This is a genomic window from Sphingobacterium sp. KH_072, from assembly GCF_057837975.1.
Genome location: NZ_CM174457.1, coordinates 574,317 through 631,987, shown reverse-complemented (window position 1 = coordinate 631,987; position 57,671 = coordinate 574,317). Strand labels below are relative to the sequence as shown.

At 43.1% G+C, this 57,671-nt stretch carries 62 protein-coding genes (2 of these 62 cut by a window edge); 41 read left to right on the top strand and 21 right to left on the bottom strand.

Features of this window, described 5'->3' with window-relative positions; translation table 11 throughout:
* A protein-coding gene (locus AC3IRT_RS02970) for a S9 family peptidase (protein WP_489395052.1) crosses the window boundary here: on the top strand, positions 1-974 show its 3' end. It extends 1,186 nt beyond the left edge of the window; the window shows 974 of its 2,160 coding nt (coding positions 1,187-2,160); its start codon lies off the left edge, out of view; the stop codon is at positions 972-974.
* Between the two features lie 112 nt (positions 975-1,086).
* Here AC3IRT_RS02970 and AC3IRT_RS02965 read toward each other — a convergent pair whose 3' ends face one another.
* The 5 genes from AC3IRT_RS02965 to arfB form a co-directional block, all read right to left on the bottom strand.
* Entirely contained in the window at positions 1,087-1,728 is a 642-nt protein-coding gene (locus AC3IRT_RS02965; RefSeq protein WP_489395051.1) for a 5'-methylthioadenosine/S-adenosylhomocysteine nucleosidase family protein, read from the bottom strand.
* A complete protein-coding gene (locus AC3IRT_RS02960; RefSeq protein WP_489395050.1) occupies positions 1,729-2,235 on the bottom strand; it encodes an S-ribosylhomocysteine lyase in 507 nt (168 codons plus the stop codon). It lies immediately after the preceding gene.
* Between the two features lie 104 nt (positions 2,236-2,339).
* On the bottom strand, positions 2,340-2,630 hold the full coding sequence (locus AC3IRT_RS02955) for an antibiotic biosynthesis monooxygenase family protein (protein WP_489395049.1): 291 nt from the start codon (positions 2,628-2,630) through the stop codon (positions 2,340-2,342).
* A 79-nt stretch (positions 2,631-2,709) separates the two neighbouring features.
* Positions 2,710-3,543, bottom strand: a complete 834-nt coding sequence (locus AC3IRT_RS02950; RefSeq protein ID WP_489395048.1) for a hypothetical protein — start codon at positions 3,541-3,543, stop codon at positions 2,710-2,712.
* A gap of 79 nt (positions 3,544-3,622) precedes the next feature.
* Positions 3,623-4,024 carry an alternative ribosome rescue aminoacyl-tRNA hydrolase ArfB gene (arfB, locus tag AC3IRT_RS02945; protein ID WP_489395047.1) on the bottom strand — a complete coding sequence of 134 codons (402 nt, stop codon included), beginning with the start codon at positions 4,022-4,024 and terminating at the stop codon, positions 3,623-3,625.
* Between the two features lie 164 nt (positions 4,025-4,188).
* Between arfB and bshA the strand changes: the two genes are divergently transcribed.
* From bshA to purE, 10 genes are all read left to right on the top strand, one after another.
* Positions 4,189-5,328 carry an N-acetyl-alpha-D-glucosaminyl L-malate synthase BshA gene (gene bshA, locus AC3IRT_RS02940; RefSeq protein WP_489395046.1) on the top strand — a complete coding sequence of 380 codons (1,140 nt, stop codon included), beginning with the start codon at positions 4,189-4,191 and terminating at the stop codon, positions 5,326-5,328.
* Positions 5,329-5,389: 61 nt separating this feature from the next.
* Positions 5,390-6,094, top strand: a complete 705-nt coding sequence (gene pyrH / locus AC3IRT_RS02935; RefSeq protein ID WP_489395045.1) for a UMP kinase — start codon at positions 5,390-5,392, stop codon at positions 6,092-6,094.
* Positions 6,095-6,110: 16 nt separating this feature from the next.
* Positions 6,111-6,674, top strand: coding sequence for a ribosome recycling factor (frr, locus tag AC3IRT_RS02930; RefSeq protein WP_489395044.1), 564 nt, complete (start codon positions 6,111-6,113; stop codon positions 6,672-6,674).
* Positions 6,675-6,777: 103 nt separating this feature from the next.
* Positions 6,778-7,779, top strand: coding sequence for a sugar phosphate isomerase/epimerase family protein (locus tag AC3IRT_RS02925; RefSeq protein WP_489395043.1), 1,002 nt, complete (start codon positions 6,778-6,780; stop codon positions 7,777-7,779).
* 117 nt (positions 7,780-7,896) lie between these two features.
* Positions 7,897-8,586 carry a zinc metallopeptidase gene (locus AC3IRT_RS02920; protein ID WP_489395042.1) on the top strand — a complete coding sequence of 230 codons (690 nt, stop codon included), beginning with the start codon at positions 7,897-7,899 and terminating at the stop codon, positions 8,584-8,586.
* Between the two features lie 96 nt (positions 8,587-8,682).
* Complete coding sequence (ffh, locus tag AC3IRT_RS02915; RefSeq protein WP_489395041.1) at positions 8,683-10,026, top strand: signal recognition particle protein; 1,344 nt, start codon at positions 8,683-8,685, stop codon at positions 10,024-10,026.
* Positions 10,027-10,084: 58 nt separating this feature from the next.
* On the top strand, positions 10,085-10,672 hold the full coding sequence (locus AC3IRT_RS02910) for an NADH-quinone oxidoreductase subunit A (protein ID WP_489395040.1): 588 nt from the start codon (positions 10,085-10,087) through the stop codon (positions 10,670-10,672).
* Positions 10,672-11,184 (top strand): NADH-quinone oxidoreductase subunit B, encoded by a 513-nt coding sequence (locus tag AC3IRT_RS02905; RefSeq protein WP_489395039.1) that lies wholly within the window; start codon positions 10,672-10,674, stop codon positions 11,182-11,184. Before AC3IRT_RS02910 ends, AC3IRT_RS02905 begins: the two co-directional genes overlap by 1 nt.
* 1 nt (position 11,185) lies before the next feature.
* Positions 11,186-12,328: a 5-(carboxyamino)imidazole ribonucleotide synthase gene (locus AC3IRT_RS02900; protein ID WP_489395038.1), complete on the top strand. Its 1,143-nt coding sequence runs from the start codon at positions 11,186-11,188 to the stop codon at positions 12,326-12,328.
* Positions 12,328-12,834, top strand: a complete 507-nt coding sequence (gene purE / locus AC3IRT_RS02895) for a 5-(carboxyamino)imidazole ribonucleotide mutase (protein WP_489395037.1) — start codon at positions 12,328-12,330, stop codon at positions 12,832-12,834. The genes AC3IRT_RS02900 and purE overlap by 1 nt, the downstream gene beginning before the upstream one ends.
* Positions 12,835-12,886: 52 nt before the next feature.
* On the opposite strand, the gene AC3IRT_RS02890 is transcribed toward purE, so the two are convergent.
* Both AC3IRT_RS02890 and glyA read right to left on the bottom strand, forming a co-directional pair.
* Entirely contained in the window at positions 12,887-13,477 is a 591-nt protein-coding gene (locus tag AC3IRT_RS02890; protein WP_489395036.1) for an RNA polymerase sigma factor, read from the bottom strand.
* A 217-nt stretch (positions 13,478-13,694) separates the two neighbouring features.
* Entirely contained in the window at positions 13,695-14,966 is a 1,272-nt protein-coding gene (glyA, locus tag AC3IRT_RS02885) for a serine hydroxymethyltransferase (RefSeq protein WP_489395035.1), read from the bottom strand.
* Positions 14,967-15,186: 220 nt separating this feature from the next.
* Here glyA and AC3IRT_RS02880 point away from each other — a divergent pair, with 220 nt between their 5' ends.
* The 7 genes from AC3IRT_RS02880 (at position 15,187) to AC3IRT_RS02850 (ending at position 22,837) form a co-directional block, all read left to right on the top strand.
* Positions 15,187-15,540: a HesB/IscA family protein gene (locus AC3IRT_RS02880; RefSeq protein ID WP_489395034.1), complete on the top strand. Its 354-nt coding sequence runs from the start codon at positions 15,187-15,189 to the stop codon at positions 15,538-15,540.
* A 318-nt stretch (positions 15,541-15,858) separates the two neighbouring features.
* Positions 15,859-19,269 (top strand): isoleucine--tRNA ligase, encoded by a 3,411-nt coding sequence (gene ileS, locus AC3IRT_RS02875; protein ID WP_489395033.1) that lies wholly within the window; start codon positions 15,859-15,861, stop codon positions 19,267-19,269.
* A gap of 3 nt (positions 19,270-19,272) precedes the next feature.
* Positions 19,273-19,656: a TraR/DksA family transcriptional regulator gene (locus AC3IRT_RS02870; RefSeq protein WP_206367770.1), complete on the top strand. Its 384-nt coding sequence runs from the start codon at positions 19,273-19,275 to the stop codon at positions 19,654-19,656.
* A 100-nt stretch (positions 19,657-19,756) separates the two neighbouring features.
* Positions 19,757-20,401 (top strand): lipoprotein signal peptidase, encoded by a 645-nt coding sequence (locus AC3IRT_RS02865; RefSeq protein ID WP_489395032.1) that lies wholly within the window; start codon positions 19,757-19,759, stop codon positions 20,399-20,401.
* Positions 20,402-20,430: 29 nt separating this feature from the next.
* Positions 20,431-21,378 (top strand): M20/M25/M40 family metallo-hydrolase, encoded by a 948-nt coding sequence (locus tag AC3IRT_RS02860; protein ID WP_489395031.1) that lies wholly within the window; start codon positions 20,431-20,433, stop codon positions 21,376-21,378.
* Between the two features lie 12 nt (positions 21,379-21,390).
* Complete coding sequence (locus AC3IRT_RS02855) at positions 21,391-22,296, top strand: SDR family oxidoreductase (protein ID WP_489395030.1); 906 nt, start codon at positions 21,391-21,393, stop codon at positions 22,294-22,296.
* A gap of 13 nt (positions 22,297-22,309) precedes the next feature.
* Positions 22,310-22,837 carry an acyl-CoA thioesterase gene (locus AC3IRT_RS02850; RefSeq protein WP_489395029.1) on the top strand — a complete coding sequence of 176 codons (528 nt, stop codon included), beginning with the start codon at positions 22,310-22,312 and terminating at the stop codon, positions 22,835-22,837.
* 7 nt (positions 22,838-22,844) lie between these two features.
* Here AC3IRT_RS02850 and AC3IRT_RS02845 read toward each other — a convergent pair whose 3' ends face one another.
* From AC3IRT_RS02845 to AC3IRT_RS02830, 4 genes are all read right to left on the bottom strand, one after another.
* Complete coding sequence (locus tag AC3IRT_RS02845) at positions 22,845-23,252, bottom strand: EVE domain-containing protein (RefSeq protein ID WP_489395028.1); 408 nt, start codon at positions 23,250-23,252, stop codon at positions 22,845-22,847.
* 37 nt (positions 23,253-23,289) lie between these two features.
* On the bottom strand, positions 23,290-23,640 hold the full coding sequence (gldC, locus tag AC3IRT_RS02840) for a gliding motility protein GldC (RefSeq protein WP_489395027.1): 351 nt from the start codon (positions 23,638-23,640) through the stop codon (positions 23,290-23,292).
* Positions 23,641-23,705: 65 nt separating this feature from the next.
* Positions 23,706-23,939: a hypothetical protein gene (locus tag AC3IRT_RS02835; protein WP_489395026.1), complete on the bottom strand. Its 234-nt coding sequence runs from the start codon at positions 23,937-23,939 to the stop codon at positions 23,706-23,708.
* Between the two features lie 2 nt (positions 23,940-23,941).
* Positions 23,942-25,261 carry a DEAD/DEAH box helicase gene (locus AC3IRT_RS02830; RefSeq protein WP_489395025.1) on the bottom strand — a complete coding sequence of 440 codons (1,320 nt, stop codon included), beginning with the start codon at positions 25,259-25,261 and terminating at the stop codon, positions 23,942-23,944.
* A 125-nt stretch (positions 25,262-25,386) separates the two neighbouring features.
* Here AC3IRT_RS02830 and AC3IRT_RS02825 point away from each other — a divergent pair, with 125 nt between their 5' ends.
* Positions 25,387-27,525 (top strand): S46 family peptidase, encoded by a 2,139-nt coding sequence (locus AC3IRT_RS02825; RefSeq protein ID WP_489395024.1) that lies wholly within the window; start codon positions 25,387-25,389, stop codon positions 27,523-27,525.
* Between the two features lie 137 nt (positions 27,526-27,662).
* The gene (locus tag AC3IRT_RS02820) at positions 27,663-27,845 is read left to right on the top strand and encodes a histone H1 (protein ID WP_489395023.1); all 183 of its coding nucleotides are present in this window, start codon (positions 27,663-27,665) and stop codon (positions 27,843-27,845) included.
* A gap of 323 nt (positions 27,846-28,168) precedes the next feature.
* Here AC3IRT_RS02820 and AC3IRT_RS02815 read toward each other — a convergent pair whose 3' ends face one another.
* Positions 28,169-28,993, bottom strand: a complete 825-nt coding sequence (locus AC3IRT_RS02815) for a glycogen/starch synthase (RefSeq protein WP_489395022.1) — start codon at positions 28,991-28,993, stop codon at positions 28,169-28,171.
* A gap of 145 nt (positions 28,994-29,138) precedes the next feature.
* Here AC3IRT_RS02815 and panC point away from each other — a divergent pair, with 145 nt between their 5' ends.
* From panC to AC3IRT_RS02800, 3 genes are all read left to right on the top strand, one after another.
* Positions 29,139-29,984: a pantoate--beta-alanine ligase gene (panC, locus tag AC3IRT_RS02810; protein WP_489395021.1), complete on the top strand. Its 846-nt coding sequence runs from the start codon at positions 29,139-29,141 to the stop codon at positions 29,982-29,984.
* 93 nt (positions 29,985-30,077) lie between these two features.
* On the top strand, positions 30,078-30,428 hold the full coding sequence (gene panD, locus AC3IRT_RS02805; RefSeq protein WP_489395020.1) for an aspartate 1-decarboxylase: 351 nt from the start codon (positions 30,078-30,080) through the stop codon (positions 30,426-30,428).
* Between the two features lie 104 nt (positions 30,429-30,532).
* The gene (locus tag AC3IRT_RS02800) at positions 30,533-31,090 is read left to right on the top strand and encodes an FKBP-type peptidyl-prolyl cis-trans isomerase (RefSeq protein ID WP_489395019.1); all 558 of its coding nucleotides are present in this window, start codon (positions 30,533-30,535) and stop codon (positions 31,088-31,090) included.
* Between the two features lie 24 nt (positions 31,091-31,114).
* On the opposite strand, the gene AC3IRT_RS02795 is transcribed toward AC3IRT_RS02800, so the two are convergent.
* Positions 31,115-31,555: an META domain-containing protein gene (locus AC3IRT_RS02795; protein ID WP_489395018.1), complete on the bottom strand. Its 441-nt coding sequence runs from the start codon at positions 31,553-31,555 to the stop codon at positions 31,115-31,117.
* A gap of 141 nt (positions 31,556-31,696) precedes the next feature.
* Between AC3IRT_RS02795 and AC3IRT_RS02790 the strand changes: the two genes are divergently transcribed.
* The 9 genes from AC3IRT_RS02790 to AC3IRT_RS02750 all read left to right on the top strand — a co-directional run bounded on the left by AC3IRT_RS02790 (position 31,697) and on the right by AC3IRT_RS02750 (position 41,095).
* Positions 31,697-32,770 (top strand): complex I subunit 1/NuoH family protein, encoded by a 1,074-nt coding sequence (locus AC3IRT_RS02790; RefSeq protein WP_489395017.1) that lies wholly within the window; start codon positions 31,697-31,699, stop codon positions 32,768-32,770.
* Positions 32,771-32,792: 22 nt separating this feature from the next.
* Positions 32,793-33,356, top strand: coding sequence for a 4Fe-4S binding protein (locus AC3IRT_RS02785; RefSeq protein WP_489396093.1), 564 nt, complete (start codon positions 32,793-32,795; stop codon positions 33,354-33,356).
* Complete coding sequence (locus AC3IRT_RS02780) at positions 33,356-33,901, top strand: NADH-quinone oxidoreductase subunit J family protein (RefSeq protein WP_489395016.1); 546 nt, start codon at positions 33,356-33,358, stop codon at positions 33,899-33,901. The genes AC3IRT_RS02785 and AC3IRT_RS02780 overlap by 1 nt, the downstream gene beginning before the upstream one ends.
* Positions 33,898-34,203 carry an NADH-quinone oxidoreductase subunit NuoK gene (gene nuoK / locus AC3IRT_RS02775; protein WP_489395015.1) on the top strand — a complete coding sequence of 102 codons (306 nt, stop codon included), beginning with the start codon at positions 33,898-33,900 and terminating at the stop codon, positions 34,201-34,203. The genes AC3IRT_RS02780 and nuoK overlap by 4 nt, the downstream gene beginning before the upstream one ends.
* Entirely contained in the window at positions 34,203-36,215 is a 2,013-nt protein-coding gene (gene nuoL / locus AC3IRT_RS02770) for an NADH-quinone oxidoreductase subunit L (RefSeq protein WP_489395014.1), read from the top strand. The genes nuoK and nuoL overlap by 1 nt, the downstream gene beginning before the upstream one ends.
* Before the next feature lies 1 nt (position 36,216).
* Entirely contained in the window at positions 36,217-37,821 is a 1,605-nt protein-coding gene (locus AC3IRT_RS02765) for a complex I subunit 4 family protein (RefSeq protein ID WP_489395013.1), read from the top strand.
* 12 nt (positions 37,822-37,833) lie between these two features.
* Positions 37,834-39,339, top strand: coding sequence for an NADH-quinone oxidoreductase subunit N (locus AC3IRT_RS02760; RefSeq protein ID WP_489395012.1), 1,506 nt, complete (start codon positions 37,834-37,836; stop codon positions 39,337-39,339).
* Positions 39,340-39,450: 111 nt separating this feature from the next.
* Positions 39,451-40,617: an alpha-hydroxy acid oxidase gene (locus AC3IRT_RS02755; protein WP_489395011.1), complete on the top strand. Its 1,167-nt coding sequence runs from the start codon at positions 39,451-39,453 to the stop codon at positions 40,615-40,617.
* Positions 40,618-40,669: 52 nt separating this feature from the next.
* Positions 40,670-41,095, top strand: a complete 426-nt coding sequence (locus AC3IRT_RS02750) for a 6-pyruvoyl trahydropterin synthase family protein (protein ID WP_489395010.1) — start codon at positions 40,670-40,672, stop codon at positions 41,093-41,095.
* A 9-nt stretch (positions 41,096-41,104) separates the two neighbouring features.
* On the opposite strand, the gene uvrB is transcribed toward AC3IRT_RS02750, so the two are convergent.
* Entirely contained in the window at positions 41,105-43,135 is a 2,031-nt protein-coding gene (gene uvrB, locus AC3IRT_RS02745; protein ID WP_489395009.1) for an excinuclease ABC subunit UvrB, read from the bottom strand.
* 109 nt (positions 43,136-43,244) lie between these two features.
* Between uvrB and upp the strand changes: the two genes are divergently transcribed.
* From upp to AC3IRT_RS02725, 4 genes are all read left to right on the top strand, one after another.
* On the top strand, positions 43,245-43,889 hold the full coding sequence (gene upp, locus AC3IRT_RS02740; protein WP_489395008.1) for a uracil phosphoribosyltransferase: 645 nt from the start codon (positions 43,245-43,247) through the stop codon (positions 43,887-43,889).
* Positions 43,890-43,987: 98 nt separating this feature from the next.
* On the top strand, positions 43,988-44,461 hold the full coding sequence (locus tag AC3IRT_RS02735; RefSeq protein WP_489395007.1) for a ribonuclease H-like YkuK family protein: 474 nt from the start codon (positions 43,988-43,990) through the stop codon (positions 44,459-44,461).
* Positions 44,462-44,532: 71 nt separating this feature from the next.
* The gene (gene pnuC, locus AC3IRT_RS02730; RefSeq protein WP_489395006.1) at positions 44,533-45,135 is read left to right on the top strand and encodes a nicotinamide riboside transporter PnuC; all 603 of its coding nucleotides are present in this window, start codon (positions 44,533-44,535) and stop codon (positions 45,133-45,135) included.
* A gap of 4 nt (positions 45,136-45,139) precedes the next feature.
* Complete coding sequence (locus tag AC3IRT_RS02725) at positions 45,140-45,682, top strand: AAA family ATPase (protein ID WP_489395005.1); 543 nt, start codon at positions 45,140-45,142, stop codon at positions 45,680-45,682.
* On the opposite strand, the gene AC3IRT_RS02720 is transcribed toward AC3IRT_RS02725, so the two are convergent.
* Both AC3IRT_RS02720 and AC3IRT_RS02715 read right to left on the bottom strand, forming a co-directional pair.
* Entirely contained in the window at positions 45,662-47,515 is a 1,854-nt protein-coding gene (locus AC3IRT_RS02720) for a DNA topoisomerase IV subunit B (RefSeq protein ID WP_489395004.1), read from the bottom strand. The two genes, AC3IRT_RS02725 and AC3IRT_RS02720, sit on opposite strands and share 21 nt — an antisense overlap.
* Positions 47,516-47,588: 73 nt before the next feature.
* Positions 47,589-48,659, bottom strand: a complete 1,071-nt coding sequence (locus AC3IRT_RS02715; RefSeq protein WP_489395003.1) for a dipeptide epimerase — start codon at positions 48,657-48,659, stop codon at positions 47,589-47,591.
* Positions 48,660-48,823: 164 nt separating this feature from the next.
* Between AC3IRT_RS02715 and AC3IRT_RS02710 the strand changes: the two genes are divergently transcribed.
* Positions 48,824-49,855, top strand: a complete 1,032-nt coding sequence (locus tag AC3IRT_RS02710) for a glycosylasparaginase (protein ID WP_489395002.1) — start codon at positions 48,824-48,826, stop codon at positions 49,853-49,855.
* A gap of 68 nt (positions 49,856-49,923) precedes the next feature.
* Positions 49,924-50,442: a peptide-methionine (S)-S-oxide reductase MsrA gene (msrA, locus tag AC3IRT_RS02705; protein WP_489395001.1), complete on the top strand. Its 519-nt coding sequence runs from the start codon at positions 49,924-49,926 to the stop codon at positions 50,440-50,442.
* Positions 50,443-50,463: 21 nt separating this feature from the next.
* Here msrA and AC3IRT_RS02700 read toward each other — a convergent pair whose 3' ends face one another.
* The 3 genes from AC3IRT_RS02700 to AC3IRT_RS02690 all read right to left on the bottom strand — a co-directional run bounded on the left by AC3IRT_RS02700 (position 50,464) and on the right by AC3IRT_RS02690 (position 53,340).
* Positions 50,464-51,363, bottom strand: coding sequence for a class I SAM-dependent methyltransferase (locus AC3IRT_RS02700; protein ID WP_489395000.1), 900 nt, complete (start codon positions 51,361-51,363; stop codon positions 50,464-50,466).
* Between the two features lie 65 nt (positions 51,364-51,428).
* Positions 51,429-52,523 carry a nuclease/transposase family protein gene (locus AC3IRT_RS02695; protein ID WP_489394999.1) on the bottom strand — a complete coding sequence of 365 codons (1,095 nt, stop codon included), beginning with the start codon at positions 52,521-52,523 and terminating at the stop codon, positions 51,429-51,431.
* Position 52,524: 1 nt separating this feature from the next.
* A complete protein-coding gene (locus AC3IRT_RS02690) occupies positions 52,525-53,340 on the bottom strand; it encodes an RNA polymerase sigma factor (protein ID WP_489394998.1) in 816 nt (271 codons plus the stop codon).
* 466 nt (positions 53,341-53,806) lie between these two features.
* On the opposite strand from AC3IRT_RS02690, the gene AC3IRT_RS02685 reads away from it, so the two are divergent.
* Positions 53,807-54,295, top strand: coding sequence for a helix-turn-helix domain-containing protein (locus AC3IRT_RS02685; protein WP_489394997.1), 489 nt, complete (start codon positions 53,807-53,809; stop codon positions 54,293-54,295).
* 20 nt (positions 54,296-54,315) lie between these two features.
* Here the strand turns inward: AC3IRT_RS02685 and AC3IRT_RS02680 are convergent, their stop codons facing one another.
* Both AC3IRT_RS02680 and AC3IRT_RS02675 read right to left on the bottom strand, forming a co-directional pair.
* Complete coding sequence (locus AC3IRT_RS02680; protein WP_489394996.1) at positions 54,316-55,068, bottom strand: ABC transporter ATP-binding protein; 753 nt, start codon at positions 55,066-55,068, stop codon at positions 54,316-54,318.
* An 8-nt stretch (positions 55,069-55,076) separates the two neighbouring features.
* Positions 55,077-55,811: an MlaE family ABC transporter permease gene (locus tag AC3IRT_RS02675; protein WP_489394995.1), complete on the bottom strand. Its 735-nt coding sequence runs from the start codon at positions 55,809-55,811 to the stop codon at positions 55,077-55,079.
* Between the two features lie 228 nt (positions 55,812-56,039).
* Between AC3IRT_RS02675 and AC3IRT_RS02670 the strand changes: the two genes are divergently transcribed.
* Both AC3IRT_RS02670 and ispG read left to right on the top strand, forming a co-directional pair.
* Positions 56,040-56,951, top strand: coding sequence for a toast rack family protein (locus AC3IRT_RS02670; protein WP_489394994.1), 912 nt, complete (start codon positions 56,040-56,042; stop codon positions 56,949-56,951).
* A 16-nt stretch (positions 56,952-56,967) separates the two neighbouring features.
* Positions 56,968-57,671, top strand: partial view of a (E)-4-hydroxy-3-methylbut-2-enyl-diphosphate synthase gene (ispG, locus tag AC3IRT_RS02665; protein ID WP_489394993.1) — the beginning only. 1,309 nt of this gene lie beyond the right edge of the window; only the first 704 of its 2,013 coding nucleotides appear in the window; its start codon is at positions 56,968-56,970; its stop codon lies beyond the right edge, outside the window.

Here is a 57,671-nt window from a genome sequence, read left to right as displayed (position 1 = left end):
AGGCTTATACTGTCTATTCGGGTACCAATGCCGAGTACAATAGCGAAATCTTACGCTATGGATACACGTCGATGGTAACACCGAGCTCTACCTACGACTACAATATGCGTAGCAAGGAGAAAGACCTCAAAAAGCAACAGGAGGTTTTAGGTGGTTATGATGCGGAGCAATACGAAACCAAGCGAATTTTCGCAACAGCTACTGACGGCACCAAAGTGCCGATGTCGCTGGTGTACAAAAAAGGATTTAAACAGAAGGCACAAGCTCCGGTATTATTATACGCGTATGGATCTTACGGAATGTCGATGGATCCAACATTTAGTTCTACGCGCTTGAGTTTACTAAATCGTGGTTTCGTTTTCGCGATCGCGCATATTCGTGGCGGCGAGGATATGGGCCGACAATGGTATGAAGACGGCAAGATGATGAATAAAATTAACACCTTTACTGATTTCATCGATTGTGGAAAGTATTTGATCGATCAAAAGTTCACTTCCGCTGAGCATCTCTATGCTAGTGGCGGTAGCGCCGGAGGATTGCTCATGGGTGCGGTGATCAACATGGCACCGAAGTTGTGGAATGGTGTGATCGCGGCAGTACCTTTCGTGGATGTTGTGACTACGATGTTGGATGAAACGATTCCATTGACTACGAATGAGTACGATGAATGGGGAAATCCGAATGAAGAAGCGGCTTACCGCTATATGAAATCGTATTCGCCATACGAGAATATCGAAGCGAAAGAATATCCGAACTTGTTGGTGACAACAGGACTGCACGACAGTCAGGTACAATATTTTGAACCAGCCAAGTGGGTAGCGAAATTGCGTGCCACTAAGAAAGGAAGTAACGTCGTATTACTAAAAACCGACATGGAATATGGCCATGGAGGAGCTTCAGGCCGATTCGATTACCTGAAAGATTTGGCTTTAGAATACGCATTCTTGTTTAAGCTAGAAGGTATCGAAGAGTAAGCCTGTCCAATAGAGAATGTTTATGTAATCGTTAAAGGTTCATCTTTTGGATGAACCTTTAACGATTTTTTTGTACCCGAAAATAAGATGATGGATGATCGGATCCCGCAATCTAGGAAATGATGGGTGATGCTAGCTTACCCTGATTCAGTGATTGCATAAATTGATCTAGGATGCCGCCCAATCTTCCGGAAATTTCGCCTAAAATGCTTTCCCAATCTTTCACTGTACCATCGCAATTGTCTGAAACAATCTTGATGCTATGGAAAGGAAGATTTTTCTGGTAGCAGAAGCTAGCCAGCGCATAGCCTTCCATATCAAATGCTAAAGGATTAAAATGCTTGATATCTTGATAAAATGCCGTGGTAACATTGATAAAACGATCCGAGGTCAACAGCGCTTCTTCATACGGAAATTCATCCAATGGGATCGACTCTATCAATCCTTGCCCTCGTAGGAATAAAGTATTTTCCAAGAAAAAGCCATCTGTATACGCATCTCCTTGCGCATAAAATACTGGATAAAGCACATGACCAACTGGATGTCTGGTGGAGCCCACAGTGCCGACATTCAACAGCATGGGCTCAATGCCCAATGCTTTAATATCTTCGTACAATGTGGCGAGCGACAATAGCGCGTTGACTTTACCAACACCTATTTCACAGACGAAAATAGATTCGTCGGTCGTTGTAAAAGATAGCTCATCTTTGTTAGCTACCAAGATTATCGTTTCGATATCCTTGTGGAGGATCATTTAATTCTCGTCAATGTAGGGGTACTCAAACTCTAGTTCTCCAGCTTTGATCAGGTTCAGAAAATTCTCAGCGGCTTGAATCGACGCTGGGAAGTCCATGAAGGTATAATTTCCGCAACTAATCGGGTTTTGGAATGGAACTTCGTAACCGTCTTCAAGCACAATCTCTAATACTTCTTGCATCAACTCAGCTACTTGTTGTGGCGTACGATCTGTGCCAGCTAATACCACGTAAAAACCGGTGCAACAGCCCATTGGGCCAACATAAATTACCTCATCACCTAAAATGGTTCTGATTTCTGTTGCGAAGCAATGCTCCAAGGTGTGCATCACTTCGGGAGATAACATTCGCTCCGGCGAATTGGGTCTAATCATACGAATGTCGTACGTCGTATAAGTTTCCAGCTTACTGCTGTCCGTAGGAGAAGTCTTCGCATAGACTCCTTGTTTCAGCTTGGTATGATCTACCGTAAAACTATTTACTGTCGCCTTTTCTTTTGTATACATATGATGCCGTTTAATGCTATAATGCCTATGGCTCTACAGCGGTTTAAAGTCAAATAAAATATCTACAAAAATACTAGATTATCCGCAGAAAGAAGAAAAAACTACTATTTTAACACTTCGTAATGCTCAACCGTTGGGAATGGATCGTAGTAGTGATGCAGTAGTTTCTCCCACTCTTTGAACAAAGGAGACTCTTTAAAACCGATCGTGTGATCTTCCAAAGTTTCCCACTCGACCAACAGAATATATTGATTACCTTTTTCTATGCATTTGCGCAGCGAATGTGTGATATAACCTTTGCTCGCACTAATATACTGGCAAGCCGTTTTGTAATCTCTTTCAAAATTGGCCTGTTGCCCCTCGCTAATTTCTAATACTGCTACTTCTAAGATCATAATTTTATTTACTTATTGTTCTAAGTAAAGATATCAAAATATCTACTTTTCCCCTATTGATTTGGGGGTAAAAATTATACTACTGATACCCCATTTCTTCCATCAGTAACCTATCCTGCTCGATGATTTCGTCGGTATGCATCTTGGTAGACCAAATTTCTCCGTGCTGCAGATCGCTATAAACGACTTTGTACGTCGCATCTTTGCACACAGAAAAGGCGGTATAGTAGAATTCTCCCGGATTACGCAAGGTGTACAATATCAATTGTTCCTCCTGCTCTCCTACTCGATAGATCTTTAGTAAAGTATGTTCATCACGCACCAATTCGGCAGGAATATCAATCCCCCAACCAATCTGGTTCTCCGGCACACAATCTACTGCAGTAAGATCTGGAAATAGCTCGCGACTAAATCGCACATCTTTATTAAGAAACTGATTAATTTCTGCCTCATTCAAGGCATTCGGACTGCTAAAAACTAACCCCACCTGCGGGCCATTGGGCGATTGGTACACCGCGTGCACTAAATGCTGCCCTTTAGACCTTTTTTTCTTGTACAAATACCGATTGGACTTTGAGGTCTGCGCCAAATAGTTGGGGAAATTTCGTGTGCTGTCTTCGGATTGCCAGCCAACCACTTCGATCAGACTATCTGTGGGTAGATGTGTAACAAAAAGCACCTCCACATCCTTTGGCTTCACGCCAAAAGACTTTAGTGCACGAGCGCCAGCTGCATCCAATGCCTGCGTCTGGGTTTCTTTCGCGGCTGCGGCTACACTCAGATGGCTTCGCACATTATGGTAATGAGGATCATTTTCTACCATAAAACCATGTTTAGAAAACTCATAACTTCGGCACGAAGTAAAGGCAAATCCGAGCAAACAGATCAGTAAGAGATGGAGTGAGGGACGCATTTCGGTCAAGATTAGGTTAGATTTCACACAAGGACATCCAGTTATGTTAAATCTATAACGTCCTATTTGTGAGAATATTTTACAAGTCGTACCGTTTACGTTGTTGTTTCTTTTCCGACTGCTTCTTTTTGCGATCCAATCTTTGGAGTATTTTTGATTTGGGAATGCGTGTGGGGATGCGTTTTTTGGCAGGCTTTAATGCTTCTGCCAGTAACGAAAAGAAGCGCTCAATCACGGCTTCCTTATTCTCTAGCTGACTTCTGCTTTGCGAAGATTCCAGTAAAAGAATTCCTTCACCAGAAATACGATTAGCCAGTCGAGATAGAATACTATTCTTCTGAAATTCATCAAAAAAGTTGGAATGATTAACATCCCAAAAAAGCATCACCTTGCTTTCCACCTTATTGACATTTTGGCCACCAGCACCACCAGAATGCGCGGTCTTGAACCAAATTTCCCTCGCCAACTGTTCTTTATCCATTGATGTAAATATAACATTCCGATATAGAATTATTGCAAAACAATTATAAAACCCTCCTTATCTTTGCCACATCAGGCGAGTACCCGTACACCAGCAATGAGGAGAAAGATCATACTGGTACATCTACCTGACCAGGTTTTATTTAAGGAAGACGAATTCAACAGATGAAAATAGGAATAGTTTGTTACCCTACCTTTGGTGGTAGTGGTGTAGTGGCTACCGAACTGGGCAAAGCATTAGCTTCCAGCGGGCACGAGATCCACTTTATTACATACAGTCAGCCCGCGCGGTTAGATTTCTTCTCGGAGAATCTCTTCTATCATGAAGTAGCGATGTCGCAATATCCACTATTTGATTATGCGCCGTATGAGACTGCACTGGCTAGCAAGCTGGTAGACGTAGTGCGCTACGAAAAGCTGGATTTGCTACATGTGCATTATGCTATTCCACATGCTTCTGTAGCGTTTATGGCCAAGCAAATTCTATCTACCTATGGCATCAAAATACCGGTCGTAACCACCCTACATGGCACTGACATTACGCTGGTCGGAAAAGACAAAAGTTTTAGCCCAGTCGTAACCTTTTCTATCAACCAATCGGACGGTGTAACCACTGTATCTGAAAATCTTAAGCAGCAAACTTTAGAATATTTCGATGTAACGAACCACATTGAAGTGATTCCGAATTTTATTGATCTAAATAGATTTCACAGCAAAAATCACGAGCATTTCAAGAAAGCGATCGCACCCAACGACGAGCGCATTGTGGTACATACCTCCAACTTCCGCAAGGTGAAGCATACGGGCGATGTAGTTAGGATCTTCGAGCAGATCAATCAAAAGATTCCTAGCAAATTACTCATGGTGGGAGATGGACCGGACAGACGCAATTCGGAAGAATTGGCGCGCCAACTCAACATATGGGATCACGTCCGGTTTTTAGGTAAGCAGGATGCTATCGAAGAAATACTTTCTATTGCCGATTTATTCCTGATGCCATCTGGTTCCGAGAGCTTTGGCTTAGCAGCTTTAGAGGCCATGGCCTGCAAAGTCCCCGTTATCTCTTCGAATACTGGCGGATTGCCCGAACTAAACATCGATGGATTTAGCGGCTATATGAGCGATGTGGGTGATGTAGAAAGCATGGCAAAACAAGGTATCCATATCTTGGAAGATGATGCTAGATTGGCGGAATTCAAAGAAAATGCACTAGCAAGAGCGGAGGATTTCAAGATCTGCAAAATCGTTCCACACTACGAGCGTTTTTACGATGAGGTGATAGCGCGCGTGAAAAAAGCAGAATAAACGTAGCTGGCCGACAAAATTGTCTTATATTTGGCTTTTGGAAACACTCCAAAAAACACATATGAAATACAAACGGATCCTACTAAAACTAAGTGGAGAAGCTTTGATGGGAGAGCAAAGCTACGGTATTGATATCAATCGTGTCCAACAGTACGCCAAAGAAATTCAGGAAATTCACAGCATGGGGCTTGAGATCGCTATCGTTATCGGTGGTGGCAACATTCACCGCGGACTAAGCGCCGAGAAAGCTGGAATGGATCGTGTGCAGGCCGACTATATGGGTATGCTCGCTACGGTGATCAACAGCATGGCTTTGCAAGATGCGCTAGAAAAAAACGGCATGAAAACCCGTTTGCTAACGGCCATCAAAATGGAGCAAATCTGCGAACCTTTTATCCGCAGACGTGCCGTACGCCACTTGGAGAAAGGCCGCGTCGTGATCTTCGGAGCAGGAACCGGAAACCCTTATTTCACCACAGATACTGCTGCTTCGCTACGCGCCATCGAGATCAATGCCGATGCCGTACTGAAAGGTACACGTGTAGATGGTATCTATACCGCCGATCCAGAGAAAGATCCTAATGCGCAGAAATTCGAACAAATCTCCTTTACAGAGGTTTATGAGAAAGGGCTCAATGTAATGGATATGACAGCATTCACCCTTTGTCAAGAAAACAACCTTCCCATCGTTGTTTTTGACATGAACAAAGCAGGAAATCTAAAAAGATTGGCTGAAGGGGAAGATATCGGCACAATAGTTAGTTAATAAAGATTATCAAGATATGAATGAGTTAATTTCTCTCGAACTAGACGACTGCAAAGACGGCATGAATAAATCGGTAGCACATACCGAAAATGAGTTGACAAAAATTCGCGCAGGTAAAGCCTCTCCAGGTATGTTGGATGGTGTATCTGTAGACTATTATGGTTCGGCTACGCCATTGGCACAGGTGAGCAATGTCAACACGCCAGATGCGCGTACTATTGTGATTCAACCTTGGGAAAAATCACTAATCGGTGCCATCGAAAAAGCTATTGTAGATGCGAACCTTGGTCTTAATCCTCAAAATGATGGTATCGTGATCCGTTTGGCGGTTCCGGCACTTACCGAGGAGAGAAGAAGAGATTTAGTAAAGAAAGTAAAAGAAGAAGCAGAGCGTGGTCGTATCGCGATACGCAACATCCGTAAGGACGCCAATGAGTCGATCAAAAAATTGAAAAATGACGGCGTTTCGGAAGATGACATAAAAACAGGCGAAGCAGAAGTGCAGAAACTGACAGATGGCTATATTGTGAAAGTAGATCAATTAGCAGAGCTGAAAGAGAAAGACGTGATGACAGTATAAGGATCGTTCATTCGAAAAAATAAAAAAAGGATTTCTAGTTTATAGAAATCCTTTTTTTATTTTTGGTATAACCACAACAATAAACCCAACACAAACACATACCATGAAATCGATTAATCGCAGAAATTTCTTACGCCATTCTGGTCTCGGCTTAGCTGCAGCAGCATTGGCGCCACATTGGTTATCGTGCAACTCTTCAGATGATCTTACCGGTTCTCCATTCAAAAATATCGGAATTCAATTGTTTACATTACGTGACCTGTTGGACAAAGATGCAAAAGGAACTTTAGAAAATGTCGGTAAGATTGGCTATAAACACGTAGAAACCTTTGGTGTGAACACGGCGGAAAATAGTTTTTGGGGCTTACCACTAGCTGACCTAGTCAATGTTCTTAAAGATAACAACCTGAAAACTCATAGTGGACATTACGACCTCAGCAACTATTTGACCAAAGGGAGCACACAACCCGAAGACATCAATAAATACATCGAGATCGCACATACACTGGGTCAGGAATACATCGTGGCTCCCGTACCTCCGATGAATGACCTCAATAAATTGACGGCTTCCGATTATCAGTTTTTTGCAGAACAGCTGAATGCCGCCGGTGAGTTATCCAAAAAGGCGGGTATCAAAATGGCCTATCACAATCATTTCTGGGAATTCAGACCTTTCGGTAATGGCACCAAAGGTTTGGATATCCTGATTGCATTCACCGATCCAGAATTGGTAGACTTTGAATTGGATCTTTATTGGACGGTAAAAGCAGGTGAAAAACCACAAACTTATTTTGAAAAGTACCCGAACCGTTTTCCTATGTGGCACATAAAAGATATGGATCGCAGTTTTAGTGAGCCATTGGTAGCGCCTGAAGTAAATCCGCGTACTGGAAAACGAGATCCAATGGATCTAGGAGAAATCTTCAAACAGATCAAATACGCAGAGGTAGGATCAGGGAGCATTGACTTTGCCAACATCATCCGCTTCGATCAGGAGTCTGGCCTAAAATATGCCTTTGTAGAACAAGATGAAATCTATATGCCCGACAAATTTGAAAGCATCAAGAAAAGCTATGAGTACGTGCAACGTAATCTAGCCAAATAACAATATCCCTGTCATTTTTGCAGTACATTCCGTTAAAACCCGACAGATTGCACTATTTTTAAGAATCAAGAAAGATTGGACTATTTTTTGAACGTGCTTAACTAAATTGAGGAAAAAATGAGTTTATATTGGATTATTTTTATAGGAATCGCGGTAATTAGTTGGATTGTACAATACCGATTCAAAGGCAAGTTTAAGAAGTACTCGGAGATGCCCCTGACCTCGGGTTTATCAGGCGCTGAAGTTGCAGCAAAAATGCTGCGCGATAACGGACTAACGGATGTAGAAATCATTTCGGTCGAAGGGCAGCTTACGGATCATTATAATCCAGCTAACAAAACGGTGAATTTGAGTCCAGAGGTATATCATGGTCGTAGCGTAGCTGCAGCTGCTGTCGCTTCGCACGAATGCGGGCACGCTGTGCAGCATGCGACAGCTTATTCCTGGTTACAATTCCGTTCGGCTTTGGTGCCGATTGTGAGCATTGCTTCACGCATGACTACATGGGTATTATTGGGCGGTATTTTACTGATGGCCTTCTCTGGAAATGTTTGGGTATTAGCCATTGGTGTAGGCGCTTTGGCACTCACCACGCTGTTTAGCTTTGTGACACTTCCAGTCGAATTTGACGCTTCTAACCGCGCATTAGCTTGGTTAGATGGTGCACAAATCACGCACAGCGCCGATGAACATGATGGTGCAAAAGACGCATTGAAATGGGCCGCTATGACCTATGTTGTTGCTGCATTAGCATCACTAGCGACGTTATTATATTACGCTTACATCCTTTTTGGACGTAGAGACTAGGTATTCAATACCTTATAAAATTGATAAAGCCGGAGCAGAGCTCCGGCTTTTTTTGTAGCTTTGTGCTACGTATCATATTGCGGATAATACAGGATTATGTTTTCAAACTTACAAGACAAATTAGACAGAGCGTTTAAAGTCCTTAAAGGACAAGGTAACATTACGGAAATCAACGTGGCCGAAACCATGAAGGAGATCCGCAAGGCATTATTGGATGCCGATGTGAACTACAAAACGGCTAAATCTTTTACAGATGATGTAAGAACAAAAGCATTAGGTCAAAATGTATTGACCAGCATCTCCCCTGGTCAGTTATTGACCAAGGTTATGAGCGACGAACTGACCAACCTCATGGGTGGTTCGGTCACGGAGTTAGAGATCACCAAAAATCCTACTATTATATTAATCGCAGGATTGAATGGTGCGGGTAAAACTACCTTTTCGGGTAAACTAGCCAACTTTCTACGGGAACAAAAAGGCAAAAAGCCTTTATTAGTAGCGGGTGACGTATATCGCCCTGCAGCGATTGATCAACTAGAAGTATTAGGACAGCAAGTGGGTGTTCCCGTGTATGTTGATCGTGCATCGGAAGATCCGATTGCTATTGCTGTAGCCGGTGTGGCAGAAGCAAAACGCAATGGCAACAATGTTGTCATCATCGATACGGCCGGTCGCTTGGCGATCGACGAAGCTTTGATGATCGAAATCACGGCTGTTAAAGAAGCCACGCAGCCGCACGAAATTTTGTTCGTAGTCGATTCCATGACCGGACAAGATGCTGTGAATACCGCAAAAGCCTTCAATGATCGCTTGGATTTCACTGGTGTGGTTTTAACCAAGTTAGATGGTGATACACGTGGTGGTGCGGCGCTATCGATCAAATCTGTCGTCAACAAACCGATCAAATTTATCGGTACTGGCGAGAAGATGGAAGCGCTGGATGTATTCCACCCGGATCGTATGGCATCCCGTATTTTGGGTATGGGTGACGTGGTCTCCTTAGTAGAACGCGCGCAACAGCAATTTGACGAAAAAGAAGCCGCTGAACTTCAGAAGAAAATCCGCAAGAATAAATTCGATTTCAACGATTTCAAATCCCAGATCCAGCAGATCAAAAAAATGGGTAATATGAAAGACCTCATGGGCATGATCCCAGGAGTCGGTAAAGCCATCAAGGATATCGAAATTGAGGACGATGCTTTCAAACCTATTGAAGCCATCATTGACTCTATGACACCACACGAACGTCAAAATCCAGATGTAATAGATCAGAAAAGACGGGTGCGTATTGCCAAAGGATCAGGCACCAATATCGATGAAGTCAATAAGCTGATGAAGCAATTTGGCGATATGCGTAAGGTGATGAAACAAATGTCTAATCCGGGAATGATGTCTAAGATGATGCGCAACATGCCCAAATCTCCCGGCAAACCCTTTTAGATAGTAGGATACCTTTCTTTTATTTCTTGGACAGGGACATTTTCCTTAACTTTGTGCTATGGATGACCCCGCACAGTTATCAGAATATGGTAAAATACTGTCCCTTGCGATAGTAGGCCTTATTTTGGTGTGTGGTACGATCTTTACAGCGAAGCTGATTTCTCCGAAGAACCCGAATCCTATCAAGCAAAGCACATACGAATGTGGTGAAGAAGCGCTCGGCACTTCTTGGGTTCAATTCAACCCTCGATTTTATGTTGTAGCACTAATTTTCCTCCTATTCGACGTAGAACTCATCTTTATTTTTCCTTGGGCTACCGTTTTTGGCAATGCCGAATTTATCGCTTGGGACGGAAGATGGGGGTGGTTTACCATGGTGGAAATGGCCATTTTTATCGGCATCTTGATTGTCGGATTGGTGTATGTATGGAAAAACGGAGATCTCAATTGGATCAGACCGAAGACGCAGATACCTCGTGTTGATGTGCCTATACCAGCTTCGGCCTATGACGCTATCAACCAAAAGACATACGCTGTACGCAGCTATCAGCAAAATACAGCAGAGCATATCGAACCAGTGAAGGTAGAAAAAACGACAGCCGCTAAACCTAGTTTTACGCCTCGTTTCAAAAAAGTTAAAGATTAATGAGTATGGAGCAAGCAGGACAACAAGGTGGCGTTATGATCGCCAAGATGGACGACCTATTAAATTGGGCTCGGCTATCCTCTCTCTGGCCACTCAGCTTTGGAATTGCTTGTTGCGCGATAGAAATGATGGGCGCCATGGCAGCCAATTACGATCTGGATCGCTTGGGCGTATTTCCTCGTCCTTCGCCGCGACAGTCGGATGTGATGATTATTGCCGGCACGGTGACATTCAAAATGGCCGATCGCATCAAGAAATTATATGAGCAAATGCCCGAGCCGAGATACGTCATCTCGATGGGTTCTTGCTCTAATTGTGGCGGACCTTATTGGCAACATGGTTATCATGTGGTGAAAGGCGTAGATAAAATTATCCCAGTCGACGTGTATGTACAAGGTTGTCCGCCTCGGCCAGAAGCACTGATTGGCGCATTTTTAGAATTACAAAAAATAATAGAAAAACAAAATCTGCTCAGGGATAATATCTTCCCGCAAGCAGTATCAAATACATAATATGGGAAAAGATTTTTATGGGGACTTACGTTTGGGTATTCTGGGCGGTGGCCAATTAGGCCGCATGCTTATCCAAGACGCGATTAATTACAACGTGAACATTCACGTGTTGGATCCCGACCAGAATGCCCCTTGCAAACGACTCTGTAACCACTTCGAAGTAGGCTCACTCTCCGACTTTGACACCGTTTACAACTTCGGTAAAAGTCTTGATATGATCACGATCGAAATCGAAAAAGTTAATGTAGACGCCTTAGAAAAACTAGAAGACGAAGGCGTGCTCGTCTATCCGCAATCACGCGTGATCCGCTTGATTCAAGACAAAGGACTGCAAAAACAATTCTTCAAACAAAACGATATTCCTACTGCACCATTCCAATTTGTATCGGCCAATGAAGGGCTACAAAAAATAGATTGGTCTTTCCCATATATCCAAAAACTCCGCAAAGACGGATACGATGGTAAAGGTGTTAAGAAAATAAATAGCGCAGCCGATCACAAAGCAGCTTTCTCCGAACCTTCTATCATTGAGAAAATGGTGGATTTCGAGAAAGAAATTGCTGTTATCGTAGCGCGCAACGACCATGGCGATATCAGCACATTTCCGATGGTAGAGATGGAGTTCAATCCACAGGCCAACCTCGTAGAATTTCTGATCTCCCCTTCTACCTACTCCAAAGAGATACAAGCGGAAGCCGAAGAAATTGCGAAAAAGATTGCCAATGATTTGCAAATAGTCGGCTTGCTGGCAGTAGAGATGTTTCTAACGAAGACAGGCGAAATCTTGGTTAACGAACTGGCTCCTAGACCACACAACAGTGGCCATCAAACCATTGAAGGCAACGTCACCTCGCAATTCAATCAACATTTACGCGCGATTTTCAATTTGCCTTTAGGCAATACCGCCAACTTGCAGCATGCGGTGATGATCAATGTATTGGGAGAAGATGGTTATGACGGATTGGCTAAGTATGAAGGTGTAGAAGATATTTTAAGCATAGATGGTGTATACCTACACCTATACGGAAAAAAGATAACTAAACCTTTTCGCAAAATGGGACACGTATGTATCGTACATGCAGACCGCGAAACGGCAATTACTAATGCACGCAAAGTGCAATCTATTTTAAAAGTTAAAGCATAATGAGCACTAATAATCCGCTAATCGGCATCATCATGGGAAGCAAATCCGATCTTCCGGTGATGCAAGATGCTATCGACGTATTAAAATATTTAAACGTACCGTTTGAAGTATCTGTCGTATCCGCACATCGTACGCCACAGCGTATGTTTGATTATGCAAATGCTGCGGCAGAACGCGGTCTGAAAGTCATTATTGCTGGAGCTGGCGGTGCGGCGCACTTGCCTGGCATGGTAGCTTCGATTACGCACTTACCTGTTATTGGTGTTCCTGTAAAATCTTCGAACTCAATTGACGGTTGGGATTCTATCTTATCTATTTTGCAGATGCCCAATGGCATACCCGTTGCTACTGTAGCGCTGAATGCAGCAAAAAATGCGGGTATATTGGCCGCACAGATGGTGGCCATTGCTAGTCCTGAAATCACAGAAAGATTAATTGCTTTTAAAGCAGATCTGAAAGAGAAAGTAGAACAATCAGCAGCAGAAGTGGAGAATACAAACTTCTAAAATGCTTTTGTAAAATAAAATGAACGGGATAGTAAAGCCTAAATCGGCTATACTATCCCGTTTGCAATATCATCTGGTGATCTTCGATCATCTTGCGCAGATTGCTCAAAGCATACCGCATCCGACCCAAAGCCGTGTTAATGCTCACTTCCGTGACATCGGCAATATCCTTAAAACTCATGTCGCAGAAATGTCTCATGATGAGTACTTCCTTCTGATCATCCGGCAGGAGCTGAATCAGTTTTTTAAGATCTACATCGCGCTGATCTTTTACCAGCTTAGATTCGGCATTATCATCCGAAAATTGTAACACCTCAAAAATATCAAACCCATCATTATTCACCACTGATGGCGCTCTCTTCTCCTTGCGGAAATGATCGATCACCATGTTGTGTGCGATACGCATCACCCAAGGCAAAAATTTACCTTCGTCATTATAGCGACCCGCCTGCAGGGTATTGATAACTTTAATAAAAGTTTCTTGGAATATGTCTTCCGCCAAAAAATCATCTTTGACCTGAAGGTAGATCGACGTATAAATCTTCGATTTATGTCGTTCTAGAAGAACCTGAAGGGCTCTTTCATCACCCGAAACGTACGCTTGGATCAACTCTTGATCACTCAATTTTTTTAGTATTTTCATAATGGTCTCCTAAGTACTAAGAGTTTATGTCCTTTTTTGCGTAGTGTTGTTTCGATAGGCGAAGTATGTTTATTTTAGTGTTTACCAAATTGAATCAAAATATCTGACTATTCAAACATTTTGTTGTTCTTTTTAACGTTTATTCACACTGTGACGCTACAAAAATAGCTCCACTTTTTTCAAAGTGGAGCTATTTTATTTGTTCTATTTTATAAGGCTATTTGTAAAGCGGGAATTGCCCCATCAATTCCACTACCTTGCTATGGATAGCAGCTAATTGCGTGTCATTACCTGCATTTACTAATGCTTCGTCGATCAATTCACCAATCTGAATGATTTCTTGTTCTTTGATACCACGTGTGGTGATCGCTGCCGTACCAAAACGTACACCAGAAGTAACAAATGGAGAACGCGTATCGAAAGGAACCATGTTCTTATTCGTCGTGATGCCAGCTTTACCTAATACCGCTTCTGCTTCTTTACCAGAGATATCCTTGTTGCGAAGGTCTACCAACATCAAGTGATTGTCTGTACCGCCAGAGATAATATCATAATCTTTCTCCACGAAAAACTTCGCTAAGGCTGCCGCATTTTTCTTGACTTGTACGATGTAATCCATGTACGAATCTGTCAACGCTTCACCATACGCGATGGCTTTAGCCGCAATGGTATGCTCTAATGGACCACCTTGCGTTCCAGGGAATACCGCAAGATCCAACAATTGTGTGATCGTACGTACATCTCCTTTAGGACCTTTCAATCCCCAAGGATTTTCAAAATCTTGGCCTACCATGATCATACCGCCACGTGGTCCGCGCAACGTTTTGTGCGTTGTCGTCGTTACGATATGACAGTGTGGAAGTGGATCGGTCAATAAGCCGCGAGCGATCAATCCTGCTGGATGAGAAATATCGGCTACCACTAAAGCGCCAACCTCATCCGCTACTTTGCGAATACGTGCATAATCCCAATCGCGTGAATAAGAAGAAGCACCACAGATGATTACTTTTGGTTTCTCCTTGCGGGCGGTTTCTTCCAATTGATCATAATCGATCAATCCAGTTTCTTTTACAACACCATAAAAATGTGGCTCATACAATTTGCCAGAGAAATTTACAGGCGAACCATGTGTCAAGTGACCACCATGAGAAAGGTCAAAACCTAAGATCTTGTCACCTGGTTTTAAGATCGCTAAAAACACGGCAGCATTTGCTTGCGCTCCAGAGTGTGGTTGTACGTTTACCCATTGCGCACCGAAAAGCTGTTTAGCACGATCAATAGCAATAGTTTCAATCTGGTCAACAACCTCACAGCCACCATAGTAGCGTTTTCCCGGCAAGCCTTCCGCATACTTGTTCGTTAAAACAGAACCTGCAGCTTCCATAACTTGCTTGCTTACAAAGTTTTCTGAGGCAATCAGTTCAACACCTTCTTCTTGACGTTTTAGCTCTTCAGCTATCAGATTAAATATAGCCTGATCTCTTTCCATGTTGTATGTAAATTTTAGTAGATTTTAATCTTTAATAATTTTGAGCAAATATACTTCTTATTTAAGAACTTATCTAAAATATGAACCAATTTTAACGATCTAATCAATACATGGCTACTATCATTGAAATGTAGCGTTATTGTCAAAAACATACAGCTAAAAAGTTTGTACTAAAAAATGTGTATTTTTGTATAGGATTAAAGATTAAATGGTAAGGATTATGAGTACAGAAAGTATAGTAGCTCCAGCACCGCTCACGTTGACGGATGGTGCTGTAAAAGAATTACGAAAACTGATAGATCAGCAAGAGATTAGTCCTGATTTTGGATTACGCGTTGGTGTAGAAGGCGGTGGATGCTCGGGCATGAGCTATCTATTGGGCTTCGACCAAAAGAAGGAAGGCGATAGCGAATACACGATCGCAGGCATCCGTGTATTTATGAATAAGGGACATGGATTGTACTTGGCCGGTATGGAAGTAGATTTTAAAAACGGATTGGATGCTAGAGGATTTACCTTTAATAACCCCAATGCGTCGAGCACCTGTGGTTGCGGAAGTTCGTTCTCGGCATAGTGCTTTTCTAACGCAACTTATATTTAACAACACAACTCTTCGGAGCGAGATAACGATTAAAGGCGTTTATTCTACCTGCTTTAGGTTAGGATAAATGCCTTTTTCGATCATAAGATCGATGTAATTGCCAAGCGATCTCACACGCGTTATGTCCTGCCCTTTGTAGCTCATACTCTTTTATAGAACCATCCCCCTCTTTCGTTATAAAATGGCCTTAGTATCCAATATAAAACGATATTTCAATGATGCGGGATGAAGATGCATCCTTTCGGCGAAATTATGTAAATTAGCAACCTTTAAAAACGGATAATACAAGTCATGTACAAAGAATATAAACAACTGAATCTACCTGAAATCGGGAAGGAAGTATTGAAGCGTTGGGAGTCGGATAATATCTTTGAAAAAAGTATTTCAAACCGCCCTGCCAGCAAACCCTATACTTTCTACGAAGGTCCTCCATCGGCTAATGGTATGCCTGGCATCCACCACGTAATGGCACGGGCGATTAAGGATATATTCTGTCGCTACAAGACATTAAAAGGTTTTCAGGTAAAACGTAAAGGTGGCTGGGATACACACGGCTTGCCGATAGAATTGGCCGTTGAAAAAACATTGGGTATCACCAAAGAAGATATCGGAAAAAAAATCACGGTAGAAGCGTACAACGAAGCTTGTCGCAACGAAGTGATGCGCTACACGGATGTGTGGAACGACCTAACGATGAAGATGGGCTACTGGGTTGATCTAGAAAACCCGTACATCACGTACAAAAACAGTTATATCGAGACGCTATGGTTTCTACTGCAGAAATTATACAAAAAAGGATATTTATACAAAGGATATACGATACAGCCCTATTCTCCTGCAGCGGGAACAGGTTTGAGCTCGCATGAGCTTAATCAGCCCGGTACGTATCAGGATGTAAAAGACACGACCATTGTCGCGCAATTCAGAGTAGACAAAGCACAGGTGCATCCGCTGATCGGCACTTTGGTGGAAGATCGCGAAGAGGATGTCGCTTTTATCGCATGGACGACCACACCATGGACTTTGCCATCTAATACCGCATTGGTTGTCGGAAAAAATATAGATTACGTGAAGGTACGCACCTTCAATCAATACACCGGCGAACCGGTATCCGTCGTGCTAGCACAAAACCTGATCAATAAGCATTTCAAAGCCGAAGGGAAAGATGCCTCCTTTCAAGATTATACATTAGGAGACAAAGTTATTCCTTGGGAAATAGCCGCCAACTTCAAAGGCGAAGAACTGGTAGGATTACGCTATCATCAGCTGATGCCTTACATCACGTCTGATGAGTTGATCGAAAAAGCTTTCCGCGTCATTCCGGGAGACTTCGTAACCACAGAAGACGGTACTGGTATTGTACACGCCTCTCCTACTTATGGTGCAGACGATTTTCGCGTAGCCAAAGAGCAAGGTGTACCGGGCATTTTTGTAAAAGATGAAAACGGTAAAGATGTACCAACGGTAGATCGTACGGGTCGCTTTGTAAATGAGATTACCGACTTTGCTGGCCGCTTCGTGAAAGAAGAATACTATAGCGCCGAGGAGCGTGCTGATAAGGACTTCCGCCCGACAGATGTACTTATTGCTATCAAGTTGAAGGAAGAAAATAAAGCCTTCGATGTGAAGAAATACGAACATACCTACCCACACTGTTGGCGTACAGACAAACCAATTTTGTATTATCCTTTGGATAGTTGGTTTATCCGCACGACAGCCGTGAAAGATCGCTTGGTCGAATTGAATAAAACCATCAACTGGAAACCAGAATCGACCGGAACAGGACGCTTTGGCAATTGGTTGGAAAATCTGGTCGACTGGAATTTATCGCGCTCTCGCTACTGGGGCACACCACTGCCGATCTGGCGCAGTGAAGATGCGAATGAGGAAGTCTGTATCGGTTCGATTGCCGAGCTAAAATCACGCTTGGAAGAGGCCGTAAAATCTGCCGCACTCTCTGACAACGAGAAAGCGATTAATCAGTCGTATTTGGATAAATTCGGCACAGAAGAACTGGATCTGCACCGCCCTTACGTGGATGATATCGTGTTGGTATCTGATGGCGGACAGAAATTGTTTCGCGAGCCAGATCTGATCGATGTATGGTTCGACTCAGGTGCGATGCCGTATGCCCAATGGGGATTGGATCAAGAGAAATTAGCTGCTGGTGAGGACATGCCGTTCCACCCAGATTTCTTAAATGCTTTCCCAGCAGATTTCATCGCAGAAGGCGTAGATCAGACGCGTGGCTGGTTCTTCACCTTGCATGCGATCTCTACGATGGTCAAAGATTCGGTCGCATTTAAAAACGTGATCTCTAACGGTCTGGTATTAGACAAAAACGGCAACAAGATGTCCAAGCGATTGGGCAATGCCGTCGATCCATTCAGCACCTTAGAAAAATACAGTGCCGATGCGACTCGCTGGTATATGATCAGCAATGCATCACCTTGGGAAAACCTTAAATTCAATGAAGAAGGATTGGATGAGGTACGTCGTAAATTCTTCGGAACGATCTACAATACCTATGCTTTCTTTGCTTTGTATGCGAATATCGACAAGTTCTCGTACAGCGAACCAGATATTGCGCTAACCGAGCGTCCAGAGATTGATCGTTGGGTACTATCGCTATTAAACAGCTTGACGCAGGAAGTTGATACGTACTATAACGAATACGAGCCGACCAAAGCAGCGCGAGCGATTCAGACTTTTGTAGATGAAAATCTAAGCAACTGGTACGTACGCTTGTGCCGTCGTCGTTTCTGGAAAGGGGATTACAGTGCCGACAAAATATCGGCATATCAAACACTGTACACCTGTTTGGATACGTTGTCTAAATTAATCGCGCCAATTGCGCCATTCTTTGCAGATAACTTATACCTAGATCTAAACAACGCCACGAAAAAGGAATCGTTTGAATCCGTGCATTTGGCCGATTTCCCGGCATTCAGCACCGAGGTGATCGACACTGACTTAGAAGAGCGTATGCGCTTGGCACAAGACATTTCGTCACTGACATTGTCACTACGCAAAAAGACAAGTATCAATGTGCGTCAGCCGTTAGAAAAGATTTTGTTGCCGGTACTAGATAGTGCCTTCCAAGCGAAGGTGGAGAAGGTGCAGGAATTGATATTATCGGAGACAAATATCAAGCAAATAAATTTCATCACGGATACCACCGGTATTATTAAGAAAAAAATTAAACCGAATTTCAAAGCCCTTGGCGCTAAAGTAGGCAAGGATATGAAGACCGTTGCTGCTGCTATTCAGGCATTCAGCGCAGGTGATATTCAACAGCTAGAGACCAACAATGAACTGGCATTGAAGGATCTACCTTACACCATCACGTTGGAAGATGTGGAGATCATTGCGGAGGATTTGGAAGGCTGGCAAGTGGCAAGCTTAGGCAGATTGACGGTCGCATTGGATGTGCATATCTCGCCAGAATTACGGAAAGAGGGTCTTGCGAGAGAATTAATCAACAGAATTCAAAATATTCGCAAGGATAAGGGATTTGCAGTTACCGATCGTATCCAAGTGACTATCAGTGACAATACGGAAATCCGCGAAGCGGTTACCGATAATTTGTCTTATATTTGCACCGAGATTTTAGCTGACGCCCTTAACTTTGGCAGTATTTCTGTAGGAGACAGCGTTGAGATAGACGAAAAGAATTTATTGCTATTGGTTGAAAAAAATTAAATTATGGAAAAATTTGAAAAAACACGTTATGGCGACGCGGAACTTCAAGAATTTAAAGCAATAATTCTTGAAAAACTACGCGTAGCTAAAGAGGAGCTTTCCTCATTGACCAAATCGTTAAGCAATAGCAATGCGAATGGCACGGATGATACCGCTGGCACGTACAAGACTTTAGAAGATGGATCTGCTACTTTGGAAAAAGAACAGATCAATCAGTTAGCAGCACGTCAAAAGAAATTCATTGACAACTTGGAAGCAGCATTAGTGCGTATCGAAAATAAAACTTATGGTGTATGTCGCGAGACAGGCAAGCTGATCCAAAAAGAACGTTTGAAAGCAGTGCCACATACGACATTGAGTATCGAAGCAAAAAACAAGCAATACTAGACATTAATTTTACATTTTAAGACTGTCCAAATGGCCGGAGGGTACTTTTTATCAAAGTAGACTCCTATATTTGGACAGTTTTACTGTTTTGTATATATACATGAAAGCCTACTCGCGTCCGTTACTACTAATATTTGGGATATTATTGATCGATCAACTTTCTAAGTTTTGGATAAAGTTGACCATGACTATCGGACAGGATATCCCTGTACTGGGTGACAAATTCCTCATTCATTTCATCGAAAACAACGGAATGGCTTGGGGAATGGAGTTTGGCGGCGACTACGGCAAGCTGCTTCTTACCTTATTTCGTATTGCCGCTATTTGTGGTATCGGCTACGGTCTACACCACATGATCAAAAACAACTATCACAAAGGATTTATCTTGAACGTTGCTTTAATCATGGCGGGCGCTATGGGAAACATTATTGATAGTGTATTCTATGGTCGGATCTTTAGTGAAAGCACATTTTACCAGAAGGCAGAGCTGTTCCCTACTACCGGTGGCTACGCACCTTGGTTTCATGGCAAAGTGGTAGACATGTTGTACTTTCCACTTTTTGAGGGCACATTCCCTACTTGGTTTCCCGTATGGGGAGGAGAGAATTTCCTTTTCTTTAGTCCCGTATTCAATATCGCCGATTCGGCGATATCTGTGGGTGTGTTCTTGATCTTGATCTTTCAAAAAAGATACTTCAAAGAGGAAGACGAACAAAAATCCGAAAAGAAAGCCGCAACGGTTTAAAATAGAATCTAACTACTAACGAATATCCTATGTCTTTTTCGCGCTATACCTTCTGGATGATGGCTCTCTTCCTATTGTTGGGTACACCTGCTGTGCTGGCGCAATCGAGCAAAGCGATCCTGAAGCAACATATTTATTATCTGGCTTCTGACGAAATGAAAGGCCGAGAAACGGGAAGCGCAGAAGTAGAGCAAGCAGCACAATACATTGAAGAGGCATTTGAAAACTATGGTTTGCAACCCAAGGGAACAGATGGTTATCGTCAGGATTTTACCGCTAAAATCAGACGCGTACCCGTCAAAGACTCTTTGCGCAATGCAGCTAATATTATTGGTTTTCTAGATAATGGTGCAGCGAAGACGATCGTAATCGGCGCACACTACGATCACTTGGGGCACGGTACGATTGGTGGATCGCGCGATACGTTGCATATTGGCGAAATTCATAATGGCGCAGATGACAATGCATCCGGCGTAGCCGGATTGCTAGAGCTGGCACGTCACTATAGTCAGAACGAGGTGAAAAAATCTTTTAACCTGCTCTTTGTTGCCTTTGGCGCTGAAGAATTGGGTTTATTAGGTTCTAAGCATTTCACACAAAATCCTACTATTCCTTTGGATCAGATACATTGGATGCTGAATATGGATATGATTGGCCGCTATCAACCTGAAAATGGATTAGCGATCATTGGACATGGCACCAGCCCAGCATTCGTCGAAATCTTTGACGGCGTTACCAGCGACATCAAATTTTACACGAGCAAAGATGGTAACGGTGGATCAGATCAAACCTCGTTTTACAAAAAAGATATTCCGGTATTGTTCTTCCATACTGGAGGGCACCCCGACTATCATATGGCCAGTGATGATGCCGATAAAATTGACTATAAAGCATTGCAATCCATCGTCGATCTGGAAATAAAAATCATCGACAAATCAATGCATGTGGCAACAATGCCCTTTCAGTGGACCAACTAATTTCCCTTCGCTATGCGCGTACTCATCACCGGTTCTAATGGATTTCTTGGACAAAAGTTAGTGAAGCGATTAGCAGCAGAATCAGGCTACAGCTTATTTTGCACTTCCGGTTCAGCAGATCGTATTGGTTCCGAGATTCCTCATGACTTCTTACAAGCAGATTTCAGCAATCCTGTCGCTTTATTAGAGGCCATAGCCAGTTTCCGACCGACACATATTATCCATACCGCCGCCATAAGTAGTGTAGATATCTGCGAAAAATATCCTGCGCAATGTCAAACCGTGAATGTAGATATCGTTCGTGAGTTGGCAACTGCGGCAAAAAAGCAAGATATTCACCTCACCTTTCTGTCTACTGATTTTGTCTTCGACGGACAGCAGGGACCTTATATCGAGACAGATGCCACTGCAGCCTGCAATGCATATGGACAAAGCAAAATTGATGCGGAGAAGATGCTGCAAGAATCGGGTTGCCGACATGCCATTCTACGTACCATCTTAGTATACGGCACGCTCAATAAAGGCAGTAGTGCGCGTAATCTCGTTATCTGGGCAAAAGAAGCTTTAGCCAAACAAGAAAGCATTCGTATTGTATCGGATCAATGGCGCATGCCGACGTGGGTAGAAGATCTGGTGGAAGCCTGCCATCTGGCCGCTAAACAACAAGCGACCGGCATCTACCACATCAGTGGTGATATGATGCTTTCTGTGGAAGAAATCGTACGCGAAGTGGCTGATTATTGGAGTTTGGATCAGTCGCTGATCACAGCGATCACGGCGCAAGAAATTGGCCAAGGTAAAAATCGACCCCGAAAAACAGGATTTGTCTTGGACAAAGCCAAATGTGAACTCGGCTACACACCTACCCCATTTCGCGAATCTTTACAGCGGATCGACGAAGAATTAAACAGCATTTAAAAAATTGATGACCATGCAAGCAAAACCAGCCAATCATTCCTACACCGAGATGAACGAATTGGTACTACCAAATGATACCAACACCTTTGGAAATCTGATGGGCGGAAAACTACTCTACTGGATGGACATATGCTCGGCGATGGCCGCACAGAAACACTGCAATAATGTGGTCGTTACCGCATCGGTAGATAATGTTTCGTTCAGAAGATCAGTCAAACTGGGTGAAGTCGTAACAATTAAAGCACAAGTTACCCGTGCGTTCAATAGTTCTTTGGAAGTGAGGATGGAGGTTTTTGCACAAAATCTACCGAAAGGTACGATGGAAAAATCCAATGAAGCCTATTATACCTTCGTGGCGTTGGATGAAGAAGGTAAGCCAAAAGCAGTGCCCACGCTAATTCCAGAAACGGAAGGTGAAAAGGCATTGTACACCTCCGCATTGCAAAGACGCGAACTGCGACTCATATTATCAGGAAAACTAAAACCAGAGAATGCGGAAGTATTGCAAGATCTGATTGAGTTATTTCAAAAAGGAGAATAGCTAACGCTTAGCTATTCCCCATTTCTACAATACGGTCAAATTCTGCTTGTTTGAGCGGCATCACCGATAAACGGCCTTGCCTCACCAAGGCCACATCTTCTAACATTTTATCTGCTTTGATGGCTTCCAAAGTTACTGCACGCTCAAAAGATTGTACAGGCGCCAAATCTACGACCACCCATTTCTCATCTTTGGTTGTAGGATCTTGATAGAATTCTTTCACGACCTTGGCCATGCCAACCACTTCCTTGCCTTCATTGCTGTGATAGAAAAGTACGAGATCGCCTTTCTTCATCGCTTTCATATTATTGCGCGCTTGGTAATTGCGCACACCATCCCAAAAAGTTTGACCATCCTTATTAAACTGTTCCCAACTGTATTTGAAGGGTTCGGACTTTACTAAAAAGTAATTCATATCGCTGGAATGATTTAATAGTTTAAAGGTTGATCGCTTAGCTTTGCTGCTCTAGTACTTCCATCTTCTCGGCAAAATGAGCACAGTAATCGCGCAAATCTCCGATTACTTTCTCTGCCATCGGATCACCACCAGAAGCGCGTAAAAAGGAATCGCCAAGCGTTTGCACCGTTTCATAAAAGAAACGTTTCATCTCATCGTAAGGCATATCTTTGGTCCATAAATCAATCCGCAATGAGTTCTTATATTGCGCATCCCACAACGCTAAGAACATCGCTTTAGATTCCATCTCATCGGATGTCTCGCCATCGGATGAAGACCAACGGATTATCTCGGGAACATTTTTATCATCTAACTCGACATTGAGTTTTATTTCTGCTTTCTTCATATCTCTTACTAAAAATTATAAACGTGTTTTATAGCAACCTTTTCCAATTCTAAAAGGGTGATTACTTACATGATTTTGATGAGCACAGCACATACCGCTGTGAATAGAATAAACGTGATCTGCATCCACCACAGTTTTTGCGTATCTCGCGCCCACAGCCTACACAAAATATCAACGACCAGCACAACAATAACTAATAAGATCAGCCACCCCCAAGAAAATAGCGCTTTGCCCTCCTCTCCTAATTCGGAGATAGCCCATACTAAGATGCATGCCAGTACGATATTTAAGGGCGACAATCTCATCGGCGCTTTGCAGGCTTTTTGGTGCTCCGTTTGTTACCGCCGCTACCAGCCTTGGTTTTTTTTGGTCTCGGGGTGAATTTTTTCTCGTGAAATGCGCCTTTAAAGTCTGGATTTTCCCTACGCATCTGCATATCGATCTCCCGAGCAATGGCTTGCCGTTCATCAAAACCCGTTGGCTCTTCAATCACCCCTTCTGGCAGTTCCATAACAGGAATAGTCTGCCTAATCAATTTCTCGATTTTCTTCACATAATATTCTTCGGCCGGATTGCAGAATGTAATGGCATCGCCATTATTAAATGCCCGACCCGTACGACCGATGCGGTGTACATAATCTTCGATGACAATAGGCACATCAAAATTGATGACGTGACTTACATTGGAGACATCCAGACCGCGAGCCGCTACATCGGTAGCCACCAAAATGCGGATATCACCTTCTTTAAAGGAGTTGATCGAATTGATCCGTGTATTTTGTCCTTTATTGGCATGGATAACACGCACTGTATCCGATCCATATTTGCGGTTCAGGTATACAAAAATATTATCAGCTACTGTTTTGGTCTTACAGAAAACGATCACGCGGTGAAATGCTTCATCGTCCTTAAATAAAACCTGCAATAAATTGAGCTTCGTTCTCAGGTTAGGGGCTTTATACAGTACTTGCGTAACCGTTGCTGCTGGTGTAGCTTGCTCCGTTACTTCAATCACGGTCGGGAAGGCAAGAAAATCGCCCGCAATCTTGCGCACCAGTTCACTCATGGTTGCGGAGAAGAGCATATTTTGCCGTTTTCTAGGCAGCACTTCCAAGATGCGGTGAATTTTGCCGATAAATCCCATATCCATCATCTTATCGGCTTCGTCCATCACCAAGAATTTAATCATTTTGGTCTGGACATGCTCAGAAAGGTATAGATCTAAGAAACGACCTGGTGTGGCAACGATAATGTCACAGCCTTTTTCCAGCTGTTCTTTCTGCGTTTTAGGACCAAGGCCGCCATATAATAAGACGGTACGTAAGTCTAAATAAGTAGAAAATAAACGAATTTGCTCGTCGATTTGCATCGCCAATTCGCGCGTAGGCGATAAGATTAGCGCCCTCGGATGGTCACCTTGCGCATACTTGAGTGCCATTAACAAAGGCAGCACAAATGCTGCTGTTTTTCCGGTGCCCGTTTGGGCAATCCCCATGACATCTTGCCCTGATAACAAAGGCGTAATCGCCTTTTGCTGAATTTCGGTAGGCACGGTATAACCCGCCTCCGTAATCGCGTTCAACAGTTGTCTGTTGAGTTTAAAATCTTCAAAAGATGCCATTTTACAAAGATAGTAAAACCTACGACAACCCGTGTACAGGATGCTAATGGCGATGTCATATCAATTGGTTTTGTTTTCAGGAATATTTGCGCGAATTTTGTCAGGACTATATAAACACAACACACATGAAAAGAATAACGTTTATCTTACTGCTATCTGTAGTAAGCCTTGCTGCTTGGGCAGATGAAGGAATGTGGTTTTTGATGCATCTCAAAAGGCTTAATGAAGCCGACATGCAGAAAAAAGGACTGCAGCTAACCGCAGAAGAAATTTACAGCATCAACAACTCCAGTATCAAAGATGCCATCGTACAATTTAATGGCGGCTGTACGGCAGAGATTGTGTCTAAGACAGGTCTAGTATTCACCAATCATCACTGTGGCTACGGCGCGATCGCGGAGCTCTCTACACCAGAAAAAGATTACCTAACAAACGGTTTTTGGGCTCAGAACTATCAAGAGGAATTGAAGCCGAAATCGCTTTTTGTACGTTTCTTTGTTCGTATGGATGATGTCTCCAAACGTATCTTGGGCTTGGTGAACAATAGCATGAGCGAGAAAGAACGCGAGCAAGTGATCAACAAAGAAATCGCGAAGATCGAGCAGGAAAACAGCGAAGGTGGCAAATACGTCGTGTCTGTCCGTCCGTTTTATAATGGCAATGAATATTATTATTTCGTATACCAAGATTATACCGACGTACGCTTGGTCGGTACGCCGCCAAGCAGCATCGGAAAATTTGGTGGAGATACCGACAACTGGGAATGGCCGCGCCACACCGGAGATTTCTCGGTATTCCGTGTATATGGCGACAAAGATGGTAATCCAGCACAATACGCGGCCGAGAATGTGCCTTTAAAACCAAAGTATTCTTTGCCAATAAGCATTAAAGGAATCAAAGAAGGCGATTTCTCTATGATTCTGGGCTATCCGGGCAGAACGAATAGATGGATGAATGCAGCCGGTATTGATCAGAATGTGAAATTTGCGTATCCAGCATGGGTAGAAGCCTCGAAAGTTGGTATGGATGCCATGAAAAAACACATGGATCAGCAGCAAGAAGTAAAGCTAAACTATGCTTCTACCTATTCTGGCGTAGCCAATTATTGGAAAAACCGTCAAGGAATGATCGATGCATTGACCAAGCATGGCACTGCGGCTACCAAACATAAGCAAGAAAAACGCTTTGCGAAATGGGCAAATCGGAAAGAAAACAAGGAATTGTACGGCCAAGTCATACCGACGATCAATGCGTACTATGCTGCGACCAATGCAAAAGCGCGCCATGATAACTACTTGACTGGTTTGTTACGTTCTTCGTCACTGGCGGCTATTCCATCTTCGTTGGGCAATGGGCTAATTCAGTATAGTAACGAAAATGAAGCGAAGCGCCAAGAAATGCGCCCTCGGTTGGAAGCGTACATTACGAACAATTACGAGAAGATGTACTTACCTTTAGAGAAGGATGTACTAGCAAGTGAATTGAACCTCTATACGGCTAAGGCAGGTGACGTTGCACCTTATTTTGTGACGATGGCCAGCCAAAATCAAGGAAATTTTGCAGCAGATATTGACGCCGCAGTAGAAAAAAGCCTTTTTAAATCGATGGAACGACTCACCGCTTTTCTGGATAATCCAGATGCTGCAACGGTAGAAAATGACCCTTTATTTCAGCTATCATCTGCCCTAATGCAGAAGTACCGAGAGACTTCGCCAGAGCTCGAAAAAGAGAAAGATGCTTTCCAAACAGCGCAACGCCTGTATGTAAAAGGCGTATTAGAGATGGATCCGCAAGGAAAATATTATCCTGATGCAAATTCTACATTACGCTTAACTTACGGCAGTATTCGTGCACTTCCTAAAGATAGTCGCAATGATGCGACCGTAAATAACTACACAACATTAACCGGAACAATTGCAAAGTATGTGCCTGGTAATGAAGAGTTTGACCTACCTAAAAAGTTAATAGAGCTAGAGAAAAACAAGGACTATGGACGCTATGCTGACCAAGCCGGACACATGCCGGTCAACTTCTTAAGTGACCAAGATATCACTGGTGGAAACTCCGGATCTCCCGTATTAAACGCTAAAGGTGAATTAATTGGCATTGCATTTGACGGTAATATTGAAGCAATGGCAGGAGATGTCATTTTCGATCCTAAATTGCAACGTACCATATCAGTGGATATTCGCTATGTATTATTTATCATTGATAAGTTTGCCGGAGCAAAAAACATTATAAATGAACTGACAATTGTAGATTAATATGCTTTAAAGGCATATTGAGATAAAAAACTAAAAAATTACTTTTTAATAGAACCTTTTGTATATTTATCCTATCTTAGGATATCATCTAGGTAAAAAACGACTTTTATATTAATTATTTATTATTGTATTCAAACATGAAAAATTTCAATCAACTTAAAGACCTTCTTACTTCAATCGAAGGTGACGCTGACAAGTTCTTCAACAATGGCAACGCTGCTGCGGGAACACGTGTACGTAAAGGACTACAAGAAATCAAAACTTTGGCTCAGGAAATTCGTAACGAAATCACTGCAGCAAAGAATGACACAAAAAAATAAGGTTTCACACCTTATTCTTCAAGATAAATGAGCTCAGTACTTAGAAGGTGCTGAGCTTGTTTGTTTATTGGGGGTGAATAGAAGAGTTGAGGGAGTTGATAAGGCAAGTCTTTGAGTAAAAGAACCCCTTCTCCTCCACGCAAGGAGGACCGACACGGCGATCTATTTTACTGAATTACAATTATACATCAAAGATTGCCACACCATCGTTCCTCGGTTTCGCAATGACGTAGTTATAGAGCATAAAAAAAGCAAAGACGAATTATTCGCCTTTGCTTTCTATATTATACCGTATTAGGAAAAACGCCTAACTCGAAATGAATCTATACCACTACTTCCTCACCTACAAACTCATCATACAAGGACGCGAATGCTTCATAATCCTCATCTCCTTGTGTAGGATGTAATCGGATACCTTGTTCCTGTACATGCTGAAGAATGGCATGATCTGCTGGCAGACCTGCATTGATGACCACATCTGTGAAGGAAAGTGCTCCCTTGTAAAGATCCGTATGCGATCCGTCGCCATAGCGAGCAGCATCCTCTGCGGATAGATCAGATTGACCAGCCATTTCACCTAACTTAGCAGACAATGTATCTCCTTCCACAAAATCTTCTTCGTACAAAGAATAGATGATTTTCGTGTCTTTGAATGCTGGATCCTGATTGTATACATTTTTGATGTAAGCAGGAATCATTGCAGAAAACCAACCATGACAGTGAATCACATCTGGAGACCAGCCTAATTTTTTGACGGTTTCGATTGCACCTTTTCCAAAAAACAAAGCGCGCTCGTTGTTGTCGCTAAAGAATTTACCCTGCTCATCGCGGAAAATCTTCTTTCTTTGGAAAAAATCTTCGTTATCTAAAAAATACACCTGCATGCGTGCAGCCGGCAAAGATGCCACTTTAATAATCAAGGGATTATCATTCCCATCCACTACGATGTTCATACCAGACAGACGAATTACCTCGTGAAGCCTATTTCTGCGCTCGTTAATACATCCGAAGCGCGGCATAAGGATACGGATTTCGAACCCGCGTTCCTGCATTGCTTGGGGTAATTGACGTGTGATTTCAGAAATTTTGCTTATTTCGAGGAAAGGCGACATTTCATGGGTTACAAACAATATTTTCGTTTTTGCCATCTCCACTTACTTTTTTTGTTTTGATAAATAAAATCGGTGTACAAAGATACGAAATTTTATCATTTCTACCAATCTATTGCTAATCATGGTTTTATAATTCCAAAAATATTATGCACCTTAGCAGGCTATTTTACCGAATACAGACGTGGAAATTTTCGTTACACCAAGCGCACTAAAGCAACATTTAGCAACCCTCCAGCAACAAGATAAAAAGATCGGCTTTGTACCTACCATGGGCGCATTGCACGACGGACATATTTCGTTGATACAAGAAGCTAAAGCGCTTACAGATGTGGTCGTATGCAGTATTTTTGTAAATCCCACCCAATTCAACGACCCCAAAGATTTAGAAAAATATCCACGCCCAATAGCGCATGATAAAGCGTTATTAACTGCAGCTGAATGTGATATTTTATTCTTGCCAGAAGTAGCGGTGATGTACCCGGAGAATGAGCCACATTGGGAGATCGATTTAGGCAGTCTCGAGAAGGTCTGGGAAGGTGAACATAGGCCTGGGCATTTCCAAGGCGTGACACAAATTGTGTACAAGCTATTTCAATTGGTGAATCCAGATATCGCTTTTTTCGGCCAGAAAGATTTTCAGCAAGTGATGGTGATCCAACGAATGATTGCCGAAAAGGGTTTAGGAGTAAAACTGCATATTGTACCTACCCTTCGCGATGGGCACGGACTAGCATTAAGCTCCCGCAATGCCCGACTTTCGACTCTTGGCTTGGAAAAAGCGCTTAGCTTATCAAAAGCGTTGAGGCACATTCAGCAGTATGCACAGGAAAAAGATGTGCAAACGTTGATTGCGGAAGCAACACAAATAATCGAGCAGGTAGCAGGCCTAGAACTAGAATATCTAGCCATCTGTGAAACGACTACGCTCGAACCCAGCACAGAAATCCATGCAGAAAAGGAGTATGTAGCACTTGTAGCCGCATGGTTAGAAGGTGTGCGCCTGATCGACAATATGCTGCTACAGTAACCTTGTTTTCTTTTCGTCAATACAGTGTAAATACAGGAATTCACAAGCCGTTACCTATTTCCACCCTATCGAAAAAAGCCGTAACTTTGCGCCATGATGATCGAAGTGATGAAATCCAAGATCCACCGTGCAAAGGTGACGCAAGCCGAATTGAATTATGTCGGTAGCATTACGATTGATGAAGATCTAATGGATGCGGCTAACATTATAGCCAATGAGAAGGTACAGATTGTAAATAATAACAACGGCGCTCGCTTTGAGACTTATGTGATCAAGGGCGCTCGTGGCTCTGGCACGCTTTGTCTAAATGGCGCAGCAGCACGATTAGTACAAGTAGGTGACGTAGTAATCATTATTTCGTACGCTTGGATGACACAGGAAGAAGCGAAGCAACATGAACCAGCATTAGTTTTCCCTGACGATCACAATCAATTGATCTCTTAGAATAATTAATATATAACACATCGATAACGGTCAAAATCAAATGCTGTAGCAGAACATGATTTTGACCGTTTATCATACATAAAGAACTTCAAACACTAAATTCTATGAAATTTTTCAAGTTAGCACCTTCGCTACTTTTCGCATGTTTAACGCTTTTTTCATGTTCCTCCGACGACAACATGACTCCTTTTGATGCAGAAGCACAATTAGCGTTGGAGAAAGAGACAATCAAGACATTTGTAGCTCGAGAATACCCGAATGCGATTGAAGATAGTACGGGGATATGGTATGAACTGTTAGACACGGCCAATTCAGCTACATTTAATTATAAGTTCAATCAAAATGGCACGGAGATAATTCCCAACGTTACGGTAAACTACAAACTTCAATTGCTTAATGGCACAGAAGTAGATAAAAACCAAACAACCGAGGGCTTTACTAGCCGTTTGAATGGCTTGATTACTGCTTGGCAAATCGCATTTTATCCACGTGCTGTAGGAAATCAAATTCATCTGGGATTGACCGCTAGAGGTCTTCAACCGGGTGATACGATGCGAATTATTACCCCATCATTCTATGCTTATCGCAATAGAAATTCTGGACCTATTCCAGCAAATTCTCCCTTAATTTTTGAGATTAAAGTTCTTAAGATCGTAGACTAATAGTATCATGTATTGATGCCCTAATTAGGGCATCAATACAAATGTAGCTAATACCTTAGACTCCGCATCTTTCAATTCTAAGCGATCATTTTGGATCGTATAGCTCTGTACCAACGGGAATAACTTTCCAAACCCATCTTCTACTTCCATATTATTCTCACAATACATCTTTGTAGACATTCCCATCGATAAGGTGAGTTGATTACCTTGCTTGATCTCGTACTGTCCACCTATCCCGTTACAGCCAGTAATAGCACCATAGCGTTTATCGGCTGATGCAAATGTAAGCGACGGCACTTTTCCATTAATTTCTTTCCGAACCGCTTTTCCCTCTAACTCCGTGAGGCGCCAAGTCACATCTTCTAATGCCGCAGCGGGATCAGCAGCGCCACTCTTCTTAGACATACTGCAGGATGCAAATAATACACTAACGACTACTAACATACTCCAAACATAATTTTTCATAGTTCTTCTTTTTTGAATAAATATATACGAACAATCTGATGACATTGCTACATAAAAACGACAATATCTATCGACATTTACACCACTTTATCAAAGCGTTTTCATTAAGTTTGCATCTAGTTAAGAATTGTTCTAAAAACATTGCACGAACTTCTATCCCATATCATCCCGCCAGTAGCAATATTTCTTTTTATTGCCACATTTACGTTGTTTGCCGTATATGCAGAACGTAAAATCGCCGGTTTTGTTCAGGATAGGCTCGGGCCAATGGAAACGGGTAAGCATGGTTCATTACAAACCATAGCCGACATTCTCAAATTACTTCAGAAAGAATTCATCACACCGACGGTAGCCGATAAGATCTTATTTGCGCTCGCTCCTATTGTGATTTTTATAGCCGTTTATATTGGTTTCAGTGTAATTCCTTGGGCACCGGGTTTTGCGCCAGCAAATACAAACACGGGCTTATTTTTCATCATGGCCGTGATCTCCATTGATGCATTGGGTATTTTGATGGCCGGCTGGGGATCGAATAACAAATATGCCTTATTAGGTTCGATACGCGCGATTGCACAAATGTTGTCTTACGAAATTCCGATCGGTCTTTCCTTGATTGCCGTGGTGATGCTGTCGCAAACTCTAAATCTCAACGACATCGCCTTCAATCAGGGTATTTTAGCGACGCAGGACATCAAATTTCTAGGTATCTGGAACGTCAATGAGGTCGGTGGCCTATTGGCTTGGAACATCTTTCAAGCGCCGCACCTGCTATTTGTATATCTTATTTTCTTTATCGCCACGTTGGCGGAATGTAATCGTGCGCCATTCGATATTCCGGAAGCGGAAAGCGAACTGATTGGCGGTTTCCACACCGAGTATGGCGGTATTCGCTTTGCTTTCGTATTCTTAGCCGAGTACGCGATGATGTTTTTGGTATCCATGCTAGGCGTGGTGCTTTTTCTAGGCGCATGGAATACACCGCTGCCAAACATTGGCGCATTGACATTGGCGACCTGGACTACTGGTCTTTATTGGGGAATCTTTTGGACGATTTTCAAATCAATGCTTATTGTGGGTGTACAAATGTGGATTCGCTGGACATTGCCGAGATTCCGAGCCGACCAGTTAATGAACTTGTGCTGGAAGATTTTGATTCCGGCCGCTTTTGTAGGTATGGCTATTTCGGGATTGTGGCGTATATTGGTAATGGTATAATTTTAAACGTGTCTGCTAAGTGATCTTAAAAACTACACTGTATGGATTAAAGACCGCTGTCAAAGGATTACTTCTGACGGTGAGACACTTCTTTGCCGCTGGCAAAACAAGAAAAAATCTCGATATCCGAGCAGATGGTTACTTTGACAAGCAAGATGGTACAGTCACCATTCAGTTTCCGAAGCAAAAAATCCCTATTCCAGAAGTAGCACGCTACCAATTGGACGTAGAAATGGCCGACTGCATTGTCTGCGATTTGTGCGCCAAAGCTTGTCCGGTGGATTGTATCGCTATTGAATCGATTAAATCGCCGGAGGCGATTGGCAAAACGTCGGATGGCAGCGTAAAAAGACTGTACGCCGAGAAGTTTGAAATTGACATGGCCAAATGCATGTACTGCGGATTATGCACCGTAGTATGCCCGACGGAATGCATTACCATGACCGATCAATACGACCGCACCACTACGAAATTAACCGATTTGATCTACGGCTTTGGCGAGATGACCGATCAAGAGATCGTGCAACGCAAGGAAGAGTGGACACGTTTTCAAGCTGAGAAGGAGGCGGCAAAATCTAAAAAATAATGGAACTCATTCTTTTTTATGCTTTTGCATTTCTAGCGATTACAAGCGCATTATTGGTCGTCAGCCTCAAAAATACGGCACGTGCCCTTTTTCTATTTTTCATTGTGCTATTCGCCATGGCCGGCTTGTATCTCTTCGCCTTGGCCGATTTTGTGGCTATTACCCAAGTACTGGTGTACGTGGGTGGCGTACTAATTTTAATGATCTTCGCCTTTATGTTGAGCAACAAAGAATTGTTGACCGATCTGCAAGATCTCTCCGGATCCTTCATCCAATTACCCAATTGGCAATCGCTGGCACTTTCGCTAGGATTTTTAGGGTTGATGGGCTACGGAATCTGGCAGTGGGATCAAACCTATTCGCCGGCTTGGATGGAACAAAATATGAGAACCGGACAGATCATCCTCTCTAGAGATAACAACATCAATCAGCTCGGCATGCTATTTATGTCGCGCTACATATTGCCTTTTGAGATTATTTCCATCTTTCTGATGATGACTTTGATTGGCGCAGCGCACATTGCTAGAAAGGGGGAAAAAGAATGATTCCCATTACGCATTTCTTAGCGGTAAGTGCTTGTATTTTCTGCATTGGTTTATATGCCGTGATCTCTAAAAGAAACGCCATTATGATCTTGGTCGGTATCGAACTGATGATCAATGCTGCCATTCTCAATTTGGTGGCCTTCGGCCGATATGATAAAGCAGACTATGGAGGCCAAGTATTTGCTTTATTTGCGATTGTACTGGCTGCGGCGGCGGTAGCTGTGGGCTTGTCCATAATCCTGATGGCCTATCGAAAATATAAAACCATTAATCCGGACCAAATCACAGATCTGCGCGACTAATGATGAATTTGCAACACATATCACCCATACATGCCAGCTTAGCGGTGCTGCTATTTCCATTCGCGGCATTTCTTTATCAAGCTTTGCGCGGCAAACAAGATCAATCGGGCATCGTAGGTTTGCTCGCTATTCTGCTGAGTACCGCAGCAAGTGCATTTTTCGTTTTCTTCCCTATTTGGCAACAAACACCTGTGGAAGCCACTGTTTCTTGGTTTACGGTCGGAAAACATACTTTTTCAGCGGGCATTCTGTTGAATAATTTGACCGTGCTGATGCAACTGTTGGTCTGTATCATTGCCTTGCCGGTGCATATGTACTCGCGCATTTACATGAAAGGTGATCCGGGCATTCATCGTTATTGGATGTACCTCAGCCTTTTTTGCTTTGCGATGCTAGCGCTTTGCGTAGCCAATAATTTATTGTTGATGTACGTATTTTGGGAATTGGTAGGATTTGCGTCTTACCTACTCATTGGATTTTGGTTTACCAAAGATGCCGCCGTACAAGCCAACAAAAAGGCATTTATCGTGAACCGAATCGGTGATGTCGGTTTCTTAATTGGCATTGCTTTGGTATATGCACACATGGGAACACTGAACTTGTCTGAACTATTTGGCAAGCAAAGCCCGCTTTTTGAACAGATTCCTTTATGGCATACCGAGCGATGGATGAGCTATGCTGGGCTCGCCTTTTTTGTCGGAGCAATGGCTAAATCCGCACAATTTCCGTTACACGTTTGGTTGCCCGATGCGATGGAAGGACCAACTTCGGTATCGTCACTTATTCACGCAGCTACAATGGTCGCGGCCGGGGTATTTTTATTGGCCACCGTCTTCCCATTGTTCAATGAAAGCATACTTTTAGTCATCGCTATAATCGGCACGATTACCGCACTCACCGCATCCTATTTTGCGCTGGCGCAACAGGATATTAAAAAAGTATTGGCCTTTTCGACCATATCCCAGCTTGGATTTATGGTAGTCGCTGTCGGAATTGGCGCTTGGAATGCCGCGATTTTTCATTTGGTCACGCATGCCTTCTTCAAATGTCTGCTTTTCCTTTGTGCCGGAGCGATCATTCATGAAATGGCACATGCGATTCCTGCTGCCGCAAAAGTAGACCCACAAGATATGCGCAACATGGGCGGATTGCGCCGCTTTATGCCATACACGTTCATCTTAATGGTGATTGCTTCGCTAGCATTAGCCGGATTCCCGCTTACTTCTGGTTTTTTATCCAAAGATTCGATCGTTATTGCGGCTTTCGAATGGGCAGTCGAGCGTGGTGGTGCTTATATCATCATCCCCATTATATTGGTATTGGTAAGTTTTCTTACGGCATTTTACATCGGTCGAATGATTTTCAAAGTGTTTTTTGGAAAACCCAAATTGTGGAGCGAGGAGAAAGTTACGGTATTTCATGAAGCGCCGAAAGGGATGCTGATCCCGATGGCTTTTCTTGGTTTGTGTTCGCTTTTCTTTGTATTCTCGTTCAATCCAATTTCCCACCAAAATGCAGCGCTGATGCAGGGCTTGACCTTACTAACGGGATTTCAACCGATCGATTCACTACATATGTTTATTCCAATCGTACTCATCACGGGCTCAGCAATCGGTTGGTGGTTGGGATATCGCTGGTACGTACAAGGCAAATATCCTTTTCAGGAAAATAATGCTTGGGTGCAACACGCACAAAAGCAAGGTTATATCAACGAGTTTTTTCAGCTCATCATTGTACGAAGTACGCTATATCTTTCGCGTGGTTTGTACTGGTTCGATCATTATATCGTAGACGGATTAACAGCTGGAGCGGCTAGCGCGACCCGCGCAATTGGTCGTGTATCGGCATGGATCGATCGTAATCTGGTCGATGGATTGGTTAACCTCGTTGCGCAAACGAGCTATTATGGCGGACATTTGCTGCGCTGGGTACAAAATGGGCGCTTACAAAACTACATGGGCTTTGCGTTTACGATGGTTTTATTTGGCATACTTTATTTGGTTTTAAGATAACATGGGATTTTTATCTATACTCATATTCCTACCCTTACTCGCGGCATTAGTCATGTTACTACTGCCCAAATCTGCGGCGGCAAGTGCGAAATATTTGGCTTTGGCTGCGACAGCTGTGCAATTACTGTTGACCGGATATTTGTATGTGCAATTTGATGCCACGCAGGCGGGCATTAACGATATCAACAGCTTCCAATATGTCGAGCAATTGTCGTGGATTCGTTTGCAAATCGGTGCGGATAAGCTTTTAGAAATTGACTACTTGCTAGGGTTAGACGGCTTGTCGCTGCCGCTGATCGTATTGAGTGCGGTCGTGATGCTCATGGCGATTGGTGCATCTTGGAATATTACGAAAAGTGTCAAAGGTTATTTTGCATTGCTGATGCTGTTAAATACCGCCGTAATGGGCGTGTTCTGCGCATTGGACTTCTTCCTTTTTTACGTATTTTATGAGGTGATGCTCTTGCCTCTTTATTTCCTGATCGGGATATGGGGTAGTGTGAGACGAGAATATGCGGCGGTCAAGTTCTTTATCTATACTTTATTGGGATCGGTCTTTATGCTATTGGTGATCGTCGGTTTGTATTTCTCAGTCACCAATCCGGCTACGGGCGCCAACACATTCAACATGTTGCACATGATGAATCCGGCCAATTACGGCGAAGAATCTTTCTTTGGCTGGGTGCGTAATTTCCACGAAATATTTGGCATTCCAGCGCGCTTGATCGGTTTTATCATTTTATTTATCGCCTTCGCGATCAAAGTACCTATTGTACCCTTGCATACTTGGCTTCCCGACGCACACGTGGAAGCTCCTACGCCTGTTTCTATTATATTAGCTGGTATTTTATTGAAAGTCGGCGGATACGGCATCCTGCGTGTCTGTATCGGCATTTTTCCAGATATGGCGGCGCAAAGCAATTGGTGGCTCGGATTAATCGGTGTCATATCCATTTTATACGGGGCATTTAATGCGTTAGCACAAAAAGATTTAAAACGTTTAATTGCCTATTCTTCTGTGTCACACATGGGTTTTGTGTTGCTAGGTATCGCAACGCTAACGACTGAAGGTATTTCGGGTGCCATGTTCCAAATGGTTAGTCACGGTTTTCTATCCGCCGCCTTATTCTTCTTGGTGGGTGTGATCTACGACCGCGTACATGATCGCGATATTTACAACTTCCGCGGTTTGGCGAGCCATATGCCGCGTTACACCGTTTTTGTCGCTATTGCCTTTTTTGCGTCGCTAGGACTTCCTGGTTTTTCTGCTTTCATTGGCGAAGCCTTTGTGATTATTGGCGCATTCAATAGTGAATCGGTTGGTACTGGGTTGCCGCGTTGGATGGCCGTTGGAGGTTCAATCGGTATTCTGCTTAGCGCGGTTTATTTCTTGTGGACTTTACAGCGTATGTTTTTTGGACAAACCCGATTGAAAGGTGGCGAAGAATGGGCGACTGCATTGACGGATGTTACCGCTCGGGAACAAATCATCTTGTATCCAGCACTGGCTTTAGCTGTTATTTTAGGCATCATGCCATCCTTGGTATTTACGCCATTGAATGAAAGCGTGATGCGTATTGTCTCTGTGGTTTCATCATTTCTATAGGTCGTATTCGCTATGTATGAATTTGCTCCTCAGATTACGCCCATCATTGACCATATTATCGATTCGGTTCGTTCTTTCCGGCCCGAGCTCGCGATAAGCATCGCTTTTATAGGTACGATATTCTGCAGCCTTTTTGCTGATCGCTATTGGAAACAAGCTTCGTTCAGCTTTTTCTTGATCGGATTATTAGCTGCTGGCTACCTGACCTATGTTCAAAACATAGAGAATGCACCCGTATTTTTTGACATGCTGCGTGTCGATGCTTTTTCCCAAAATGCGCGACTAATTATTTTATGTAGTGTAGCCATTATTGGCGTGTACATTCAGCAATATGGACATGATCAGTTGCCCAAGAAACGGATGGGCGATATCTATTCGATCTTATTGGCCACGACCTTAGGTTTGCATTTGCTGACCTTGACCACGCATTGGATCATGGCATTTATTGCGGTAGAAATGGTGTCTATAGGTTCATACGTACTCGTCGCCTACTTTGCGCAAAACAAAAAAGAATCTGAAGCGGCGATGAAATATGTATTGTTCGGATCTACCTGTGCAGCATTTATGCTGTATGGACTTTCCTTGCTATATGGTTTTACGGGCTCGTTGGATTTCACCAGTATCGCGCAGATGAAAGGCATGATTGCCGCTCCAATGGTATTGAGCACCGTAGCGCTGCTTTTCGTGTTTGTAGGCATTGGCTTTAAGTTGGGTTTCGTACCTTTTCATGTGTGGACGCCCGATGTGTATGAAGGTGCTCCCACTCCCATTACGGCATTTTTGGCGACTGTTCCTAAGGTCGGTGCCATTGTATTATTTAGTCGACTCATATTAGCTTGGACAGCGAGTCCATTTTATTTTGGAGAAGTGACCTTGCACTTCTTGTGTTTTGTCGCTATCGTTACGATGCTGATTGGTAATTTGGTTGCATTGCGGCAGCAAAACATCAAACGATTGATGGCCTATTCTTCGGTCGGGCATACGGGTTTCCTCTTGTTAGCGGTATTGAGCTATGTACATCATGAACCTGAAGTACTGTTCTTTTACTTGGCGACCTACACGCTGATGAATTTGGCCGTTTTCGGCTTCATTATGATCTTGGAAAAACAAACTGGATCGGCTAATCTGTCGGATTATGCTGGCTTAGGCAAGCGCTTTCCCATCTTGTTTACGGCTCTTACATTTGCAGGCATATCCTTAGTTGGCCTTCCGCCTACGGCGGGCTTTGTTGGAAAGCTTTTGGTATTCACCACTATCTTCGATATCTACCAAACATTGGATCAATCCATGTACTTGTATTTACTGATTGTGGGTGTGTTGACATCCGTTATTTCCTTGTTCTATTATTTGAAAATTCCGCTTTATGGCTTTTTACGCCAAGCACCTTCTGGTGCTACAGTGGATTTACGCGTCAGGATTTCTCGTCCTATCTGCGGAATAGCCCTGTTTTTCACGGTGCTATTATTAGTATTTGGTCTTTTCCCTGATTTGTTATTGGATTTCTTTCGCCTTCCGTAAGATCAGGCTTTGTGTTGGTGCTTTTCATCCATCATCCCGCAAAATAGGCCAAATTTTTTCCGGTTATAATAGTAAATTTGCACTCAATATAGATACTCACTTACCCTAGTAATGATTAAGAAACCACTTTTCCCGTACAACCCTAAATATCCTTCTGTAGCTGATTTGAAACGCCGTGCCAAATGGCGTATTCCAAAATTTGCTTTCGACTACTTACAAGGAGGCTGTAACGAGGAACTTAATCTGGAACGTAACGAATCGGATTTCGATAATATATACCTGAAACCACATTACTTGAAAACGGGTGGGGAGATCGATATGTCTGTCGAATTATTTGGCCGTACTTACAGTGCTCCATTTGGTATTTCACCGATCGGTTTGCAGGGCTTGATGTGGCCTAATGCACCAGAAATATTGGCAAAAGCTGCCGCAAAACATGATATTCCCTATACACTAAGTACAGTATCGACTTCGAGTATCGAGCGCATTGCCGAAGTATCGGATGGAAAAGCGTGGTTTCAATTGTATCATCCTACGGAAGATCGCTTGCGCGATGATATTCTCAACCGGTTGAAAGCGGTATCCTGTCCGGTATTGGTTGTGCTGGTTGATGTGCCTTCTTTCGGTTTGCGCTATCGCGAAATTAAAAGCGGATTATCGATGCCACCAAAGATGAATATCGAAAATATATTCCAGGCGATGATTTGTCCGGAGTGGGGCATCAAGACCTTGCAACATGGAATTCCATCTTTCGCCACCTTGAAACCGTACATGGAAAAAGGGTTGGATCTTAGCCAACTTGGTCAGTTTATGAATAAAACATTCACCGGTAAGGTGAATATGGAGAAAGTAAAAGCCATCCGTGACCTGTGGCCTGGACCATTGGTATTGAAAGGTATCGCCAGCGAAGAAGATATGGAAGGTGCAATCAGCTTAGGGGTGGATGGCGTCATTATTTCTAATCATGGTGGTCGCCAAATCGATGCGGGTGAATCTTCGTTGATTTCTCTAATTAAGCTGGCTAACAATCCAAAATATACCGGCAAGTTAAAAATCATGATGGACGGCGGTATCCGCTCGGGTGTGGATCTTGGAAGAGCGCATGCAGTAGGATCTGAATTTAATTTTATGGGCAGGCCATTTATGTATGGTGTGGGCGCGTTGGGCGACGAAGGAGCCGATCATACGATCAATCTATTTAAAGCGCAACTCTATCAGGTGATGCAACAGTTGACTTTGGAAAAGGTGAGCGAATTCCCGACAAGACTCATTCGCTAAGGGACAGCATGAACCTATATTTCTGTGCTCAAAAAATCTGTATCTTTGCGGCATGATTACAGCAGAGCGATATCACGATATATCTTGTGGCCACCGCGTGGTGGGGCACGAAGGCAAGTGCCGGTTTTTACACGGGCACAATTACCGGATTCACTTTGTGGTAGCTGGAGAGCAACTCGATGAAATCGGTCGTGTGCTGGATTTCTCAGTCATCAAAGAAAAGCTCTGTATGTGGTTGGAAGAATATTACGATCACAAGTTTCTGATCTGGGAGCAAGACGAATTGCTACCGCAACTGCAATCACTTAGTGGCGAAAGCTTGGTCGTCGTACCATTCAACCCGACGGCTGAAAATATCGCCCAGCATCTGGTGGAAGTAGTAGGACCTGCACAATTGGCCGGCACGAATACCAAGTTGATTCTCTGTAAAGTGGAGGAAACCGCTAAATGTGCGGCAACCTACCAGCTTACTGAGTAAGATTTTTGTTTATTCGAAGCGTTCTTTATACGCATTTTCTAAGCTAAACATTTCGTCACGCAGCTTCGCTGCCTCCAAAAAGTCCATATTCTTGGCCGCTTTCTCCATGCGCTTGCGAACGGTTTCGATGGCTTTGTTCAAATCCTTCTCGCCCATGTATTCGATTAAAGGATCTGCCGCCACCAAGCTCCCTGCTTCTGGCTCTATGTATGCTTTGGCTTCCCCACCTTTCAGATCAGCGACGGACGTTTGTCCAATAATCTCTTCACGAGATTTTCCAACGGTTCTCGGGGTGATACCGTGCTTCAAATTATAAGCCATCTGCTTCTCACGACGACGGTTGGTTTCCTCAATCGTGACATTCATACTATGCGTCATTTGATCGGCATACATAATCACACGCCCTTTATCATTCCGCGCTGCACGACCAATCGTTTGGATCAGCGATCTTTCGGAGCGTAAGAAACCTTCTTTATCCGCATCCAAGATTGCTACGAGCGTTACTTCTGGGAGATCTAGTCCTTCACGCAACAAATTCACACCCACCAACACATCAAATTCTCCTAAACGCAAGCCACGCAAAATCTCGACCCTTTCCAGTGTTTTCACCTCGGAGTGGATGTACCGCACCTTGATATTTAAGCGATTCATATACTTCGTCAACTCCTCTGCCATACGCTTGGTCAGCGTCGTAACCAAGATTCGACCACCTTCCTTGATGGCTTTATCGACTTGTTCTAATAAATCATCGACTTGGTTGACTGCCGGCCGCACCTCAATAATCGGATCCAATAAACCCGTTGGCCGAATCACCTGTTCCACCACCACGCCTTCCGTCTGTTGCAATTCATAATCACCCGGCGTAGCCGATACGTACAGCGTTTGGTTGGTCAGAGATTCAAACTCTGGAAAGTTCAGCGGTCGATTATCCAGCGCTGCGGGCAAACGAAATCCGTGCTCTACGAGTGAAATCTTTCGCGATCGGTCACCGCCATACATAGCGCGTACCTGTGGAAGCGTCACGTGGCTTTCATCAATCACCAACAAATAGTCTTTCGGGAAATAATCCAGCAAACAGAAAGGACGCATACCGGGCGTGCGGCCATCAAAAAACCGAGAATAATTCTCAATACCCGAGCAGTATCCGAGTTCACGCATCATCTCCAAATCATAGTTGACACGCTCCTCTAGACGTTTTGCCTCGAGCAACAAGCCATCGCCTTCTAATTGTGTTTTGCGTTGCATAAGCTCTTCCTGAATCTGCCAAATGGACTCGGTAAATTTCTCTTTAGGCGTTACGAATAAATTAGCTGGGAAAAGTGCCAGATCTTCGTGCTTTTCCAACGTCGTACCCGATACGGGATCAATGCTGCTTAGCTCTTCAATCTCATCCCCGAAGAAAGAGATGCGATAACCCGTGTCCAGATAAGCCGGATAGATATCCACGGTATCCCCTTTCACTCGAAAGGTTCCGCGTTTGAAATCGGTTGTCGTGCGCGCGTAGAGAATTTCCACCAAGCGGTGCAAAAAAGCATTGCGTGACACCGTCATCCCTACGCCAAAACGAAAGATGGACCGAGAGAAATCTTCTGGATTACCCATACCATAAATACAGGATACAGACGATACCACTATCACATCGCGTCGGCCAGACATCAATGCCGAGGTCGTAGCCAAGCGGAGCTTTTCGATCTCCTCATTGATCTGCAAATCCTTCTCTATATAGGTACTAGTTGAAGCAATGAAAGCTTCTGGTTGGTAATAATCGTAATAACTCACAAAATACTGCACCGAATTATTCGGAAAGAACTGCTTGAACTCTCCGTACAACTGCGCTGCTAACGTTTTATTGTGACTCAAGATCAACGTCGGCTTCTGCGTTTGCTGAATCACATTGGCCACCGTAAACGTTTTACCGGAACCGGTTACTCCCAACAGTGTTTGATACGTTTCTCCTGCGTTCACACCATGCACAAGCTCTTTAATGGCTTGCGGCTGATCTCCGGTAGGCTGGTATTCTGATGTTAATTCGAATTTCATGTGATAGCAATGTAAGCGATTATTATTACAATAACAAGGCGCTGGAAAAAGGGTTTTCGTAAACTATTCTAGCCCATGTTTGTTTAGCAACATAACTAACAGGAGAAACATGATTACGATCCTTACAGAACAGAATAGTCTGGTGAACCAGTACTTGGTAGAATTGAGAAATACCGATATCCAAAAGGATCGTATGCGTTTTCGCCGTAATCTCGAACGTATCGGTGAGATGATGGCATACGAAATCAGTAAAGTACTCCCCTATCAGCCTGCCGAAGTGGATACACCTTTGGGCTTGGCAGAGACTAATGTGCTGTCGCAACAACCGGTATTGCTTACGATTATTCGCGCTGGACTGCCCTTCCATCAAGGTTTTTTAAATGCTTTTGATGAAGCCGACAGTGGCTTTATCGGTGCGTACCGGCATACCAAGAAAAGCGGAGAATTTGAGATTCATAAAAAGTACCAAAACACACCCGATCTAGATGATAAAATCGTGATCGTGGCAGATACGATGTTGGCCACTGGCCAGAGCTTGGTACTCTGTTGTAAAGAATTATTGGCTGACTACAATATTCGAGAACTGCATATCGCTACCGTGATTGCTTCGGAAGAAGGGGTACAACATGTGCGTGCATTCTTGCCAGAAGCGAAAATCTGGATTGGTGATTTGGACAAAGAGCTAACGAGCAAAGCGTATATAGTGCCTGGATTGGGTGATGCAGGCGATCTATCCTACGGCACGAAGGATTAGCCGATGTAATGAAAAAGTTAAATCGTAAAAAATTAATAAATCCTTAATAATAAATAAGATACAAGTTCGTAAATTTAGGGATACGTAATCTCTTAATTATGAATTGGCAAAAATTCAATGGAGAAACACTCCACGTACCCATCCTGCAGGCGGTCGAAGATACCATCATTCGCGAGCACAAATTAGGAAACAAACTTAAAATCTACATCGGCACCGACTCTCAAGTAAAACGACAAATCGTGGAATTTGCGACGGTCATCGTATTTCTGCGCGAAAACCGAGGTGGATTTATGTTTATCCACAAAGACCGAAAGACCCACAACATGTCGATCAAAGAACGCATGCTGATTGAGGTGCAACATTCGATCGATATTGCTTATCAGGTTTGTCCATTGCTTGATCAGTATCATGTGGATCTAGAAGTACATGCGGACATCAACACCAATCCCAACTTTCAGTCCAATGCGGCGTTGAAAGAAGCGATGGGATACATTATGGGCATGGGCTTTATGTTCAAGGCAAAACCAGAATCCTTCGCTAGTACGAATTGCGCAAATAAGCTCGTACAGTAAACCGAGGGTTCATGTAAAGCCTGATTTTGCGGGGATAATGCTTATCTTTATTCCTGCTTACTCAGACACGCATGCCTCAATTTATTTTTGATTTCTTGCATCAGCTCAAGAGTACTTCGGAGCTGGAGTGGATAGGAACCGTCACTGGTGTAGCCTGTGTTTATCTGGCTGCCAAGCAACATATTTGGAATTGGCCCATCAGCATCGTGAGTGTGTGTTGCTATCTGATCATATTTTACCAGCATCGGCTGTATGGCGATAGCATCTTGCAAGTCTATTTTCTACTCACCGCCATTTACGGCTGGTATTATTGGCGCAAGCGCGATCTATCCGACGAAAAACCAATTAGTTCCCTTTCCTTAAAATACATGCTGTTCACCATCGCAGCGATTGTTGTCTTAGGATTCGTCCTAGGATTTTCCCTAAAGCGTTGGACAGATACCGATGTACCTTATATTGATGGTATGTGTACCGCGATGAGCTTCGTAGCACAATTCCTGATGACACGCAAAATAGTGCAAAGCTGGGCAATCTGGATCGCCGTCAATCTGTGTTATATTCCGCTGTATCTGCACAAGGAATTAGCCATGACCGCCGTTTTATATATTATATTTGCTGGAATAGCCTGGAATGGATATCGGGACTGGAAAAGAACATATTTAGCCAACACGTAAGAAAATGCACACACCTCCACTTCTTAAAATTGCCGTTGTCGGCCCAGAATCTACGGGCAAATCTACCATGGCTAAAAAGTTGGCTGAGAACTACAATACGGTATGCGTTCCCGAATACGCACGCTATTACTGCCAGAATCTTAACAATCAGTATACGTTACAAGACGAATTGAACATGTATTATGGGCAAGTCGCTTTAGAAGAATCGTTGATCCCTTTGGCCAGTAACGAGCTATTGATTGCGGACACTACGATTATGACTATTAAGATTTGGAGCGATCACTTGTTTGGCCATACACCCGAAGAAGTACTGAACGAGATAACCCAGCGCAAATACGATTTTTACCTGCTTATGGATATTGACCTACCTTGGGAAGATGATCCCTTGCGCGATTTCCCAGAACAAAGACCTCATTTTTTGGAGATCTGGAAGCAAGAATTGACCAGTCTACAAGCAAACTACGCACTAATATCTGGACAAGGTGCGGCACGGTCGGAAAACGGCATTGCTGCCGTCCAAGCTTTTTTAGCCAGCCACTTGGGTTAGTTCGTCTTCCATATCTAGCTCTACGCGCAGATTATTGACAATATGCTTTTGTCGATCCGGCGTATTCTTACCCATGTAGTATTCCAGCAGGTGCGATAGTTTATTTTCTTTGGAGAGAATGACTGGATCCAGACGCATATCTTTTCCGATAAATAGACCAAATTCGGAAGGAGAAATTTCTCCCAATCCTTTAAATCGGGTAATTTCTGGTTTTGCACCCAATTTCTTGATGGCCTTCTGCTTCTCTTCTGCAGAGTAGCAATAGATCGTTTCCTTCTTATTCCGAACACGAAACAGCGGCGTTTGCAAGATCGAGACGTGACCAGATTTTACGAGATCAGGAAAAAACTGCAAGAAAAAGGTGAGTAACAACAGGCGAATGTGCATGCCATCCACATCGGCATCGGTCGCTACGACGATATTATTGTAGCGCAAGCCATCTAGACCCTCTTCGATATTCAGCGCATGCTGCAATAAGTTAAACTCTTCATTCTCGTACACAATCTTCTTCGACATACCATAAGAGTTCAGTGGCTTACCTTTCAAGCTGAATACGGCTTGCGTCATCACATCGCGCGATTTGGTAATAGAACCACTGGCAGAATCTCCCTCCGTAATAAATAAGGTGGTTTCCAAATTGCGCTCATGCTTGTCCGAGAAATGCAGCTTACAATCCCTTAATTTCCGATTGTGCACTGAAGCTTTCTTGGCGCGTTCATTGGCCAATTTTTTGATTCCCGCGATATCTTTCCGCTCGCGCTCAGATTGCAAAATTCTTTTTTGCAAAGCATCGGACGTTTCTGGGTTGCGGTGCAAGTAATCGTCTAGCGCTTTTTTCAGAAAATCATTGATGAAGGTTCGCACACTAGGCCCTTCGGGGCCGATGTTTTGCGAGCCCAACTTCGTTTTTGTTTGCGATTCAAAGACCGGTTCTTGCACTTTGATGGCAATAGCGCCGATAATGGATGCGCGAATATCGGAAGCATCGTAATCTTTCTTGTAAAACTCCCGAATAGTTTTGACCACCGCTTCGCGGAATGCCGCTTGGTGCGTACCACCTTGCGTGGTATGCTGCCCGTTCACGAAAGAATAATATTCTTCGCCATATTGCTGGCCATGCGTCAGTGCGATCTCAATATCCTCTCCGCGGAGATGAATGATCGGGTAACGCATAGAATCCGTTTCTATATTGCGTTCCAGTAAATCTTTTAGACCGTTCTCGGATATAAATTTCTGCCCATTGAAATTGATGGTCAAGCCAGAATTCAAGAACACATAATTCCAGATCATGTTTTCTACAAATTCCATTCGGTATTTGTAATTTCTAAAAATGTCGTTGTCTGGATAAAAAGTAACCGAAGTACCGTTGCGCTGGGTGGTATCTTTTTTCTCATCCGATACCAATTCGCCTTGTGCAAACTGCGCAATACGCGTCACGTTTTGGCGATAAGATTGTACGGTAAATTGAGTAGAAAGTGCGTTTACCGCCTTGGTACCCACACCATTCAGTCCGACTGATTTTTGAAAAGCTTTGCTATCGTATTTACCACCTGTATTGATTTTGGACACCACATCCACCACAGAACCAATAGGAATACCACGACCATAATCGCGAATAGACACTTTATTTTCATTGACTGTGATATCGATCGAACGGCCTGCTCCCATCACAAACTCATCGATACAGTTATCCATCACCTCTTTCAAGAGTACATAGATCCCATCATCATAAGCCGAACCATCGCCCAGCTTACCGATGTACATCCCCGGACGAAGCCTAATATGCTCTTTCCAATCCAGTGATCGTATACTATCTTCGTTATATGTGCTCATGTGTATCTATGTGTTGTAATATGGAGGTGTGCGGTGGTCGGAATACAAAAATAACAAAATTAGCGCAATAGCCTTAATCAGACTTTTTAATAACGCCAATGCCGGGACGATCGGGCAGAATACATCGCCCATCTTCTACGCGCATGCCGTCGAACAAATCGTTATCAATCAACAAGGCGCCATCCAGATCCGCCCAATCTGCCAGTGGCGCTAATTGTGCCGCCGCCGATATCGCGCACGATGTTTCTGTCATACAGCCCAACATTACTTTCATATCTAAGGCGCGCGCCAACTCAGCCATTTGCTTTGCTTCGCGCATACCCGTACATTTCATCAGCTTGATATTGATACCGCTATAGATATCTTTCAACGCAGAAACATCAACTAAGCGCTGGCAAGCTTCATCGGCAATCGTAGGAATGGGTGATCGTTCCGTCAGCCACGCATTATCTTCCGGTCGATCTTTGGGCATGGGTTGCTCTAGAAATACGACATTTCTCTCGGCTAGCCAACCGGCCATATCCACCGCAAGATGTTTGTCTTTCCAACCTTGATTGACATCCGCACACAGCGGCACATCCGTGACGGATCGGATCGTTTCAATAATCATCTTATCCGTTTCCAGACCCAGTTTTACTTTCAGCATGCCGTAAGCACTGGCTTCTGATACTTTTTGCCGAATCATCGCTTCGGTATCTATCCCAATGGTAAAGGAGGTGGGTGGAATTTTATCATTATCCAATCCCCAAATTTTATAAAAAGGCTGTTGCATAATCTTACCGAGCAGATCATGTAAGGCGATATCTAGCGCAGCTTTGGCGGCGGTATTGTTCGCGGCAATAGCATCCACATAGGCCAATATATCAGCCGTTTCGAATGGCGAAGAAAATCGCGATAGATCTACTTGTTGCAGAAAAGCAAAAACACTTTGCTGCGACTCCCCCAAGTAAGGCGGCATGGATGCTTCACCATATCCAGTAATTCCTTCAAATTCCAGTTCCAATAAGACGACCGGCGTCGTAGTTCGACTGAATGACGCTACCGTGAATACATGGTGCATTTGCAAGGTATAGGGCATATACCGGAGTCGAAATTTACCTTGTTGATGCGTTGTCCAATTGATTGGAGCCGAAGCGTTGTGCATGACCGTGATGAATGTTTTCCTTTTTTGCTGTCAAATATTTACTTTTAAGCCCTGCTATATTCAATCGCTAAAAGACTTTAATAAGCGTGCGGTTATAATACGATAAACCACGACTTGCCGTAAGCTAAAATACGAATAAATCGGCATAGAAAAAGGACAACAACATGAATAAAAAGATAGATTCTAGACGCATTTTTATAAAAAAAGCGATGATTGGCGCGATTTCGGCCAGCGCGCTTCCAACTTCTTTGGCGACGGCAAATACCGCAACAAGAGCCGCTAAAAAACCAATCGTGATTTCGACGTGGGATTTTGGTGTGGCAGCGAATCAGGCCGCTTGGAAAATCTTGCAAACGGGTGGATCGGCATTGGATGCTGTGGAAGCGGGCGTAAAAGTGGCGGAATCGGATCTTTCGAATCCTACGGTGGGCAAAGGCGGCTATCCTGATCGTGATGGTCATGTTTCTCTGGATGCCTGCATCATGGATGCCGAAGGCAATTGTGGATCTGTAGCAGCATTAGAACATATTGCGCACCCCATTTCTGTGGCACGTAAGGTGATGGAAGATACCCCACATGTGATGTTGGTGGGCGAAGGTGCGTTACAATTTGCTTTAGAAAAAGGATTTGAAAAAGAAGATTTGTTGACCCCTTCGTCGAAAGAAGCTTGGCAAGAATGGCTGAAAGAACGCCAGTATAAACCGATCATGAATATTGAGAACAAATCTTTCAATACAGATCGATTGCCCGGCAATCAATACAATCACGACACGATCGGCATGCTCGCCTTGGATGCAGCAGGAAACCTTTCTGGCGCTTGCACCACTAGCGGCATGGCTTTTAAAATGCGTGGTCGTGTGGGCGACAGCCCAATTATCGGCGCGGGTTTGTATGTGGACAATGAAATTGGCGCTGCCACCTCCACCGGAGTGGGAGAAGAAGTCATTCGCACCGTCGGTAGTTTTCTAGTCGTAGAATTGATGCGGCAAGGTTATTCGCCGGAGGCGGCATGCAAAGAAGCGGTAGCTCGTATCGTCAAAAAGAAACCAGAGATCGCGAAAGAAATTCAAGTTGGATTTTTGGCGCTTAATAAAAAAGGTGAATATGGATCTTATGCTTTGCAATCGGGCTTTTCGTTTGCCATATGTCATAATGAGCAGCAGGACATCCTCGAAAAGGGCAAACATATCTTTTAGTACCGTATCTTTGTAGGGTGATTTGACCTATGCAGATCACGCATTATTTCATTTAAAATCATACTATTATGTTAGCGACATTTGGAGGAGGTTGTTTCTGGTGCACAGAGGTTATATTTCAGCAACTAGATGGTATTGTATCCGTGTTACCTGGTTATATGGGCGGACAGCGCGAAAATCCAACCTATGAGCAGATATGCACTGGAGCAACTGGTCATGTGGAAGTGATTCAGATCGAGTTTGACGAGACAAAACTTTCCTTTATCGATCTATTGGGTATATTTTTCAGAACACATAACCCGACCACATTAAATCGACAGGGAGCTGATGTCGGTACGCAGTATCGTTCGGTGGTATTTTATCACAGCGAAGAGCAGCATTTGCAAGCCGTACAATTTATCGATGAGTTGACGGCACAAGGAGTGTTTGCGGATCCTATCGTAACTGCAGTAGAACCTGCGGTGACGTTTTGGAAAGCAGAAGATTATCATGTCAACTATTTCAATCGCAATCCGGAAAACCAATATTGCCAAGCAGTAGTGGCACCGAAGCTGAAGAAATTTTTAGAGAGTTACGGAAACGCTTAAGGCGATTCCGTAACTTTTAGCTTATTTAAACTTTCTGAATTTCCCGAACACGCCTAGTGGTAATTTGACACCAGCGGTGGCTTGTAGGTATAATTCGCCCACTTCTAAATTCTGCACCGCTGGAAAAGAAGTGCGGATAAGATTCTCCACAATAACAGAAGAGAAACCAAGTGAATAAGTATTTAGGATCAAGAAATGTTCTTCGGGATCGAGTAATTGAACGACGTCACGCATCATATCGCGGATATTGTCTTCAAGCTTCCACTTCTCTCCTTTTGGCCCGTGGCCATAAGCCGGCGGATCCAATATAATACCGTGATAAGTATTGCCTCTTTTCAACTCACGTTGCACAAATTTCAAGGCATCTTCTACCATCCAACGGATATCTTGCAATCCGGATAATTCCTGATTTTCATTCGCCCAAGTCACCACCTGCTTGATAGAATCCACATGCGTCACTTCTGCTCCAGCAGCACGCGCGATAAGAGAAGCACCACCGGTGTAGGCAAAAAGGTTCAAGAACTTTGGTCTTGGATTTTTAATAGCTTTTATCGATTCGGATATATAATCCCAGTTAACGGCCTGCTCTGGAAAGATCCCTACATGCTTAAAAGAAGTAAGCCCTAGACGAAAACGAATCTCTACCAATTCATTGCGGTACGCAATATGCCAACGGTCGGCTTGTTTAGGATTTTTCTTCAACCATTCGCCACTGGTTGCCGATCTTCCTTTAAATTTGATGTGATATTTTTTTTCCCATTCGGCACTAGATAAGCTCTTTGGCCATACGGCTTGTGGCTCCGGGCGAATCAAGATCATATCTCCGAATCGCTCTAGTTTTTCAAAATCTCCGCAATCGATCAGTTCGTAGTCCTTCCAGTGCTTCGGTGTAAGCAGCTGTATATCTGTGGTTGTCGTCAAAATTATTGTATCTTTTATTGAGCAAAGATAACAATTTACGCATCATCCTACGTGTACACCTTAAGCTATTCTACGATCAGGTGTATGCCTGCCAACTCTGCCTTGTAGCGAATCTTTTCTATCAAACCATGATAACCCCAGTTTCGCAGTAGAAAAAGATCTTCTTTTGCCACAGCATTTTTAGGTGTTTGGTTTACCAAGATCAAGGTGCCTGCCTGATGGCGTATGCAAAAATCGACAAGTTGACGGCTATAGAGATGCAATTTGCTTTGCACATAGTTCTTTTCTTTTTGCCGGAATGTTTCTAAGCGCTGTAGTTTCTTTTTCTTGCCATGCCCACCATTATTATAGCTGCAAGAAGATTCAATGCGATGCCGAGCAGCTTGTATTGCTAATCGTCGATATAGAAACTCTTCTTTATTACCAATGCGATAGAGATCGTGACCGATCTGTACCACAACTGGATGCTCTAGCGACAAGGATGCTTCTGCTACCACACTTTGCTTCAATTCAATTTCATCAATTGGCTTTTCGAAGCATAGAAATAAAAATAGACCAGATTTTTCGCGCTTGATAGCACATTGTACAATTTTGATCTCACCTGCTATTATCTGTTGGATTAGCTTCTTCTTACGGCCACTGTCTCGCCCTAAAAAAGTACGGAAGGGTATTCTGAATAGTATAAATCTGAAATCCCGATCTCCTATCATACCTAACCATTTTAACAAATTTCCAGAAAATGGTATAGGCATATTTTTCTGATAATTCCGAAGCGAATGTTCTCCTTTAGAATATGCTTGACGATCTGTAAAAAATGCTTTGACAATTGATGTATTCAAATTGGTAATAATATTTGAATGCACTTTTCCTTTAAAATACTTAGACAATAACTGATATGTCGTATTTCGGCGTGAGGTCGTAAGTATTCCTTCTGCATTTTGCTTTGCGTCCAGCAATTTAACTTTAGCATCGTCTTTCAGATATAATATATCCTTTATATTTTCCTGCAAAAATTGATGTGTAATAGCAATATTAGAAGCCCTGAAGACCAAATCATTCCATTGATGTAATCGATGTTGATACACGCGTCGATTTTCGGGATTGGACTCATCTAGCAGAATTTGAATCTTGCTTGTCAGTATAATTTTCTTACCCGCCATTTTACTGCATCGTTAAATACTGATCACGAGCAAGTGACTGTTTAGTTTTTCGATAGGCGCGGACAAACAAACTGTTTGCAACAGCCAGATCTACATCTAATGCGGTTGCGATCTCTGTAAAAGTTTGTTGCTGGTTACACCGTAGATCTAGCACCAGCGCTTCCTCGGTATTCAGATTTGTTGTCTGTTGTTGCAAACAGTCTCTTTCTAGTTCCTGTAGTTTTTCTGTATTCTCAAAAACAGATCGCACATGCGCTATAGCCTGCTTTACTTTAAACCGTACTTCGTGAACGGATCGACCGCCTAAATGATCGGCAATCCTATCATAATTAAAGCTGTATTCTAAACACAGCCGAATGAGTGTTTGTTGATCTTGACGGAGATTGGGCATAAGTGCATTAATCTTTCGGATGTAAATCCGATCTTCAGGATCCTGCTTTGTGTCGTATGGCTCATCATCCAAGTCATTTATCACTAAACAATTTTCTTCAGAATAAAAAGGTTGTAGCGGCACGAAGTTACGCCTAAATTGCTCCGACGGATTACCATAGTATTCTCGTGTTGCTCGTTTAATCTCCTCGTCCAAAAAACATTCAACATTCTCTAGACTAATTATATGTTTCCGAAAAAGCCATAAACGAAAAAAAGCCTCCTGTACAAAGGTTCTGCTGACATCTATGTCTCCCGTGGCCAATCGCGCTTTTTTAAGTAGATCATTATAGAACCAAGTATAAAAATAATCCAATGCTCGCTCTTCACCATTATTTAGAAAGCTCACATATTGTTGCGAAGAATATATCGCCTGCTTTTTGCTCATAATATTATCATTAACTTATTTGATTTCGCGCTTGGTCTTACCTTTTGAAATTTGAGCCTTCAAAAAAGTCAATTTTGTTATTCCTTAGAATCCGTATTATATAATCTGCGGACGCTGTTGTGTACAACAATCAGTCAATAACGTGAGAACATTAATGTTTCTGAAAATCATTCAGTGAGCGACTAGAATCCTCACCCTGCGGCACCACAAGAAACCTCCACTTTTGTTTAAGTGTATTTAAGACTGTTTTAGCACTAACCAGAATGTTTATGTGATATAAACAAGAAATTTGTCGGGTTGAAAATCATTGAACCATTCTAAAACACGAATCAACCATACTGTTATTTCTTTAAAATTAATTATTATTCTTTATTTGAAATCAAATGTAAACAAAATATTTTATTAAGCAAATAATTATAGATTTTGTTTATTCCCATTTTGCGAGAATATTTATTCATTTTGCAATGTGTCTGAAACTAATGAATTAATTTTAAAGAAACTTGGAGATTTACTCCGATCACGGCGGGAGTATTTATCCTATTCGCAACGTGATGTAGCCAGTATGACCGGCCTAACGATGACTACAATTGCAGCGATGGAAAGGGGTTCAGGATCCACTATGCACAACTTTTTACTAGTGTGCCGAGCATTAAATTTTCAGCCTCGTAGGTTTTTTTCTGAAGATATAGACCTTACTCCGTTATACAACATATCACCGCAATCCAAAAGCCGGATTGATCTGCGTATAAAGCTTGAGAGACTAGTCTCTGAATCAGACTTTTTCACCGTACCGAGACGTGTTTCTGAGGTACTGGAAGAGCTCGATTATGATAAAAGTATAAGCAATAAATTCTCGGTTTACTTAACAGCCTACTGCCGGGAAGGCGAGTTGGAATACATCAAAACAGGTAATGTAAAACGATATATCAAAAGCAAACCAAGCTCAAAAAAATAACAAAATTCACGATTGTAATATTATAAACTTTCTTTTGCAGAGCGCATCAGCGGACTGGCAAACACAAAATCATTTAATTCTTGTATATCCGCCTGCAGCATATCTTCACTCGAACCTTCCCAGAATTTTTGTCCCTTATGCAAGAATAAAATATATTGCCCAATTCCCATCACAGAGTTCATATCGTGCGTTACCACTACTGTAGTGGAATTAAATTCTTCGGTTAATTCTTGAATTAGTTCATCGATCAAAATAGAAGTAGCCGGATCCAACCCAGAATTAGGCTCATCACAAAATAAATATTTTGGATTCATGCTAATAGCACGTGCTATACCCACCCTTTTCTTCATGCCACCAGAAAGCTCCGCTGGAAATAATTTATTTCGACCAGTCAGATTCACTCTTTCTAAACAAAAATTAGCCCGATCTAGCTTTTCAGCTTGGCTCATATTGGTAAACATATCTAAACCAAACACGATATTTTGCTCGACCGTCATGGAATCGAACAAGGCCGAATTCTGAAATAGCATGCCGATCTCTTTTCGAATGGGCACACGTTCTTCGAAGCTCAGTTTAGTGAATTCTTGCTGATCAAAAAAAACCTTTCCACTTTCAGGAGCATGCAAACCTACTATACACTTAAGCAAAGTACTTTTTCCAGATCCAGAACCTCCGATTATTAAACTAACCTTTCCCGGTTCGAAGATGGCATCTATTCCCTTCAAAACATGATTATCGTCAAAGGATTTATTGATATTTTGAATTTCGATCATAGTAATACTTATAACATTAATGCGGTTATCATATAATCACAAGCAAGAATAGCAATACAGCCAATAACAACTGCACGCGTACCAGCTTGCCCCACTTCTAAAGCGCCGCCCCGAACGTGGAAACCTTTATGTGCTGGTATAGAGGTGATAATAAAACCAAAAACTACGGCCTTGACCATCGCAACAGAAACCGTAAAGCCATTAAAAGATTCCCGAATCCCGAGGATATAATCGTTCGCAGAAACAGCTCCAGAAAGCGCCCCTCCGATCAACCCCCCAACCAACGCACAAACAATGGCAATCGTCACGAGCACAGGCACCATCAAAACGCCCGCCACAATTTTCGGCAAGATAAGATAGCCCGCAGCATTGATCCCCATAATCTCTAGCGCATCGATCTGTTCGGTTACTCGCATAGATCCGATCTGAGATGATATAGCCGATCCAACCTTCCCCATCAATACCAAAGCAGAAATGGTAGGACCAAGTTCTAAAATATTGGAATCTCGATTGATTTGCCCTATGATCGAAGTTGGAATTAAGTCAGATGTTAATTGAAATGCAATCTGCATCGTCATAACCGCTCCAATAAAACTTGAAATAATAACGATTAATCCGAGCGAGCCCACTCCTATCTCGTTCATTTCGTGCATTATTTCCTTCCGGTAAATTTTCCATTTCTCCGGTCTGCGAAACACTTGTTGCAACAATAGGAGGTATTCCCCGAAATAATAGAAAAACATATTCAGCTGTTTAAATGACGTATTTGGACAAAATATACTGTAAATAGCTAACTCGATTTGACAGAAAATGTTTCGACGCCACTATTAATATACAAATTTGTTTATTATTTCTTTACCGACAAAACGCGGAGGTTCACCGAATAATTGAATAATATAGCCTAATATAGGGCTTTATACCCTATTTTAGCTTGTAAGTTTGTTCCTATAAGAAGAAAAACAACACAAAAGATGAATAATAAAATCGCAACTGGAATCTGGCTTGTATTTATTGGAGCAATCATTTTGCTACACAATACAGATATAATACATTTCAATTTTTACGCTATTATGAAATATTGGCCATTGGCGATTGTGTCGGTTGGTATTTCTTTACTGCTACAGAACAGGCCTCATGGTGTATTGATCAGTACCATTTGCAATATCTTGATCTGTTCATTTTTGGTGTACGAGGGAACCACCGCTGGCGACCGAAGCTATGCTAACGGCGAAGCTGGAATAGATTCCCAAGCGCAAAGTCAGCGCGTAGCGTTAGATTATAATGCGGAGGTAGAACAAGTAAAACTGCATCTTAACGGCGGTGCCGCCAATTTCAAATTAGTAACTCCGGAAGATTCAACCAAATTGATAGCGGCGTGGACAGACAGCCCAAGTGTCGGCCTAAGACTAGACGAATCTGGAACAACGGAAAAAGAAATCGTATTCGAAGCGAAGCACAACGATAGCCGTTCCAAGAAAAATACGGTAGAATTTTATCTAAACGCGGCCCCGCTTTGGAATATGGAACTGAATGTCGGTGCGGTAAATTTCAAAGCCGACTTTTCAATATACCGTTTTCAGGCTTTAGCGATCAATGCCGGCGCAAGTAATATTAAACTCAGCTTTGGCGCGCCAACTTTAGAAAGCACGAAAATTGATATCAATACTGGAGCTTCTAATGTGAAATTAAACCTACCGGAAGGAGTGGCATACCGTGTGACCGGCAAAAACGTCATGTCGTCTACACGCTACGAAGGTGCGGAGAAAGTGAGTAAAGGAGTTTATGAAACCAAGAACTACCATACGGCCGCGATGAAGTACGACATCGAATTGAATGGCGCAGCAAATTCATGTTCTATTAACACCTATTCGTCTGAAAAATAGCTAACTTTGGTGCAAGATGGAAGCACCAAATTCGACCCGACTGACTGGAGAATATTGTAATACTAAGCTGGCATACAGCCGGTTTCGAACGCGCGAGGTTTTTGTAGGCAACATACCCATGGGCGCAGATAATCCGATCCGTATCCAAAGTATGACGACGATCGACACCATGGATACGATCGGATCGGTAGAACAAACCATCAAAATGGTCGATGCCGGCTGTGAATATGTGCGCATCACGGCACCCAGCATCAAAGAGGCGGATAACCTGCTCAACATCAAAAAAGAATTGCGTGCCAGAGGTTATGAAGTGCCTTTAGTAGCCGATATACATTTTACGCCAAACGCAGCCGAAGTTGCTGCTCGTATTGTCGAAAAAGTACGGGTAAACCCCGGCAACTATGCCGACAAAAAGAAATTCGATCAGATTGATTTTACCGATGCTGCGTATCAGTCCGAGCTGGAGCGGATTTACAAAAAATTTGCGCCATTGGTCGGGATTTGCAAAGAGTATGGCACAGCTATGCGAATTGGCACGAACCACGGTTCCCTTTCCGACCGCATCATGAGTCGTTATGGCGATACGCCAGACGGCATGGTCGAGTCGGCTATGGAATTCATTCGCATCTGTGAAGACTTGCAATACTATAATTTGGTGATTTCGATGAAATCTTCCAATCCACAAGTCATGGTGCAAGCGTACCGTTTACTCGTGGAGAA

Bases quoted from the DNA above. Each gene is read 5' to 3' on its own strand.
- AC3IRT_RS02755 (WP_489395011.1), top strand. From the start codon at position 39,451: ATGATTAAGAAACCACTTTTCCCGTACAACCCTAAATATCCTTCTGTA.
- AC3IRT_RS02845 (WP_489395028.1), bottom strand. From the start codon at position 23,252: ATGAATTACTTTTTAGTAAAGTCCGAACCCTTCAAATACAGTTGGGAA.
- pyrH (WP_489395045.1), top strand. From the start codon at position 5,390: ATGAAATACAAACGGATCCTACTAAAACTAAGTGGAGAAGCTTTGATG.
- arfB (WP_489395047.1), bottom strand. From the start codon at position 4,024: ATGGATAAAGAACAGTTGGCGAGGGAAATTTGGTTCAAGACCGCGCAT.
- frr (WP_489395044.1), top strand. From the start codon at position 6,111: ATGAATGAGTTAATTTCTCTCGAACTAGACGACTGCAAAGACGGCATG.
- AC3IRT_RS02710 (WP_489395002.1), top strand. From the start codon at position 48,824: ATGAATAAAAAGATAGATTCTAGACGCATTTTTATAAAAAAAGCGATG.
- AC3IRT_RS02780 (WP_489395016.1), top strand. From the start codon at position 33,356: ATGGAACTCATTCTTTTTTATGCTTTTGCATTTCTAGCGATTACAAGC.
- AC3IRT_RS02965 (WP_489395051.1), bottom strand. From the start codon at position 1,728: ATGATCCTCCACAAGGATATCGAAACGATAATCTTGGTAGCTAACAAA.
- AC3IRT_RS02950 (WP_489395048.1), bottom strand. From the start codon at position 3,543: ATGCGTCCCTCACTCCATCTCTTACTGATCTGTTTGCTCGGATTTGCC.
- ffh (WP_489395041.1), top strand. From the start codon at position 8,683: ATGTTTTCAAACTTACAAGACAAATTAGACAGAGCGTTTAAAGTCCTT.
- AC3IRT_RS02910 (WP_489395040.1), top strand. From the start codon at position 10,085: ATGGATGACCCCGCACAGTTATCAGAATATGGTAAAATACTGTCCCTT.
- nuoL (WP_489395014.1), top strand. From the start codon at position 34,203: ATGATGAATTTGCAACACATATCACCCATACATGCCAGCTTAGCGGTG.
- AC3IRT_RS02850 (WP_489395029.1), top strand. From the start codon at position 22,310: ATGCAAGCAAAACCAGCCAATCATTCCTACACCGAGATGAACGAATTG.
- AC3IRT_RS02880 (WP_489395034.1), top strand. From the start codon at position 15,187: ATGAGTACAGAAAGTATAGTAGCTCCAGCACCGCTCACGTTGACGGAT.
- AC3IRT_RS02760 (WP_489395012.1), top strand. From the start codon at position 37,834: ATGTATGAATTTGCTCCTCAGATTACGCCCATCATTGACCATATTATC.
- bshA (WP_489395046.1), top strand. From the start codon at position 4,189: ATGAAAATAGGAATAGTTTGTTACCCTACCTTTGGTGGTAGTGGTGTA.
- AC3IRT_RS02695 (WP_489394999.1), bottom strand. From the start codon at position 52,523: ATGGCGGGTAAGAAAATTATACTGACAAGCAAGATTCAAATTCTGCTA.
- AC3IRT_RS02900 (WP_489395038.1), top strand. From the start codon at position 11,186: ATGGGAAAAGATTTTTATGGGGACTTACGTTTGGGTATTCTGGGCGGT.
- AC3IRT_RS02680 (WP_489394996.1), bottom strand. From the start codon at position 55,068: ATGATCGAAATTCAAAATATCAATAAATCCTTTGACGATAATCATGTT.
- AC3IRT_RS02720 (WP_489395004.1), bottom strand. From the start codon at position 47,515: ATGAGCACATATAACGAAGATAGTATACGATCACTGGATTGGAAAGAG.
- AC3IRT_RS02830 (WP_489395025.1), bottom strand. From the start codon at position 25,261: ATGGCATCTTTTGAAGATTTTAAACTCAACAGACAACTGTTGAACGCG.
- ileS (WP_489395033.1), top strand. From the start codon at position 15,859: ATGTACAAAGAATATAAACAACTGAATCTACCTGAAATCGGGAAGGAA.
- AC3IRT_RS02870 (WP_206367770.1), top strand. From the start codon at position 19,273: ATGGAAAAATTTGAAAAAACACGTTATGGCGACGCGGAACTTCAAGAA.
- AC3IRT_RS02865 (WP_489395032.1), top strand. From the start codon at position 19,757: ATGAAAGCCTACTCGCGTCCGTTACTACTAATATTTGGGATATTATTG.
- AC3IRT_RS02725 (WP_489395005.1), top strand. From the start codon at position 45,140: ATGCACACACCTCCACTTCTTAAAATTGCCGTTGTCGGCCCAGAATCT.
- AC3IRT_RS02690 (WP_489394998.1), bottom strand. From the start codon at position 53,340: ATGAGCAAAAAGCAGGCGATATATTCTTCGCAACAATATGTGAGCTTT.
- AC3IRT_RS02800 (WP_489395019.1), top strand. From the start codon at position 30,533: ATGAAATTTTTCAAGTTAGCACCTTCGCTACTTTTCGCATGTTTAACG.
- gldC (WP_489395027.1), bottom strand. From the start codon at position 23,640: ATGAAGAAAGCAGAAATAAAACTCAATGTCGAGTTAGATGATAAAAAT.
- AC3IRT_RS02955 (WP_489395049.1), bottom strand. From the start codon at position 2,630: ATGATCTTAGAAGTAGCAGTATTAGAAATTAGCGAGGGGCAACAGGCC.
- AC3IRT_RS02820 (WP_489395023.1), top strand. From the start codon at position 27,663: ATGAAAAATTTCAATCAACTTAAAGACCTTCTTACTTCAATCGAAGGT.
- AC3IRT_RS02715 (WP_489395003.1), bottom strand. From the start codon at position 48,659: ATGCACAACGCTTCGGCTCCAATCAATTGGACAACGCATCAACAAGGT.
- pnuC (WP_489395006.1), top strand. From the start codon at position 44,533: ATGCCTCAATTTATTTTTGATTTCTTGCATCAGCTCAAGAGTACTTCG.
- AC3IRT_RS02860 (WP_489395031.1), top strand. From the start codon at position 20,431: ATGTCTTTTTCGCGCTATACCTTCTGGATGATGGCTCTCTTCCTATTG.
- purE (WP_489395037.1), top strand. From the start codon at position 12,328: ATGAGCACTAATAATCCGCTAATCGGCATCATCATGGGAAGCAAATCC.
- upp (WP_489395008.1), top strand. From the start codon at position 43,245: ATGATTACGATCCTTACAGAACAGAATAGTCTGGTGAACCAGTACTTG.
- uvrB (WP_489395009.1), bottom strand. From the start codon at position 43,135: ATGAAATTCGAATTAACATCAGAATACCAGCCTACCGGAGATCAGCCG.
- AC3IRT_RS02825 (WP_489395024.1), top strand. From the start codon at position 25,387: ATGAAAAGAATAACGTTTATCTTACTGCTATCTGTAGTAAGCCTTGCT.
- AC3IRT_RS02890 (WP_489395036.1), bottom strand. From the start codon at position 13,477: ATGAAAATACTAAAAAAATTGAGTGATCAAGAGTTGATCCAAGCGTAC.
- AC3IRT_RS02735 (WP_489395007.1), top strand. From the start codon at position 43,988: ATGAATTGGCAAAAATTCAATGGAGAAACACTCCACGTACCCATCCTG.
- AC3IRT_RS02920 (WP_489395042.1), top strand. From the start codon at position 7,897: ATGAGTTTATATTGGATTATTTTTATAGGAATCGCGGTAATTAGTTGG.
- AC3IRT_RS02750 (WP_489395010.1), top strand. From the start codon at position 40,670: ATGATTACAGCAGAGCGATATCACGATATATCTTGTGGCCACCGCGTG.
- AC3IRT_RS02855 (WP_489395030.1), top strand. From the start codon at position 21,391: ATGCGCGTACTCATCACCGGTTCTAATGGATTTCTTGGACAAAAGTTA.
- nuoK (WP_489395015.1), top strand. From the start codon at position 33,898: ATGATTCCCATTACGCATTTCTTAGCGGTAAGTGCTTGTATTTTCTGC.
- AC3IRT_RS02815 (WP_489395022.1), bottom strand. From the start codon at position 28,993: ATGGCAAAAACGAAAATATTGTTTGTAACCCATGAAATGTCGCCTTTC.
- AC3IRT_RS02795 (WP_489395018.1), bottom strand. From the start codon at position 31,555: ATGAAAAATTATGTTTGGAGTATGTTAGTAGTCGTTAGTGTATTATTT.
- msrA (WP_489395001.1), top strand. From the start codon at position 49,924: ATGTTAGCGACATTTGGAGGAGGTTGTTTCTGGTGCACAGAGGTTATA.
- AC3IRT_RS02670 (WP_489394994.1), top strand. From the start codon at position 56,040: ATGAATAATAAAATCGCAACTGGAATCTGGCTTGTATTTATTGGAGCA.
- AC3IRT_RS02925 (WP_489395043.1), top strand. From the start codon at position 6,778: ATGAAATCGATTAATCGCAGAAATTTCTTACGCCATTCTGGTCTCGGC.
- panD (WP_489395020.1), top strand. From the start codon at position 30,078: ATGATGATCGAAGTGATGAAATCCAAGATCCACCGTGCAAAGGTGACG.
- glyA (WP_489395035.1), bottom strand. From the start codon at position 14,966: ATGGAAAGAGATCAGGCTATATTTAATCTGATAGCTGAAGAGCTAAAA.
- AC3IRT_RS02905 (WP_489395039.1), top strand. From the start codon at position 10,672: ATGAGTATGGAGCAAGCAGGACAACAAGGTGGCGTTATGATCGCCAAG.
- AC3IRT_RS02765 (WP_489395013.1), top strand. From the start codon at position 36,217: ATGGGATTTTTATCTATACTCATATTCCTACCCTTACTCGCGGCATTA.
- AC3IRT_RS02675 (WP_489394995.1), bottom strand. From the start codon at position 55,811: ATGTTTTTCTATTATTTCGGGGAATACCTCCTATTGTTGCAACAAGTG.
- AC3IRT_RS02960 (WP_489395050.1), bottom strand. From the start codon at position 2,235: ATGTATACAAAAGAAAAGGCGACAGTAAATAGTTTTACGGTAGATCAT.